The organism is Nitrospinota bacterium (assembly GCA_016208975.1).
GTDB lineage: Bacteria > Nitrospinota_A > UBA7883 > UBA7883 > JACRLM01 > JACQXA01.
Genome location: JACQXA010000003.1, coordinates 1 through 57,671, shown reverse-complemented (window position 1 = coordinate 57,671; position 57,671 = coordinate 1). Strand labels below are relative to the sequence as shown.

Genomic DNA, 57,671 nt, shown 5'->3' with positions numbered 1-57,671 from the left:
TGACATGCCCCACCACGGCGGTGTTCAACGGATTCACCGAGGGGGAGCCTATGAACACGGGGCGGCGCATACGGTATTTCGGCGACGGGTATGAGTCGTTAAAAACAATCTATGGCAGAAACATGTGGAGCGTCCCTGTTACCGAGGGGGAGTTTCTGGTGGAAGAGGTTTTTAGGGCAAAAGAGGGGTTGGCCGGGGGCGCGTTCATCATAATGGCCCGGTCGGCGGAACCGGCGTTGGATGCCGTAAAACGGGCGCGGGAGGCCATAGCGCCCATGCCGGGGGTGATACTGCCGTTTCCCGGCGGCGCGGCCAGGTGCGCGTCCAAAGTGGGTTCGAAACGGTACCCGTTCCTTACAGCCTCCACCAACGGCGCGTTTTGCCCCGAGTTGCGGGGAACGATTGATTCCCGCGTTCCGGAAGGGGTTCAAAGCGCGCTGGAGATAGTGATAGACGGGGTGGACGGGCCAAGCGTAAGGAATGCCATGCGGGCGGGGATTATGGCCGCATGCGGGGCGGAAGGTGTGGTTAAGATAACCTCGGCGGAGTTCGGCGGCCAGCTGGGGGATGTGAAAATCCCGTTGCGGAGCCTGTTTGAGGGTTGAAACGAAAAAAAGCGCGGGCCGTTGAAAACCCGCGCCTTTTTTATTTGCCGTTAAAAAACGCCTTAGCGTTTTTCCATACCCGCCGGTTGTTTGGTAACCTGCTGGGCCACCAGGTTATTACCGCTGGTGTTGTGCAGGTCGTGCCACACGTTGGCCGGGGCCACAAAAGTGGAGCCTGGTTTTACGGTCAGTTTTTCCTCGCCGCTTTCGTCCAGGTAGAACGTGCCTTCACCCTCCAGCACCGTGAAGATCTGGTCGCCGGTGGGATGGCGGTGATAGCCAAGCCGCTGGCCGGGCTTGAAGTAATAAACGTCCAGAGTAACCACATCTGTTTTGCAGAGGGTCAGCTTGGGGACGCTGTCCTCTTTCCACTCGGCGCTGGAAAAGATATTACCATTCTGTATGGCCATGCTAAAAAACACCTCCTGTTATCACAGTTAAACAAAACGCCCCCCTGTAACGTTCAATGTTATTTGCCGGGGCTATTCGGGCTTGACCCGGCATCGGGGCTTCGTCCATTCCCCGTTGAGGCCCTGATCCCGGCTCGCGCTACGCTTGGCCGGGATGACAAATGGCGCACCGCGAGTTTATCGAAGGGTGACATGGAACGAGCCGCAATAAAATGTTGAGCTTCACCGGGGTCGCCCCGGTCTTCCGCATAGGAATCCGTGGTCGGGCGACCACGGGGAAGCGTTCACATGGCGACCACGGGGAAGCGTTCACATGGCGACCACGGGGAAGCATTTAGAAAGGCGGCCACGGGGAAGCATTTAGAATGGCGGCCTTTGGTAAACGGTGGGGAGCGCGTTAAACCGTTAGCGTCCTGCCGCCGTCCACCACCAGGGTGTGGCCGGTTATGTAATTGGCGGATGCCAGGAATACCACCGCCTTGGCGATATCTTCCGGCTGGCCGAACCGGCGCAGGGGTATCCGTTGCAACATCGCTTCCAATGCGGACTGGCTTAAACCGTCTTCGGGTTCCGTGATGGCTCCGGGGGCGATGGCGTTCACCAGTATGTCCGGCGCCAGCTCCACGGCCAGTTGTCTTGTAAGGCTTTTGAGGGCGGCTTTGGTGACGGCGTAGGGGGTATAGTCTTTCTTGGCGAAATCGGCATACACGTCCACCATGTTGATTATCCGGCCCGGCGCGGCTTTCCGCAGATACGGCGCTGAATTTATGGCCACCACTCCGGGGGCCGTGACATGCACGGATACGAAACCGCCCAGCGACGCGCCAAAGGAGTCCAAAGGGGTTTTGGCGAATATGGAGGCGTTGTTCACCAGCAAATCCAGCCCGCCGAAGGTATCGAACACCCGCCGGGGCAGGGCGGCGGCTTCTTCCTGTGAGTCCAGCGCGGCTTTGAAAATAATCGCGGAGCCTTCGCCGTGCCTGCCGTTGATTTGAGCGGCCAGGGCGGCCGCCTCGGATTCGGAACTGTTGAAATGGATGGCCACCCGGTACCCGTTTTGGGCCAGGGCAAGGCAAATATGGGCGCCAAGCCTTTTGGCTCCGCCGGTGACCAACGCTGTTTTTCCTGCCGTCATAACAACAAAGTACCAAAACCAGTAACTTCTTGCCAGCGGTAAAGGCTTTGTGAAATAATACCAATCGTAAATCGCGGGTGAGTTTATAACGTAAAAGTGGACGGATTCGTTTCGGCCACTTTTTTTGTTTCATAGGCAGGTTAAATTGACGGGCGAACTGGAAAAAATCAGGTCCATTGCCCAACCGGTGGCGGAAAGCTTCGGCGTGGAGCTTTGGGACCTGGAGTTTACGGGCGGCCACGGCTCCCGGGTTTTGAGGATTTATATAGACAAACCGGGCGGAGTGACCGTGCAGGACTGCGCCGACGTGTCGCGCCAGGTGGGTTTTGCGCTGGACGCGGAGGATTTTATCCAGGAGCGGTATGTTCTGGAGGTATCTTCCCCGGGCCTTACGCGACAGCTTAAAAAGCCGTTGGACTTTCAGCGGTCGCTGGGCAAACTGGCGGTTTTCAAGCTGAGAAAGCCGGTGGATGGAGAGAACAGGATATTGGCGGTGATAGACCTGGCGGACGATACCAGCGTCACCGTGACGGTGAAAGAGGGCGGACAGACGGTCCGGCTGGATTATGCGGACATCGCCCGGGCCAACCTGGAACTGGAATTTTAAGACGGAAATAATGTTATGACCTCTGAACTGATGAACGCTTTGCGGATGGTGGCGGACGAAAAGTCCATGGCCGTGGAGGCGCTTATCGCCACCATTGAAGACGCCGTGGCCATAGCCGCCTCCAAAAGGCTTAACCGGGAGAACCTGGAGGTCCATTTCGACCAGTCGCGTGGGGACTTCGAGCTGTACGAGCTTTTAGAGGTGGTGGAAGAGCCTACCGACAAGCTTGCCCACATAAGCCTGGATAAGGCGCTACTTCTGGATCCCGCCAGCGTAATCGGTTCGGTGGTGAAGAACCGGGTGCATATGGAGGATCTGGGGAGGATAGCCGCCCAGTCCGTGCGGCAGATGATCCACAAGAAAGGGCGGGAGGCGGAGCTTCACCGGCAGTTTCTAAACTATAAAGCCCGTGTCGGTGAAATGGTTACCGCCCGGATGGCCAAACGGGGCGAAGGAGGCATAGTTTTCGATTTCGGCGAGGTGGAGGCCATTTTGCCGCAATCTGAACAGCTGGCCCAGGACAAGTATGAGCGGGGGAAACATTTCCGGCTATTAATAGCCGAAGTTTCGGAAGGGCGGAGGGAACCTGTCATCACCCTTTCGCGCACCCATCCGGGGCTTTTGCGGAAGCTTATGGAGATGGAAGCGCCGGAGCTGGCGGACGGGTCGGTGGAGATTGCCGCCATCGCCCGGGACGCGACAGGCCGGTCGAAAGTGGTTGTGAAAACCATCAAGAAAGACATAGACCCGGTGGGGGCCTGCGTTGGAGCCCACGGTGTGCGCATAAAACCCGTGATGCGTGAGCTTTCGGGGGAGAAGATAGACATCTTCGCCTGGAGCGAGGACCCGAAGAAACTTATCAGCGCGGCGCTTATCCCCGCCAAGAATATGAAAGTGTTCCCGGCGGAGAAGGAAAAGCGGGCCGAGGTGATAGTGCCCGACGACCAGTTGTTGGCCGCCATCGGCAAAAAAGGGGTGAACGTTAAACTGGCGCAGAAAGTGACCGGCTGGCAGTTGGACGTGATGAGCGCCAAGGAATGGGAAGAGTTTCAGGCCAGGAAAGCCGGGCAGGGCGCTGAAGACCGCCCAGCCCGTGAAGACAGGAAGGGCGCAAAACCCGCCGGAGAACAATCGGGCGGTTAAGGAATTCCAGAGGGGATTCTTGGGCCTATGTGGCCGCCATACCGGGGAATCCGTGGCCGGGCGATATCCAGTAGGGGCGATTTGCTAATCGCCCAAGGTAAGTCAACGGGTTGCCAGCACAGGAATCCGTGGTCGGGCGACCACGGGGAAGCGAAAAAAGGAATCCGTGGTCAGCGACCACGGGGGAGCGTACAGAGGCGACCACGGGGAAGCGAACATTGTCATGCCGGGCTTGACCCGGCATCGGGGCTTCGTCCATTCCTCGTTGAGGCCCTGATCCCGGCTCGCGCTACGCTTGGCCGGGATGACAAATGGCGCACCGCGAGTTTATCGAAGGGTGACATGGAACGAGCCGCAATAAAATGTTGCGCTTCGCCGAGGTCGCCTGACCTCGGTCTTCTCCATTCCGAATAGGAATCCGTGGTCGGGCGACCACGGGGAAGCGTTCACATGGCGGCCACGGGGAAGCGTATTGTATTAGGCCGGGCTATCTCACCACCAGGGTCGGGCAATGGGCGTGGCCGATGATTTTTTCCGCCGTGTTGCCCATGATAAGCCGCATAAGGCCCGTCCTGCCGTGGGAGCCTATGATTATCACGTCCGCCTGCTGTAATGCGGCGAAATCCGTTACGGCCGAGTAAACCGGGCCTTTTAATATGTCGGATTTGGCGGGCACGCCGGCTGATTTCGCCATTTCCAGCACACCGGCCAAAAAACCTTCCGCGGCTTTGGTGGCCGTTTCCTCGTTTTTCTGGCTGGAAGGTTCCACCACGGATACGGCGGTGATTTTGCCGCCGTAGGATCTGGCCACGTCGATAGCCTTTATGGCGGCGGCGTTACTGCATTTGGAGCCGTCCATGGCCAGCACGATGTTTTTGAAACCTATGGACGAATCCCTCGGCACCACCAGCACGTCCCGGGTGGAATAACCTATCACGCGGAAGGTTATGCTACCCATAAGCGCCCGGGCCAGCCTTGAAATGCCGCGCCTGCCCAGTACGATCAAATCGCAATCGTTCTCGTTGGCGTAATCGGCTATGCGCTGGAACGCTTCCCCCTCCACGCAAACTTTTTTCAACTTGAGCCCCAGCGACAAGGCTTCTTGCTCGGCATACGCCAAAGCGGCCTTGCAGGGCTGGCATACAGAGTCCCAGACCTTGTCCATCTCCATAACGCCGTATTCGCCGGTGTAGGCGGGGGCCACGGTCATGGCGGTGAGGTTTATGCTTTCGGTCTCGGTGTCTTGCAGGATGAGTTTTACGATTTCCTTGAAGGCGGTATGGCTGGAGTCCGACTCGTCGAGGGCCACAAGGAAGTTTTTGTAAACGCCCATGGTTTAATGCCCTCCAGCGGTCAAGATGCCCGACGCCGCCAGCGACAGGACGCCAATTTCAAGAATGACGATGGCAAGATATATGGTGTCTTTCTTCCTGGCCAGTAACGGCATGATGCGCAGGAAACAGGCTATGGTGACGCCTGACAGGAACGCCACGCCCACAAAATTGAGCATGTCCCCCTTGTGTAGCATGCCCGCCCAAGACCACCCGGCGCCCAGCCCCGCCTCGTGAAGATATTCGTTCACCGGCAATTTCCACAATTCCGGCAGTTTATCCAGCGGCACGTGAGGGGGCATTATCCCGCTAACGTAAAGGGTGAAAGTTGTGACAAGGATAAGCCATCCGATTTTCACCCCCACGTCCAGCATGTTGGCGTACACCAGCTGTTTATCGGTGGGTTGGGCCCGGTTTACGTGGTTATTGTTGTTCTTTTTATCAGCCATCGGTTAAATTCCAAACCCTTTAAGCACAGAGCGCGCGCCAGCCAGGAACAGCATCACGATAACAATATATCGCACCGAGGCGGGCCGGGTCTTGGACAATATTCTAACCCCGGTCATGGAGCCTAGCATGATGCCCAATAGCGAAGGGGTGACCAGCATGGGTAGGACCGCGCCCTTGTTCACATACACCCAGGCCGCCGAGGTGTCCGTGATGGAAAGGAGGAACATGCTGGTGGCCACCGAAAGTTTTAACGGCGCGCCCAGCAAAAGGTTCAACACCGGCACGTTGGCCCATCCGGCGCCCAGCCCGAACATGCCAGCCATGACGCCTATTAACACGAACAGGGCCATGCCCGCCGGGCCACGGTGGATTTTCCAGTCCACGTTCTTTTCCAGCGTCTCCTCGAAATAGATGCCGTGGATCCGCAGGGCCCTGGACAGGGCGCACGACTGGGGCACATTGGGATAATCCGACTTTTTGGCCTTGAACATGACCGCCACTATGCCAAGGATGGTGACACCCAAGGCTATCTGCACCACGTTGGTGGGGAGGGCCAGGCCGATCAGGGCTCCGCCGATGGCGGAGGTGGAGGCGATAAGCCCCATGGGCAGGGCCAGCCGCAGATCCGCCAGGCCCTTTCTTAAAAGGCCCGGGCCGGCCGCCAGCGCCGCCGAAAGGGCTACCAGCAACCCGGCGCCCCGCACAAAGTCCAGATGGAACGGGAAAAACCCGCTGACGATGGGAACGAACAGCACGCCGCCCCCCACGCCCCCCAGCACCGCCACGATGCCTATGAAAAAGGTGACCACGAAAAGCGCCAGAGGCCACACCCACCATGGGGTTGTGGATGGAGCTACCGCCTGGGCGGCTTCCACTGGCAAAGCGCCGTCCGCCGCCAGCGCGGCCCCGGCGAAAATCGCCAGGGTTATAAAGGTTAACGCGACGGTTTTACAGCTTGAAAGATTCAAAAACGCCCCTCCGGTCAATATGAAACAGCCTGGTAAGCTGGTTACCTGAGAATTCAACCCCTTTAGATGACGTTTTTCTGGAAAGGATTTAGGGTGGAGGATTTAATTTGGGAGGGGAACCGTGGTCGGGCGGCCACGTGGAAGCGTTCGATGGGCGGCAGTGGTGATAAACTCCACGGATAACGGGGGATTGTCACCCCGAGCCTGCCGAGGGGGAAGGGATTTGCCTGCAAGGGTCCATGGTCCGGCAAGCTTGCCATGACAGGCGCCTTATAAAACTGTCTTTAAAGCGCCCGAAAGCTGGTAACCTTTCCCTATGAATCAGACCATCCTGTTCCGCCTAAACGCCGATCCGGCCACGGGGTATGGGCATCTTTACCGGTGCATGGCGCTGGAACTGGCGCTTTCGGGGTTGGGGTACGGCTTTGCCTATCTGGTGAATCATGACGGGTCCGGCGTCTCGGAAAAAATCATGGGTGGCGGCAGGCGGGTGGCCAGGCTTCTAAAAGACGCCACCCCATCCGATGAGGTGGCTTGCCTTGAGGGTTTGGCGGACGAGCTAAAACCCGTGGGGATAGTGGTGGACCTTCTGCATTCCCAGGAAGATTTTATGGAAGCCGCAGGGCGTTGCTGTTCCGTGGTTCTGGCCATAGACGATGTTTACGGCAACAACCGCAACGCCCACATAGTGGTGAACGCCGGGCTTGGGGCCGACCGGGCCAGATACGCGAACATGAAAGCCGAACTTCTGCTGGGGCCGGAATATCTGCTTATCCGCCCGCAGTACGCGATAAGACGGGAGGCGGCGCCAGCCAAAGATCCCTCAAGGGTATTCATCTCTTTCGGCGGGTCGGATCCGCATAAAATCACCCCCAGGGTTATAGATGCGCTGAATATGGTTGAACACGCCGGGTTAAAAGCCACCGTGGCGGTGGGTAACGGGTATGGCGATCTGAAAGGGCTTTCCGCCCGGCTTGATTTGGCGGGATATCCGTTTGAATTACTTTCGGGGGTGGATGACCTGTCGCTGGAAATGGCGGAATCGGCGCTGGCGGTGTGTTCGGTGGGCAATACCGCATGGGAGCTGGCATGTGTAGGGACTCCTTCCATTCTCGTCACTTTTTTCGAGGGGCAGGAGCGGTTTGCGGATGGGCTTGCGAGGGAAGGGATGGCTATCTATTTTTCCAGGTCGCCTGAATTCAATGGAGCGGAACTGGCCCGGCTGGTGGAAGGGCTCTTGAAAGACCCGGCCCGGCTTTCGGTCATGGCGTCATCGGCGCTGAGGGTGGTGGACGGGCTAGGCGCTAAACGGGTGGCGGAGATACTGCATTTGGCGGTGAGGGAGCGGATGAGGAGAATTGCGAGCCATGGTTCGGCAGAGCCTGTCCAGAGCTTGCCGAGGGGCTCACCATGACAAATGTAGGGAAGGAGTCCGGGTGAGAATATCCCCAATAGTGGGAACATTGTCATGCCGGGCTTGACCCGGCATCGGGGCTTCGTCCATTCCCCGTTGAGGCCCTGATCCCGGCTCGAGCTACGCTTGGCCGGGATGACAAATGGCGCACCGCGAGTTTATCGAAGGGTGACATGGAACGAGCCGCAACAAAATGTTGCGCTTCACCGGGGTCGCCCCGGTCTTTTCTACTCCGCATAGGAATCCGTGGTCGGGCGACCACGGGGAAGCGTACAGAGGCGGCCACGGGGAAGCGTACAGAGGCGGCCACGGGGAAGCGAAAATTGTCATGCCGGGCTTGACCCGGCATCGGGGCTTCGTCCATTCCCCGTTGAGGCCCTGATCCCGGCTCGCGCTGTCGCTTGGCCGGGATGACAAATGACTCACCGCGGCATTTTCAGCTTTTGGCTTCCGGTTTTGGGGTGGATTCCTTGTCCACATCCTCGGCGGTGAGGGTTTCCTCTATGGCGGTCTGGATATATTTCTTTGGGTCTCGAACGATTTCGGTTTCTTTTTCGAAGTCTGACGCCATGTCGTTGAAGCTTTCTTTCACTTCGCGCATGGACCTGGTGAACTCGGCGTAACCCTTGCCCAGGGCCCGGGCTATCTCCGGCAGTTTGGATGGGCCAAGCACCAGCAGGGCCACTACCAGGATGACCAGCATTTCAGGGATACCGATACCGAACATGTTCCGTTAATAGCTAATGGTTGATTGGTAGATTATCTCAAACATTGGAGTCGCCAAGGCGAAAAAAAACGGGAGGGCGTATAAAACCCTCCCGCGCGCAAATCAACCGGCTTATTGCAGGGCGAAAACCACTTTCCCGTCGCCAGCGGTGAGGCTTATGTCATCTATGGCGATGGCAAGCTCCCGCGTGTCTGTTGGGATGGTTGTGGCCTTGTTTGCGCTGGTAAATTCGATGATGTTCCGGCCCACCTTTAGATTCAACGGCAAGGGCTGGAATGGTTTCTGCTCGTACTTGTCCCCCCCGATTTCCCAGGTGGCCGCTTTTTGACCGTTAAGCGTTACTTCTATTTTGTTCGGCAACTGGATGGAGCCCACGCCGCCGCGCATGGTGAGGGTGACATCCGTATCAACCTCAACCACAATCTGGCCCTTATCTTTGGTCCACAACCACCAGTTCTTGCCGTCGGGCGATCTTTCAAGGTTGTGCCAGCCGGGCCCCAGCACGATGTTTTTAGGCCCGTCGCTTCCGCCGCCGAAACAGGCGGGGAAAGCCAGGGCGAAGGCCATAAGAAAATAGAGCGAATATCTATAAAAACCGGAACTCAAGGTTTTATTCTCCTGAAGCTTGTTGTTGTTACTTAGGGCAAAATAAACTGGAAACATAGCACAGAACAAACCATATATCAAATGGGTGGTGTATCAGTTTGAATCTCAAATAACAGACAGATACTTCACTTCGCTTGCGCTTCGCCCAGGATGACAATGTTACCAACGGCTTTTATATTGTCATTCTGGGCGTAAGTGAAGAATCTCCCCTGTACTTTCAAACCGGGACACTACCATCAAATGATTAGAAATATTAAAAAATGGTATACTTGTTGAATCAATGAATCGTTACAGTGTTATTCTCCCGGGGGAGTAACGTTCCGGGGTTTCAGCGCCTTTTAAAGCCTTTATTTTGATTGGGAATGGCGGCGTTTGGAAATGCCGTCCACGGCACGGGGAGAGTGGCGGTTTTTTCTCATCAGTAAAGCAATTAGTCCCAGCGCGGTAGAGTCAAACATGTGTATAGGGCTGTAAGGGAAGATGAGCGCCGCCGAGCCTGAAGACAGGCTGTTGCACGATTTCCTCGAAGAGGCCGAGGACATGGTGTCCATGGTGGAGCAAAACTCCGCCAGGCTGGAGGCCAAGCCCGAAGACCTTGAACCTATCCACGAGATATTCCGCGGTGTCCATTCCCTGAAGGGGATGAGCTCGTTCTTCAACCTCACCCATCTCAAAAGCTTCAGCCACGAGTTTGAGAGCTTTCTGGACCTCGTAAGGGAAAAACAGATAGAGGTGAACCAGGAGATCGTCCATTTCATCCTGGACGGGGCCGACCACCTGAAGAACATTTTCAACCGTCTGCGCGCCTACGGGACAGACACGGAGCTGGCCGCCAACGAGCAGGAGTATCTGGAAAGCATAGACGAGAAGATAGGCGAGCGGAGCGCCGAGCGCAGGTACGAAACCCTCCGGGTGGAACTGCTCCGCTACATGAACAAGGTGAAGGACGAAGGGGAGTTCGAGGAGGACTCGCAGGCTAAAGAGGTGTTCGACATCATAGGCAAGATAGCCCCCGAGCTGGTGGAAGACCGGCGGAAAAGCGCCATCACCAACGGGACGAGATGGATCCGGGCCGGGCAGGACATCAGCCGGGAGTACATGGCGCTAAAGAGCCTTATAGCGGACGCCATGGCCGACAAGCCCGTGGAGAACGGGTACAAGATATTCATGGAGAACGTTGAAAGCCTGGTGTCCATAAGCTCCGCCTCCGGCGATGGCGAGGCCGTGGCCATGCTGGAGGAAATGAAAGAGAACTTCGAGATGTTCTTCCAGGACGAGATAGGGATGGACTCCATGCTGGCGGGGATGATTTCCGAGGGGCTCGGAAAATACGCCGCGGACATCCAGGAGGAAAAACCGGCGGCCCCATCAAAACCTTCCGCCCCGGGGGCCAGGCCGGAAACGGCGCCCGGCGGGGAGGCGGCCAAAGTCAAAACAGTCCGCGTGCGGGAGAGCCTTCTGGACGAGTTTTTGGACCAGATGGGGGAGCTTATCACCATCAACGAGCTGTTCAACAACATCCAGCGGAAACTGGACGGTGGCGAGTTTGACGGGTTGTCGGTGGACATGAAGAGCAACAACCAGGCGTTCCGCGAGCTTTCGGGCCAGATGCAGAAGAGCCTGTACGAGGTGCGCAAGGCCCCGGTGGAGCGTGGCTTAAGCAAGCTTCCCAGCATCGTGCGGGGGATAGCCAAGGAAACCGGGAAACAGATGCGGCTGATAATGACCGGCGGCGACACCGAGGTGGACAAGAGCCTGCTGGACAAGATAGAGAACATCCTTATCCATTGCGTGCGTAACAGCGCGGACCACGGGCTTGAACCACCCGAAGCGCGGATAGCCGGCGGAAAACCAGCCGAAGGGACTATTCGCATAGATGTGCATTCCGACGGGAGCAACCTTTACATAGCCATATACGACGACGGGCGCGGGGTGGACGTGGCGGTGGTGAAACGCAAAGCCGTGGAGAAGGGAATGCTTTCCATTGACGCGGCGGCGAAACTGCCGGAGACGGAGTCGCTGAACCTGCTCCTTCGCCCCGGATTCTCCACGGCGGAGGAGGTCACGGAAACCTCTGGCCGGGGTGTGGGGATGGATGTGCTTATGGCCTCGGTGGCTGGAATGGGCGGGTCGTTGAAAATGGCCAATACGCCGGGCCGCGGGTTAAGGATAGACTTCTCGCTACCCCTGGCCTACGCCACCAGGATAAAGCTGGGGCTTACGTTGGGGGTTGGCGCCAGCGCTTTCCTTATTCCGGCGGAGAACGTTAGGGAGTCATTTAAAGCCTCGAAGGAAGACGTTTCCACCGTGGAGGGGAAAGGGGAGGTGGTTAGCCGCTGGGGGATGTTGTATCCTGTAATAAGGCTGGCTGAGCTGTTCGGCGTTAAGGCCAGGAAAACTACCGTGTGGGACTCCATCTGCGTCCTGGCCGAATCCAAGGGGCAGGCGGTTTGCCTGGTGGTGGACGAAATGATAGGCCAGCGCCAGATAGTCTATAAACAGCTTACCGTTAAAACGAGGGAGCCCAACGCGTTTGAGGGGATCTCAATACTCGACGGCAGGAACATGGCGCTCATACTAAGCGTGGAAGGCATCATAAAACAGTTTCGGGAGCAAGCGTGACCGATGGAAAAGCCCATTGAGAAGAAAAGGATATTCGTCCTGCCAGGTGAGATAGCCCTTACAAAACAGCCCGCGGTGATCGCCACCCTGCTGGGCTCGTGCGTTGCCGTATGTCTGTACAACAGCAGGGAACGGTTCGGGGGAATGAACCATTACATGCTTCCAACGGGCACAGACAGGGGCATGCTTGGCAAATACGGCGATTATTCCACGGAAAAGCTGGTTTCCTCCATGCTCCAGGTGGATCCGAACCCGGGCAACCTGGTTGCCAAGGTGTACGGCGGCGGCGCTGTGGTGGGCCATCTGAACAGCGGGTTCGACATTGGCCGGCGAAACATAGAAGTGGCCCTGCAGGTGTTGGGTGGCAGAAGGATACAAATAGCCGAAAAGCTTACCGGCGGCGACAGCGGGCGCAAGATATTCTTCGACAACTACACCGGCGAGGTGGAGATGAGGATGATCCAGAAATCGGAGCTTACCCAACAGCTGGAGGCCAAAAAGCGCGACCTGGCCGGAAGGAAGATACGCACCCTCATAGTGGACGACTCCTCCACCGTGCGGAGCATCCTTCGCAAGGCGCTGGAGATGGACGACGAGATCCACGTGGTGGGAGAGGCGGAGGACGCTTTCGACGCCCGCACAAAAATAGTGGAGCTGGACCCGGACGTGATAACGCTGGACATCATAATGCCCAAGCTGGACGGGGTGTCTTTCCTGAAGAAGCTGATGATCCATTACCCCAAGCCGGTGATCATAGTAAGCTCCGTGGCCCAGAAAGGGAGCAAGATGCGGTTCCGCGCCCAGGACATAGGCGCCGTGGACGTGGTGGACAAGGAGGATCTGAAACTTTACCAGGGGCTGGACACCGTTCAGCGGGTGCTTTCCGCCAAGGTGAAGATGGCCGCGCACACCCACGTGAAGAAAAGAAACCACGAGGAAGTGGCTAACATTTGAGGATCCGTGGTCGGCGACCACGGGGAAGCGGTTAAAGGGCGGCCACGGGGAAGCATGGGAAATAGGTCGCCTTCTATGCTTCACCGGGGTCGCCTGACCCCGGGTCCTACTTCATCCGCTCCCACATAAATATCAGGAATCCGTGGTCGGGCGACCACGGGGAAGCATAAGAATATCCCCAATAGTGGGAACATTGTCATGCCGGGCTTGACCCGGCATCGGGGCTTCGTCCATTCCCCGTTGAGGCCCTGATCCCGGCTCGCGCTGTCGCTTGGCCGGGATGACAAATGGCGCACAGCGAGTTTATCGAAGGGTGACATGGAACGAGCCGCAATAAAATGTTGCGCTTCAATGAGGTCGCCTTATATGCGCTTCACCGGGGTCGCCTGACCCCGGTCTTCTTTAAACAACGACAGTAGCGACAGGAATCCGTGGTCGGGCGACCACGGGGAAGCGTTTAAATAGGCGGTCACGGGGAAGCAATTAACTGGCGGCCACGGGGAAGCGTTATGCGGACGGGCGTTTCCGGGCCTGCGCCCGGTTCACCCCTCGGCAGGCCCGGGGTGACAATAATGCGGGCCTTGGGTAACGATTAAACGTTCTCCTCCAGCCAGTTGTTGTCCCCGGTTTTGCGCGAGCCGCCCGGCGGGGCCGGTTTCGCCTTTGATCCTTCCACCACATCCACAAGCTCCCGCACAATGGTTTCGAAAATTTTGGCCTGCTCCTTGAGTTGTTGCGCGGAAGCGGCGGTTTCCTCGGCGGTGGCGGCGTTTTGCTGGGTGACGTCGTCCATGTGCCTTATGGCCAGGTTCACCTGTTTGACGTTGGCCGCCTGGTCTTGCGAGGCGTTGGTGATGTTCTCCACAAGGGTGGCCACCTCGCTGACGTTTTTATTGATGCCATCCAGCGCCATTCCGGCTTTCTGGGCGGTCAGGTTGCCATCCTCCACGGCTTTGGCCACGTTCTGGACGCTGGCTATTATGTTTCCCAGCGTGGCGCCAGCTTTAACGGCCACGCTGTTGCCTTTGCCGATCCGGTCCACCACTTCGTCAATGATAGTGGATGTCTCCTTGGCCGCCTCCGCGCTACGGCCCGCCAGGTTCCTCACCTCCTCGGCCACCACGGCGAACCCTTTGCCGGCCCTTCCAGCCCTTGCCGCCTCCACGGCGGCGTTTAACGCCAGCAGGTTTGTCTGGAACGCGATTTCGTCTATGGCCTTTATGATCTTGCTTATCCTTTCGGTGGAGACGAGCAGGGACTTCATGGCCTCCGTCATTTCGCCCACGTCCCGCTTGCCGTTCTCCGCAAGGTCGCGGGAGCCGCCGGACAGGTTCTTTATCCGGCCCATGGTATCCAACAGCTCCTTCATCAGCGTGGAGCCGCTTTCGGATTCTGTTTTCATGCTGATAACGTGGGTGTTCACGTTGTCCGCGTCGGTGGCGTTATGGGCGGTCATCTCTGAAATTGTCTGGACGCTCGCGGTAGTCTGCTCCAGCGCCGCCGCCTGTTTCGTGGCGGAATCGGCTATGTACTGGCTGGCCTCGGCCACGTTGGACGCGGCGGAGTCCACCGATTCGGCGCTTTCGATAAGCCTTCCCATCGTTAACCGGAGTGGGCGCGTGATATTCCTGCTGGCCAGGAAAGCCACCATTCCCATTATCGCGCCAAGCTCCACTACCAGCGATCCTATCATCCACGCCGCGTCCACGTTGCGGCGGTGGTCTATGGCTTCCATGGATATGGTCATGCTCACGCCGCCGTTCACCGAACCGGCCTTGCCCTCGTGGCAGTCCATGCAATTGATGGAGCCGCCGCGGTTTTCAGACATTATGAACGGCACAACCGCCCGGAAAACCCTGCGGCCGTCTTTTTTCTCCACCGTGTATTCCTTGACGCCGGTTTCCAGGATCCGCTTTTCCATCCCATCCCTGGGATGCTCTTCGGCTGTCCCCCCGCCATACTGTTCCGCCAGGGATTTGCTCCGGAAAACCCGGATGTCTTCAAGGCCGCTGGTGGTGCTTTTCATAAGCTTGAAAAAGGATTCGCGTTCGCCGATGGTCCCCTGGACCATCATGGTGTTAAGGGAGCTTAGGACCGTCTCGGCGATGCCGCCGGCGAAGGCGTCCATCTGTTCGATGGCTTGCTCTTCGGCCCTTTGCAGGGAAAACAGGATGTTAAAGGTATAGAACAATCCCATGATCCCCGCCAGGGAGATCATCAGTTTTTGTCCCAATCCGAGACGCGCAAACCAGCGGAACATTTCATCCCCCATGAGCGACGCAAACGTATATAGGACCGGCCGTCCTGCGGGAGCGCCGGGAATGCTACGAAACGTAGCCGGCGTGTTAGGTTGATTTTGCTCCTTGTAGGATTTGCTTGTCAAAACCTTTGTTGTTATTGGCGCCTGTTAAGCGCAAATTATACTTGCTCCAGAGGACGGGGCGACTTTTGGGAGCGGGACACAAGGAAGGCGCGAGTTACACGGGCGGATTGCAAAACATATGCGGAACAGGAATCCGAGGTCGGGCGACCACGGGGAAGCGGTTAAAGGGCGGCCACGGGGAAGCATGGGAAATAGGTCGCCTTCTATGCTTCACCGGGGTCGCCTGACCACGGTCTTCTCCACTCCGCACAGGAATCCGAGGTCGGGCGACCTCGGGGAAGCAGTTAAATGGCGACCTCGGGGAAGCATAAGAATATCCCCAATAGTGGGAACATTGTCATGCCGGGCTTGACCCGGCATCGGGGCTTCGTCCATTCCCCATTGAGGCCCTGATCCCGGCTCGCGCTATCGCTTGGCCGGGATGACAAATGGCGCACCGCGAGTTTATCGAAGGGTGATATGGAACGAGCCGCAATAAAATGTTGCGCTTCACCGGGGTCGCCCCGGTCTGCTTATGCTTCACCGGGGTCGCCTGACCCCGGTCTTCTCCACTCCGCACAGGAATCCGAGGTCGGGCGACCAAGGGGGGGCGTCTAAAAATCTTACTGTGGCGGCGTCTGGCTGATGTAACGGGGCAGGAGCCACAACACCCCCAGCGCCATGGCTATGGTGGTAAGGTTCACCATCACCGATATCCCGTGCAGTTTGCCGAACTGTTTTCGAAGCTCTTCTTTTTTTACCGTGTCCTGCTCTATCCTGGTCAACCGCTTCACCTCCCGCGCCTGCGGGCCGTTTACCAGCCCAGAATAGGAGGCGAGACAGGCCATGACCAGCAGGATGCCCAGCCCGATCCGGACTTCGGAGGTGTATCCGGTCATCTTCCCCATCATGGCCAGAGTAACGATGGCGATAAGGCAACAGATGATGCCCATGGCGAAATATTTCGGGAAGATCTCCCCCACCACGTCACCGGCGGTTTGCCGGTCCAGCGCCTTGAACACGGCTGGGGCGCCGATGAACGAAAAGAAGATCATGGAGCCTGTCCAGATGGCCATGGAGAGAAGGTGGAAGTATTTGACGATAGTCATCATCTTTTCTCTTTAATACGCGGTGATGAACGCTGAGACCTTTTCATCGTTCTTCATTTGTTCGGCGGCGCGGCGCGCGGCGGACTCGGTTTTGTAAGACCCTACGCGAACCCGGTACCAGGTGGCCCCGTTCTTGCTGAAAGGCTGGATGTTCGTCATGTGCTGTTTTGCCTTCAGCCGGGCGGCCAGTTTTTCCGCCTCCGGTTTGGTGGCGAAAGCGCCTACCTGGACCGTCCATGCTTTCACGCCGGGCTTGCCGGGCTGGACAGCGTCAGGCGCCGGTTTTTCATTCTCCGGTTTTTGAGGCGCCACGGCGGATTTTTGCGCGGCCTTTTCCGCTACGGGTTTAACTTCCGCTTTGGGTTTTTCCTGTTTCTTCTCTTCCATAGGCGCTACGGGTTTGGCCTGCACCGCCGGGGCGCTTTTCGCGGATCCGGTTTTTGATTCTACCGCCGGTTTCACGGGCTCGGCCTCTACGGGTTTGGCGGCGGGTTCCGGTGAGCGGGGGGCGAAATCCCCCGGTTTGGGTTGATCCTTGGACAAGGTTTTCAGGAACGTGAACTGCTCCGGAGCCACGGCCTCTTTTTCAATCTGCCGCTCTTTGATGATGGCTTCCGCGTCCAGCCGTTTGGGGGTGACGCCCGCTATGGCCGGGGAGTCCTCGCCGCCGGTGTCTTCACCCGTAGCGGTTTCCTGGTTGCTATCCTTGACTGTGCCGGTTACAAACCCTATGGCGAACGTCAAGCCCGCTATGGCGGCCAGGCTAGACAAGAGTATGGCCAACTGCTTGCCGCTGAGCATTACCCCTTTTTTCCCCTGTTTCCCTTGAGATTTGTTACCCATAACCTTTTCTTTACATCCGTTCCGGCGCGTTTACGCCCAATAGCCAAAGCCCGTTCCTGAACACTATCCTGGCCGCTTCCACCAGCGCAAGCCTTGCCTTGCTCAATTCCAGGTCTTCCGTGACAACCCGGTTATGCTTGTAAAAATAATGGAAAAGCCCGGCCACTTCCAGCAGGTATTGCGGGATGGGGTGGGTCTGGAAATCCCGGGCGCAATCGGCCACCACGTCCGGGAACATGAGAAGCTTCTTTACAAGCCGCAACTCGTCTTCACCCAAAAGGTTGTTAACGCCGATTTGGGCGAAAGGAACCAGCGGCACGCCCCGCTCACGGGCGGTGACGAATATGTTAACGCACCGGGCGTGGGCGTACTGGATGTAGTACACCGGGTTTTCGTCGCTCTGCTTTTTCGCCAGGTCCACGTCGAATTCCATCTGGCTTTCAATGGAGCGCATGAGGAAGAAGTAGCGGGTGGCGTCCGCCCCCACTTCGTCCATTATCTCCCTCAGGGTGGTGAACACGCCGCTCCGGGTGGACATGGCGATAAGCTCACCCCCGCGTTTGAGGTTTACGATTTGCACCAGCCGCACCACGAGGTTGTCGGGATTGGCGCCAAGCGCGCTCACCACGGCTTTCAGGCGGGGGACGTAGCCGTGATGGTCCGCCCCCCAGATGTCCACCATGGTCTTATATCCGCGGTCCACCTTGTTCTTGTGATAGGCGATGTCCGCCGCCAGGTAGGTGGTGGGGCCGTTGGCCCTTTTCACCACGCGGTCTTTATCGTCCCCCACGGTGTCGGTCTTAAGCCACAGGGCGCCTTCATGCTCATAAATATGGCCGTCCCGCAGGAACTGCTCGATGAGGGCGTTCACCTCGCCGTCTTCGTGGAGCGAATTTTCGGAGAACCACTGGTCGAACCCCACGCGGAAATCGGCCAGGTCTTTTTTTATCCCTTCAAGTATGGCGTCGGCGGAGAATTTGCGGGCCTTGGCCAGCGCCTCTTCGGGAGGCAGGCTAAGGACGGCCTCGCCCTCGGCTTTCAAAAAGTCCCGGGCGACGTCTTTCATGTATTCGCCCTTGTAGGCAGGCTCGTCGAAAGGCTGGCCCAATAGCTCCCGGGCGCGGGCCAGGGTGGAGCGCCCCAGGTTGTCCATCTGTAAACCCACGTCGTTTATGTAATATTCCCTGTGGGTGTCGAAACCGGCCCATGAAAGGATGCGCGACAGGGAATCGCCAAAGGCCGCGCCCCGGCCATGGCCTATGTGCAAAGGCCCCGTGGGGTTGGCGGAGACATATTCCACGATAACCCTCTGGCCCCCGCCGAAGGCGGATTTGCCGAAAGCTTCCCCCTCGTTGAGGATGGAGCCCAGCGATCCGGCCCATTTCTCCGGCTTGAGCCGCAGGTTTATAAATCCCGGCCCGGCTACGGTAACCTCGGCGAACTCCCCCTCGGCGGTTATCCCCTCGGCGATCTTCGTGGCGATGGCCCTGGGGTTGGACTTTAACCGGGATGCCAGTATCATGGCGATGTTGCAAGAGAAATCGCCGAATTTTTCATCTTTGGGCACGGATATTTCGAGCGACGCCGGAGCGGTGGCGTCCCACCCCTCCACCGGGGCGATCCGGGCGAAAGCCCGTTCAACAACACGTTTTACAGCTTCTTTCATCTTCCCTGCGATAATTGCGGAAATTAAATAGGCTAAAACCTTCGGCGATAGATGTCAAACAGCTACCATATCATGGAATGGGTATTTTCGTAGGGGCGAGCCCATTCAAGGAATATGAATCCGTGGCCGGGCGATATCCAGTAGGGGCGATTTGCAAATCGCCCAGGGTAAGTATCGGGTTGCCAGCACAGGAATCCGTGGTCGGGCGACCACGGGGAAGCAGTTAACTGGCGACCACGGGGAAGCAGTTAATCCGTGGTCGGGCGACCACGGGGAAGCGTTCAAGAACCATGGTTCGGCAGGTTCGCCATGACAAACAATCGCTGTCCCCGGCGGTTCCGCGTATTCTGTTCCAATGTAATGGCCGTTCTCTTATAATTGCCCACTTACCCCCGCGCCATTTATAATCCGCATGGCGCAATTTTGGAGTTTGGATGGAATACGTCAAGTGGTTCGTGGACGTGATGTTGCACCTGGACAAGTATCTGGGCTACATCATAGGGCTTTACGGCGCGTGGACTTATGTGATCCTGTTCGCCATCATCTTCATGGAAACTGGGCTGGTGGTAACGCCGTTCCTTCCGGGGGACTCTTTGCTTTTCGCCGTGGGGGCTTTTTCAGCGCTGGGGCATTTCGACGTTTACCTCGTTGCTGGCCTGCTGATTATCGCCGCTGTGCTGGGGGATATGCTCAACTACTGGATAGGCTATTACGTTGGCCCGAAGGTGTTTTACAAGGAAAACTCCTGGCTGATAGACAAGAAGAACCTTATCAAGACCAGGGATTTCTTCGAACGCCACGGGGGGAAGACCATCATCATCGCCCGGTTCATGCCCATCATCCGCACCTTCGCCCCCTTCGTGGCGGGCATAGGCAGGATGAGATACGCCCGGTTCTTCGCCTACAACGTGACCGGGGCGATTTCATGGGTGGCCCTGTTCGTGTTCGGGGGTTATTATTTCGGCGCCATTCCCGTGGTGAAGCAAAATTTCACCCTTGTCATCATGGGCATCATAGTTATATCCATCACGCCTGGAGTTTATCATTTCACCCGGAGCTGGCTGGACTCAAGAAAGGCCGGAAAACTGAAACAGCCGGGCGCGCCTGAACATTTATAGCGTATCGGTTTCCAGGGAAAGCCGCAGAAAGCCGCGCTTGGGACGAAAGGTTCATTCCTCGCTGGAAAGAAGCTTCTCGACAAACGTCATCGCCTCTTCTTTCGTGTGTATCTCCCCGGCCAGCCGCGCCACGGCCACTTCGTTGAGCAGGGAACCGATAAGCTTGCCCTGGGGCAGATGGAACAGTTTCATTAGTTCCGTACCGTCCAGAAGGGGCTCCTGTTTGCCTTCTACGCGGAGGGTTTTCTCCCACATGGTGAATATCTCACCGGCCACTTTTATCTCCAGCGCGAACCGCTCTTCCGTTTTCATCACGCCCCGGGTGGCCTGGGAGTCGGCCAGGGTGTGGAACATCGCCGGTATCAGCCAGAAGCCCATGTCCCGGATGAACCGGGAGGCGGCCTTGGGAGACAAGCCTCCGTCCACAATCCCTATGAATGGCCGCAGATGGTTTTTTATCAGCGTCACCACACCGTCCGTCACGGCGTTTGGGGCCCGCAGGCGGGTTAACGCCTGTTTTGCCAATTCAGCGCTGGCCTTTTCGTGGGCGTGGAATGTCGCCTTGCCGGTGTCATCCACGGCTTTGGTCGAAGGTTTGCCGATGTCGTGCAATAGGGCCGCCAGTTTTAATACGCTTGCGCGGGGCCAGCCGAACGATACCGGTTCGGAAAGGATGGGGGACATGGCGTTGATCCATGGGTTCATCCATTCCGGCGGAGCCGAGAGGATAGCGTCCATCAAGCGCAGGGTCTCCAGCGTATGCCCAAGCACGTCCAGATGATGCCACCGGTTCTGGGTCACTCCACGGGTGGCCGCAAGTTCCGGGAACAGGCTGAACAAAGTTCCGTCACCGGCCATGCGGTTGAACGCCATGTGGGATTGGGGATGGCCCAATATCACCACAAGCTCCCTCAAAAGCCTTTCGCCGGGCATGCGGCCCATTTCCGCCATGGAAGCCTTTATGGCCTGGGCCATGGAAGCTTCGGGCTCCAGCTGATGGCTTAACAAAAACCTGTGGGCCCGCAGTACCCGCACAGGGTCTTCGGCCATGGAGCCGGGGGAGGCGAGGCGGAGGATTTTGTTTTGCAGGTCTTTTAGCCCGCCCAAGGGGTCGTAAATCTCGAACCCGCCGCCGACAGGCTCGGCGGCCACGGCGTTGATGGTGAAATCACGACGGGTTAAATCGGCATCCAGGGCGCCGCCTTGCGCCATGGCCACGTCCACGGTTTTAATGTCTGGCGGGGCGCTGGTTATTATGCGGGCTATCTTGCGCCCTTCGTCCAGTATCACAAAGCCCAGCGCCGAATCCGCGCAGAAGGATTTGACGGCGCGGGTTGGATCGGTGAGCGTTACGATGTCCACATCATGGACGGGCAGGCCCAGCGCCGAATCCCTGATGGCGCCCCCCACAATCCAGCAGGGGATGCCACGCCGGGAGAGGGCTGACATCAACTCACCCACGGCCGCGCCATGCTCCCGGATGGCGTTAGAAAGTTTCCCGGGAGCGTTGGCGATAAGGCCCATGGCCGCGACTACATGGTTGGGATGGTGGAGAGGAACTCGGAGTTGGAGCGGGATTTCTCCATCTTGTCCAAGAGCGACCGGTACTTGGTGAAATTCTTGTCCCCCGCCAGGGCCTTCACCAGTATCCAAATCTTTTTCAGGTCATCGGCGGTCTGCAGTTTTTCCTCTTTGCGTGTGCCGGTTTGCCCCAGGTTTACGGCGGGGAAAATGCGTTCCTCGGCCAGGGTCCTGTCCAGCACCACTTCGGTGTTGCCGGTGCCTTTGAACTCCTGGAAAATCACCTCGTCCATTTTGCTTCCGGTATCCACCAGGCAGGTGGCGATGATGGTGAGACTGCCGCCCCCTTCGATGTTCCTGGCGGAGCCGAAGAACTTGCGGGGGAATTCCAGGGCTGTGGACGCCACGCCGCCGGAGAGGGTCTTGCCGCCCCTGTTGTCCGTAGCCTTGTTGAAGGCCCGGCCCAGCCGGGTGATGGAGTCCACAATAAGCGCCACGTGCTCGCCCGCTTCCACCAGCCGCTGGACCCGCTCCAAAACAAGCTCCGAAGTCCTTATCTGCTCGCTCAACGGAGCGTCGAAACTGGTGGCCACCACTTCGCCGCCAACGTTGCGGTTGAACTGGGTGACCTCCTCGGGGCGCTCGTCTATCAGGAAAATTATCACCCTTAATTCCGGATGGTTCTTTTTCATCCCCTTGGCGATGTCTTCTAAAAAGGTGGTCTTGCCCGCCTTGGGAGGCGACACCAGCAAGGCCCGCTGGCCTTTGCCGATGGGGGAGAACAGGTCCATAATCCTGGTGGTCAAAGGTTTTGTACCGGTTTCCAGTTTTATTTTCTTTTGCGGGTCGATCACGGTGAGCCGGTTGAAATGGGTCCTTCGCATGGACTGCTCCACGGAAAGCCCGTCTATTTTATCAATCCGCTCCACGGCCACGTTGGGTTGTTTCTGGCTTTTCTGGATGCCGAACCCTTCCACGAACATGCCCGGCATGAGCCGGAATTTCCGGACGAGGTTTTGCCCCACGTACGGGTCCATAGCGTCCATGGCGTAGCCCCTGTCAATCGAGCGCAGGAACCCGAACCCCTTGTCTGTAATGTCCAAAACGCCGGAAACCGGCTCCATATCTGGCATATATCCTTTTTTACAAGCCTTTACGATGCAATGCGCCTAAAACCGCGGCGCGGTTAATAATCCCTGGTGGTTACTGCTCCGGGTTAAATCGGAAGAGGGCGCAGGTTTTTTTTAGCCTTTCGCCTGGCGCTGTTGTCTAGAATGACGTGGCGCTGATTAATTTAAGGGTGATTCTTTCAGAGCCGCCAGCTATCCCGCCGGGTTAATATAAAACTCTCCGAGCCGGACCGGAAATGATCCGTTAAAGAAGTATATCAGGAAATGAGATTAGGTAAAGAAAAAACGATAGTGCGCCAGTATGAATTCCAATTAATGGGTAGATCCTTCGCTTCGCTCAGGATGACAATGTAATCAACGGTTTCTATGTTGTCATTGTGGCGCCTGGCCGCTGTCATTGAGGGGTAGAGCCGTTGTCATTCTGAGGCAGAGCCGAAGAATCTCTTCTATATTATCGAAGATGGGAGATCCTTCGCTTCGCTCAGGATGACATCCGTCTCGTCCAGCGCTTCGCTCAGGATGACATCCGTCTCGTCCAGCGCTTCGCTCAGGATGACATTCGCCCCGTCCTTCGCTTCGCTCAGGATGACATTCGCCCCGTCCTTCGCTTCGCTCAGGATGACATCAGCCACCTCTACCCGGCGTTAGAAAGTATGAACCAGCCCCATGTCCAGATTATAAATGTTATACGTGGCGTCCCGGGGGGAGAAGGCGTCTTTTTTATCCATAAGGCGGGCGTATCGTAGCTTGCCGCTGAGCCAGAGGGAAGGGGTGAGCCGCCAGCCGATGCCTGGCTCCAGATACATCTTCAGCCGCCCGGCGTCGTATAAAGCGTCCCCCTCGGCGTATCCGTTGGCCGACACGTTCCGCAGGCCCACAACCCCTGTCAGAGTCAGTTCGTCGGAATAAATGTAAACGTTGTTGAAGAATAGCTCCACCGAGTTGCCATTGGCGTTCCCCGTTTCAGGGCCCAGGGCGCCGTTCTCCCCGATGGATTCATTTTTACCCTGCCACCGGGCTATAAGGCCCAGGGAGCTTTCCCAATTCTCGGCCCATCGCCTTATGTAGCGCCCCTCCAGGCCCAACAGGTCGCCGGAATGGAAAATGTCCTGCCCGCCCTGCCTGTCGTTGGCGGCCTTGGTATATGTGGCGGTGAGAAGCGCGAAATCCTTATTCTCGGTGATGTTAACCATGCCGGTGGCCACGGCGAAAAACCGGTCGCCCGGTTTGAAGTTGTCATTTTCGGCTCCGGTGGTGGGGTCGAACTCCCCGGCGAAAGTGTACCGCGCGCCGATACCCGCCGCGCCCCAGGAAGACTGCCACGACGCCATGAAATGGGGCGTCATGTTGAATCCCGCGCCATACGAGTTCACCAGCATCAGGTCCTGGCTGATGTCTTCCACTATCACTTTGGCAAGCTCGCTGGTGGAATAGGCGTGTTTACCGGTGGGCAACGTGAAATCCAGCCCGGCCCGCAACGAGACGTCCGCCAATTTCATGGAGTAATAGGTGGCTATAGCGGTGTCTGTAAGTGAGTTTATATTAAGCCTGTCCGCAAAAGTGTCGCTGGGCTTGTATGAGGTGTTCACATAAGTGCCGGTAAGATATACGCCCCATTTCTGCGTATCGTAAGCGACTTGGGTATAGGCTAAAGACTGAGACCCGTCCCCGCCTGTGTCTCCGGAGCCCCAGTGGCCGTAGTTTGCGAATATGGAGACAAGCCACGGTTTAACGTTCTCACTACCCTCCTGGGCGTGGGCCGGTTGGAGGAACATGGCGGTGGAGAGCGTAAGGGCGGTGAGAATGGCGCGGCTTGAGCTCAATTTATGTTTATCCTTATGGTTACCGGGTTCAACCCTGGCGCGGCCTGCCCACCACCGCCGCCCTGCGACCCGCCGCCCGTGCCGCCGACATCGTAATGCCGCTCCAGCTCTTCGAGGGATCTGGAGTTATCGGGGGTTACCACGGGTGGGATGGAAATCCTGCGCCGGATATTGTCCACCACTATCTGCTCCGCCATGGTGGTTACCAGGTGGGGGCTTTCTATCCGGCTCTGGAACGGTATGTCCATCCGAAGTATCTGCAGGCGGTTGGGGTCTATTTTGAAAGGATCCACCGGGGGCAGGCCGTAGGTGATGGTTGTGCGGAACTGGGCCGACAGGAAAACCTTTTTATCTCCACCCAGCACGTACACCTGGCCCGGCTCGCCTTCCTCGCCCAGCAGGTCCACATTGGTGGTGTCTCCAATCACTTCCACAACCCAGTCCGGCGTGCCCGCCACCCCGGCTATGGCCGCCTTGGTGTGGTATTCGAACTTGGACTCGGAACTGGCCAGCTTGCTGACGGCGGATTTCACCCGGCCCAGCGTGAGGCCGAATATGGAGAAGGTGGAGCCCCGCTCGTTGCGATGCAGGTTTTTTATTACCAGGTCGCTCCCCTTGTCCAGCCGTATCAGGTTGCCGGTGTCGAACTGCACCTCCACCACGCCATTGGCGGAGGTAACAAGCCTGTCTCCAGCGGCGAAAGTGGCGCCTTTATCCACCTTGTATGTTTTGCCATCCGCTTTGGCGGTAACGCTCACGTCGCCCCGCACATAAACAGCCTTGGCGCCTATGGGAGTGTCGGCCATGGCGGGCGCCGCCAAAAGGATGAAAACCACCAGAATAAGGTTTAACGCTCTCATTATTTTTTAACAACCGCCTCCCGTAAAGGTCACGGTCTTGCTAGCGCTACCACCTTTACCGTCTGTGGCTGTGCAGGTTACCGATAGTTGAGTCAGGAACGCGCCGTCCAGCACGCCCAGCCAGTTATTCCATACATCCCATACAATAGCGTTGCTGTTCAGAACGGCGCCTTGGGGGAACGGATTGTAATGGCCGGACAAAGTGGTGGAATCCGAGTTGGCGCCGTTCAACCAATAAATGACAGAGACCGACCAGGTATATGTGATGCCGTCCCCGTCCGGATCGCTGGCGAAACACTCGAACTGGAATGTGTTGTCAAAACACCCAAGGTTATTAACGATAACCCCGTTATGCGAAAGCCAGTCGTCCAGCGCGTCCAGCTCGAACACGTCCACAAAGGATATGGCTGGCGAGTTGTTGGCGTTGGTCACATTCAGCGTGACCGAGCCCGTATCCGTTCCGCCGTCACCGTCGCTGGCTGTGCATGTAACGGTTACGGAACCGGCGGTTGTGGGGCTGTAGCTGACAGAAGAGCCGCTGGCGCTCCACCCGGCGCCGTCGGACCATGTGTATGTGATGGAGTCTCCATCAGGATCGGAGGCGGAACATGATAATCCAACGGTTTCGGCGGTGGTCGGCTCGGTGTTGTCCGCGGAAACGCTGTTTATGACCGGCGCCTGGTTAGTGACGGTTATGCCGAAACTTGCGATGGACGCGGCGCCGTGGCCGTCGTCCACGGTGACGGTTATGGTGTAATTGCCCGAATGGTCCGCCGACCAGCTGAAATTGGGAGCGGAGCCGCTTACGCTTCCGCCGCCGCTGAACGAGTATGAGAGAGCGTCACCGTCCGGGTCGGAGGCGTTCACGGTTATGGACACCGGCGTTCTTTTCGGCGTGACGGATGTTCCCACCGAGATGCCGTCTATCACCGGGGGCGCGTTAACCTCCAGGTTGAAATTCAGGTCCAGCGCCAGGCCCGCCCCCACAACGCCGGTCTGCGAGTCCGTAAAGGTCAGCCCCAGGTTGGTGAACACCACCACGTAGAAGGTGTATTCGCCATCGGGCAGATATACCGTGACCGTCAATGTGTCCAGCGGAACGCTTAACACGATGGTTTCTATGTTCGGGCCGGATATGGAAAGGGCCACCTGGGTGATATATGGCGCCAGCGAAAGGGCGTTCACCGGAGAGCTACCGGTAACAAGTTCATGAGTGTCCCGGTTATAGCTGTAACCGGAGGGGAAGTTTAAAGACATGTTGAGGGTTTTAGACTGGCCCGGCTGGCCGGAGCTTTCTTTGTCCTGCCCACCCTGCCCGCAAGAGACCAGCGCAAGGGAAAGAACGGCCGCCAGTATAGTGGCGCAAGGCTTAAAAATATTACTTCTCATTGCCTATCCCCTTAAAACTTCCGCTGGCGAGGCGGTTTAGCCCGCTGTTTGGGCGAATGATAACGCGGAGGTGAGATACTAATCAACAGTATATTTAATATAATTTATTGGACTGGATTCGGGGTATAGGGGAGGATGAAAAAACGTTTGTTCCCCCGATGCGCTGGAGGGCAACCTAAACCAGGTGAACTTCGCCTTTTTCCCCTTCAGCGCTTTTTAACCGCTTCACCGGGGTCGCCGTTTAACCGCTTCCCCGAGGTCGCCGTTTAACCGCTTCCCCGAGGTCGCCCGACCTCGGATTCCTATGCGGAGTGGAGAAGACCGGGGTCAGCGACCCCGGTGAAGCATAGAAGGCGAAGCCTTACGCCGGGGCGGTTCCTGCGGTTGCGGTACGGCGCCATAACGATACGCTTCCCCCTTGCTCACCCCGGTCCTAAATTCCGTCCCTGGTAATCCATGGTCGGGCGGCCATGGGGAAGCCAAAAAGCGTGGCGCTCCGGAAGGCGAGGGTGATTGCGTCTGCGTCTATTTCACCCCCACGGCATCTTCCATTTCATAAAAAATATCGTCCCCCGGTTTGGCTGGCAGTTTGAATCTCCCGGTCACCGTGACAGGGTCATAAACATACGTCACCGGTTTTACCGCATGGACCATCACAAGGCTTTCCGGGCCGCCGGGCAGGCAGAAAAAGCATGTGGAGGAATTGCGGGAGATAAGGAAAAGCGTTTGCTCCCTGGAAGCGCTGGAGGGCAACATAAACCCTGTCAACTTCACCTTTTTCCCATCCAGCGCTTTTATCCTTGGGTCGAACTCTTCGCTCATTTCCGGTGACAGCTGGTTTGGTTTAACCAGACCCAGAATGTCCCAGTCTATGGCGATTAACCCGTCCGCCGCTTTTTGGCTTGCAGTAACCGGCTTTGCGGCTTGAAACCCGGAAACGTTTTTAGTCATGACCCATGCGACGAGCGCCACAGGCGACAGAACGAAAACGATGATGAGCCATCTAGAATAGTTCATTTCATTTCCCTCCATCGGTCAACGTGTTGGCTACATCAGTGGAATATGCCTGGATGGCGGGAATCAGCGACGCGCTAAAACCCACCACAAAAGCCACTGGAACGAGGTAAAACTCCTTTGGCGACCAATAGGCCCAGCTTATGGCCATTTGCCTGGTTTCGCCCAGCCATGCGCCAAGGAACGCCACCGCCAGATGGCCCGCCACGATTCCAGCAACCACGCCAATGGTGGTCAAAATAAACCCTTCGCAGATCACGTGCAGGAAAAGTTTTCGCCGTGACGCGCCCAGCGCCCGCATGATGGCCAGGTCGTATTTACGCTCTTTCATGGCGTTGTACAGGGCGATGAAAACCCCCAGCCCCGCGGAGAATATCAATGCGAACGAGAAACCTTTCATAACCTGAACCCCTGCGCCCAGCGCCGTCATTATGCGGGCGGTCTCAAAGGCGGGCGAGGCGGCCTGCAATGAGCTTATGCTGTTGACGTAACGGGGGAACGAAGCGGCGGCCATGGGGGTGGAGTATTGGATCAGCAGGGCAGTGATCTCACCGCCTTCTTCATCATGGTCATGCTCCGCTTCATGGTGATCGCCAGCCTCTTCCTCGTGGTGGCCATGCGCTTCATGAACTTTCCAGACGCTCTCCACGGAAGTGAGGATGAGGTTGTCCAGCGCCGAATCCGTGGGGGAAAGAACACCCGTAACCTTATAGGGATTGTCGTGATGCTCCTCACCGCCTGCAGTCAATCCGTGGGAGCCTGTAAAACTGGCGCCTGGCCTTAATCCTGTGGTTTTAGCGACGCTGGCGCCAATAACAGCCTCCATGGGCGCCGCCCATAACTTCCCCTGGGCAACATTCGCGCCGTAATGGGCCGGATATTCCGCAGTGGTCCCGATTATGCGGAAACCCTGGGCGCTATCGCCAAGGGCCAGGGGAATGGCTTTTTTGACAAACCGGTTTTTAGATATGCTCTCCGCATCCGCGGCGGATATGTTGCCGGTGGGCGCGTCTATATGGAAAATGGCGGACATGATCAGCTGGGCCGGGCTCCCTTTGGCGCCCGCCACCAGGTCTATGCCCGCGGCGTCTTTCTGGAGCTTGCCCTCCACCTGGTCCATGACCACCACCAGCGCCACCACGCCGCCCACGCCCAAGGCCATCAGCAAGGCGTTGAGCAGGGTATTCAACGACTGCCGCCGTATATATATAAGGCTGATTTTGATTAGATTCATGGCGTTCACTCAAGCTCCAGCCGGTTTGTGAACCTGGGCTTTATCCTGCCGTCGTGGGTGACGATGACAAGAGTGGCGTTGAATTCCCTGGCCACCGACTCCAGCAGGCCCACGGTGGACTGGCAATGCCCGTCGTCCAGGCTGGAGGTTGGCTCGTCCGCCAAAATCACTTTCGGTCTGTTCACCACGGCGCGGGCCACCGCCGCCCGTTGCGCCTGGCCGGAACTTAAGCGGGACGGGCGCGACCCCGCCTTGTCTGAAATGTTCAGATCCGCCAAAGTTTCGGCCACCCTGGCCCGGTCCTGTTTCACTCCCGCCATGTACTGCGCCAGCAAAAGGTTCTCCGATACCGTCATGGCCTCCACCAGGTGGAACCGCTGGAACATGACGCCTATGTTGGCCCCCCGGAACCTGTCTTTGGCCGGTTGGGGCATGGCGGTGATGTCTTCCCCGGCCACTATCACCCTGCCGGAACTGGGCGCCAACAGCCCTGCCACTATGTTCAATAGAGTGGTTTTACCGCACCCGGACGGGCCCAGGACCGCCCAATGCTCCCCCTGGTTTACCCGCCATTCCTTAATATCCAGAACGGTTTTGCCGCCGAACCCGGCCCGCAAATTTTCGATGCCAAGCATGGATACCCCTAATTTGCCAGCGCGCTTTGGGCGCGAGCGGAAATTGTCCTTTGAAACAGAAACGCCAAACGGCGGTTCCGAAAAAATGGAGTCAAATTAATAAAGCGGGGGCGACCTTGCCGGGATGGCGCCGTAATACTGGGGGGCAGGTAATACAATGTCCGGGGAAAAGGCTATCGCCACCGTCATATGGCTGGAAAAAAGGGCGAAAGGCGGAACGGCTATCCCCGTCCCGGCGTTATGGAGAGCAAGGCACAGGCCGCATTCGGCGCCGCCATGGGGATCGTCGTGATGATGGGCGGATTCCCCGGCCAGCAACATGAATTGCGCCAGCACAAGCACAGAGGCGATCAGGAAGCCATTGCCAACCCGCCTGAGGGTGGATCCGCCAAAGCGAAATTTAGACAGCATACAATATCATCGGCAGGCGCGATTTTAATGTCAAGCCAATATCAGGAACCGTGGTCGGGCGACCACGGGGAAGCTTTTAATAGGCGGCCACGGGGAAGCTTTTAAAACAGATCCTTCACTTCGCCTGCGCTTCGCTCAGGATGACGATGTTATCAACGGCGTTTATATTGTCATTCTGAGCGTAAGTGAAGAATCTCCCCTGTACTTTCAAACTGAGACACTACCTGGTTGAAGAATCCGTGGTCAGCGACCACGGGGAAGCATGGGAAATAGGTCGCCTTCTATGCTTCACCGGGGTCGCCTGACCCCGGTCTTCTCCACTCCGCACAGGAACCGTGGTCTGGCGACCACGGGGAAGCTTTTAATAGGCGGCCACGGGGAAGCTTTTAATAGGCGGCCACGGGGAAGCTTTTAAAACAGATCCTTCACTTCGCTTGCGCTTCGCTCAGGATGACAATGTTATCAACGGCTTTTATATTGTCATTCTGAGCGTAAGTGAAGAATCCCCCCTGCACTTTCAAACGCCGGGCGGCCATGCCCTAAAAAGGCATGAACAGCATGGGGCTTTGCATGAACATAAGCCCGCCATGGGGGCGGTTCACCTGCCCGCGCTCATAAATGAACGCGAATATCTCCTCCGCCCGCTCTTCGGGGACCGTTACGGTTAAAACATCTTTTTCAGTGAGTCTGGCAAGCCCCTTGCGCCTTGTCGCGCCTTTGGCCCCGGCGCCCCGGGCGTGGTGGAGATATACCGTGGTTATCCCCTTTTCCCCCACCAGCGCCTCCAGCAGGGCATGGCCGTTCCCCATGGGGATAAAGCAGGTGATAACCTTGTGATTTACGTTCATTCGTTGCGCCGCTACCTGGCCTTGCGGGAGTATTTCTCTATAACCTCCGGCGGAACGTAGGTGGCCGCCTTGTCCAGATGGGTCATGTACATGAAACCCATGCCGGGGGTGGACAGTTTCCCGGCCACGCACATTTTCTCGAACACCCGGTTGGCCTGCTCCGTGGACACCACTATGTTTATCACCTCTTTTTCCGCGTCCACCGCCACGCCTAGCACGCCCAGCCGCTCCCGCATGCCGTGGCCCCGGGCGTAATACACCGTGGAGCCTTGCGCCCCGGCCTCCATGGCGGCGCGGGTAACTTCGTCGGCCATGCCTTTCTGCACGATGCAGGTTATGAGCGCCACATCGGTGAGCGCGGTTATCTGTTCGCCGGTGTTATTGTCCATGTTCACCTTCACTTATGGCTCATCCTGATCTTCCATTTTATCCAAAGCCCCGTGGCCAGCACGGAAATCACCGGCCCCGCCGAGGCCAGCGCCAAAATGCCGAACCCTTCGCTGGCGCCCACCGCCCCGCCGAACCCAAGGCCCAACGCCAGCGCCAATGGAACTGTCACCGGCCCGGTGGTTACCCCGGCGCAGTCCCACGCTATGTTGACGAACTCTTCGGAGGAAAAATATGTAAGAGCCACGGCCATGGCGTAAGCGGGTAACAACAGCCAGCCCAGTTTCAGCGCGAATACGGTTTTGGCGATGCCCAGCGCCATGCCTGCGCCCACTCCGGCGGACACGGAATAGATCAGGAAGGTTTTCTTGTAAGCGCCGTTGGTGAGGTTCTCCACGGTCATGCCCGTGGCCGCCAGCGCAGGCTCGGCCATGGTGGCGCCAAAACCCAGGATGGCGGTGAAAGCCAGCGCCACCGGCACACCCACCCACCAGGAAAACAGGGGCGATCCGGCCACGCCCTTGATACTCTCGAAAGCGGCCGGGGCTATGGAGCCGGACTGTTCCCCAAGCCGGGTCAGGCCGAATGTAAGCCCCACGTTGAACAGGGCCATTCCCACGAGGCACAGGGTGATGCCGTATATCACGATGTTGGCGCGTTTGATCCGCTCCCGCACCACAAGGCGCAATACCAGGTAAAGGAAAACCGCCACCGGGGCCACCGCCCGCAATCCTGCGACCATGTCCGCGAAAGGGGGCGTTTCGTGCCATGGAACCATATTGGGCGCCAAAGCCGGTTCGATAGCGTAGGCTGGGAGCATGCCGGGCGACTGCCAGTGAACGTAATAGGCCAGCGCCAGCACGCCGAACACGGGGAATATGGAGGCCATGGTTACCACACCGAATCCGGACAAAGGCTCGTCCCCTTTGCCCGCGGCGGAAGCTATGCCGATGCCCATCGCCAGCACCAATGGAACGGTGATGGGGCCGGTGGTGATGGCGCCGCAATCCCACGCCAGCCCCACGGCTTTTTCCAGCTGTTCGTCGGTCATTGCGTAAGCCGTAAGCAAGGCGGTTGGAAGCAGGCTTATGTAGATGATGGGTTTCAAGCTCCACCCGTATATGAACCGCAACGCGCCCACCACCGCCGCCACGCCCACCCCAAGGCCTATGACCAATACCAGCGGCCACCGCCATTGGCCCAACAGCTCGCTCAACAGCGCGGCCCGGACGGGATCCGCGGATTTGCCAGCCATCTGGAGCGCCCCGATGGCCGGTTCGGCGAACGTGACCCCCACGCCGAGGATGAACGTGATAATGAGCACCACCGGCAAGGAGGATTTGGCCGGTAGCCTGTCCCCCAGGGTTTCGGCAAGGGGCATCAGGCCCACCTTGATACCTTCCATGAAACAGGCCAGCCCGGCCACCACGGAGAGGAACCCGCCGAGGATAATCCACGGTTCGTTTATCTGGACAGCCAGCGCCAACAGCTGGAACATCGCCAGGTAAAGCCCCAGCGGGGCCACGTTTTTCAACTGTTCCACGAACCTGGCACTAACATAGGGGGCGAGCAGGCGGTAAACGTCCCGGGGCAGGAGTTTCACCTTCAATAGTGCATAGGTCCTTTCGGCGGTGTCGCCCACGGGGGCGTGGTGGCGGGTTATGTCGTTAAAACTGACTTTATTGTGCCTTACCGCCACATGGCCCATGTATTCGCCATAGCGGATGGACAAAGGCTTTTTTTGCATCCTGTTCCAGCAAAACCTGTTTTTGTTTTATAACCGGGTGTGGCATATTATATTTTGCCGGAAAGGCCGGTGGTAAAAAAACGGCGCGTTAAGCCCCGGAATTTTCAGGCGAAGCCTTTGAAACCACCCGCCAGCGCTGTTATGCTAGAATTTGTCGAGCGAACATTCCGTCATTGGGCATGTTTATGATGTACACCCGGAATAGCTGTGATGGTGAACTTGAACGCTGAAGACTCTTCCAAAATCATTACCGTTCCTCCTTCCGCGCCCGTGATACTCGCCGTGGACGACGATGAGAGCAACCTGCTTATGCTCAAACGTCCGCTGACCAAGGAGGGGTATCTGTTAATCACCGCCATGTCCGGCCCCGATGCTTTGGAAATCCTCCGTTCGCGCCCTGTGGACGTGGTTCTGCTGGACTGGATGATGCCGGAGATGACAGGGCTGGAGGTTCTGCGCGCCATAAAGGCCGACCCGGCCTTGAGCCTGATACCGGTGATAATGGTGACGGCCCGTTCCGGCCCGGAAGATTTAAAAGAGGGGCTGGATACCGGCGCCAACGATTATCTGCGAAAACCCGTGGACAGGATGGAGCTATTGGCCCGGGTAAAGGCCGCCCTGCGGGAGCGGCGGATGAAGCTTGAGCTGGTGGACGCCAACGAAAGCTTAAAAGAACTCAACAAGATGAAGGATGAGTTCATCTCCATCCTTTCGCATGACTTGCGAACGCCTTTGTCCATCATCATCGGTTATTCGCATGCGGTCATCTCCGGCATGATGGGAAGCGCCGACCAGCAGGCCACCATGGCGCTGGACATAATAAACAAATCCGCCAAACGCCAGTTGGCGCTGGTGGACAACCTGCTGGACCTGGCCCGGATAGAGGCGGGGGCCATGACGCTGGAGAAAAAACCGGCAAGGCTGGGCGACCTTCTGAGCGAATGCGTGAAGGGGGTGGGCGTGGTGGCGGATATAAAGAACATATCCCTGACGCTGGAAGCGCCGGAGGGCGAGCCGGAGATAAACCTTGATGAAACGAAGATAATCCAGGCCATCAACAACCTGGTGGCCAACGCCATAAAGTTCACGCCGCAAGGGGGGAGCGTTACGGTCACATATTCCATCACCGGCGGCGAGGCTGTAACGCGGGTGAAAGACACGGGCCCGGGCATAGCCCCGGAGGATACAGGCAAGCTGTTCGAAAAGTTCACCCAGTTGAAGACCAAGGCCACCGGCGGGGAGAAAGGCGCGGGGCTGGGACTTACCATCGCCCAAAAAGTGGTGGAGCTTCACGGCGGAAAACTGTGGGTGGAGAGCCAGCCGGGGGAGGGCGCAAGTTTCATTTTCAGCCTGCCGCTGGCGGGCTAGGCGAAAAAAAGGCGGCCTTGCGGGCCGCCGTTAAGATCAAACCATCATTCCGGTTACACCAGCGCGAACGCTTCCTTGGGGCGGATGATGTGGGTCTTAAGCATCAACTCCTCCGGGGTGGCTCCCAACGCATACGCCACAAGCTGGGGTATGTGCCACACCGGCATTCTCAGGCTCTTGTCTATCTCCGGCTGATAGGCGTCCAGATTCAGATGGCAAAGAGGGCAGGGTGTCACCATGCCAGTGGCTCCGGCGTTTTTTGCGCCCGCCACAGCGTTGCCCGTAAGCTTCAAGGCGTTGCGCTTGTTCATCATAAGGATGGGGAACCCGCAACATTTGAGCCTTTCGCCATACTTCACCGGCGTGGCGCCCAGGGTGGTTATTATCCGCTCCAGCTCATTGGGGTCGTCCGGATCCGTCAGATCCGAATATTCGTGGGGGCGCATGGCGTAACAGCCGTAGAAAGCGGCCACCTTCATGCCGGTGAGGGGCCGCGTCACCGCCTTGGCAAGCCGTTCAAGCCCGTATTCCTCCAGAAGCGCCTCGTAAAAATGGCGCACCTTCACCTGACCCTTGTATTCCAGCCCGGTGTCTTTCTTAAGCTCGGCGTTCACTTTTTCCATCCGCGCCGGGTCCGCCGCAAGCTTTATCTGGCATTTGCGGTGGACGCCCTGGCAGGTGGTGCAGATGTTCATGATGGGCAGGCCCATTTTCTCCGCCTGGGCGAAGGTGCGGGCGTTGATGATGTCGCCTAGGATGGGATTGTCCTCGTTAATCACCCCGGCGCCGCAACAGGCCGCATCCGTCATTTCCACAAGCTCGATGCCCAGCTTGCCGCAAGCGGAATAAGTGGCGGCCAGAAGTTCGCGCCCGGCGCCCTTGGCCACGCATCCGGTATATAAAGCGTATTTCATTATGGGTTCACTCCATCTTTCTTCCGGTCAGTCCCGCCTGAATTCTTTCTGGCGGGAGAATATCTTCCTAACTTCCTTGCGGTTGTCTATGCCGTGAGGAATTATGGGCGGGTTCTTCCGGCGGATGAACATGCGCAGACCCACGGGAAGCAACTCCAGAAGCCCCATTATGTTGAAGAACCCCACGCTCCGCACGGGAACGTAGTTCTCGTCCAGCAGGCCCCGTTTGCTTACGGTTTCGCGGAACGCCAGGGCGTGCCGGGCGCCGTTGTTGCCGTGGACCCCTTCGGCCATGGCCGCCTCGCGGATCTCCTCGATGCGCGCCAGGGGTTTAACCTCGGTGGGGCAACGGGTGGAACACTCGCCGCAATGGGTGCAGTCCCACATGCCGTGAAGTTTGCTTATCTCAACCAGCCGGTCGCGCTTTTTGGCGTCGCGGGAGTCGTATATGAACCGCTGGGCCTTGGCCAGCGCGGCTGGGCCGTAGAAAAGGTTGTCCACCTCCAGCGAGTTGCAGTCCGACCAGCAGGCGGCGCACATGATGCACTGGGTGGCGGCGTCTATCTTGAGGAACTGCGCGGCGGTCTGGAGCCGCTCCCTTTCCGGGTTGTCCCGGCTGTCGGGCATAAGGTACGGCTCAACCTTGCGGAAAGCGCCCCAGAAAGGCTCCAGGTCCACCACCAGGTCCCGCATGACCGGCGAGTTGCCGATGGGGTCTATCTGTATCACGCCGTCCCTCACCAGCTCCGAAGCCTGGGTTTTGCAGGCCAGCAGGGCGTGGCCGTTAACCTTCATGGCGCAGGAGCCGCAGATGGCCGACCCGCAGGACATGCGGTAGGAGAGCGTGGGGTCTATCTCCCACTTGATCTTGTTAAGGCAGTTTAACAGCGTTACGCCCGGCTCCAGGCTTACAATGTAATCCTGGTAGCGCGAAGCCTGCTCTTTGTCCGGGTTGTACCGGAATATCCGAAACGTTACTTTAGCCATCCCGCTTACTCTTTCGTTATCGCCACTTTAGTGGGTTAATACTTCCGTTCCTGCGGCTGGAACCTGGTTATGCGCACGGGTTTGTAGCGCAGTTCATATCCGCCGTCCGCCGTCTTGAAAGCCATGGTATGTTTCAGCCACCCGGCGTCGTCCCGGGTGGGGTGGTCTTTCCTGGCGTGGGCGCCGCGGCTTTCCTTGCGCTCTATGGCGCCGGCCACGATAAGCTCCGAATACTCCAGCATGTGGGCAAGCTCCAGCGACTCCACCATGTTCGTGTTGAAGGTGTTGCCCTTGTCGGCCATGGGGGCGCGCTTAAACCTTTCCTGAAGCTCTTTTATCTTTTTATGGGCCTGGCCCAGGTCATCCCCGTTCCTGTACACCCCGGCCTTGTAGGTCATGGTGTTTTTCAGCTCCGAGCGGATGGAAGTCATGTCCTCGCTTCCGCTGGCTTCGCGCAGGGCCCTTATCTCGTTTAGCGCCGCGTCCAGCTCTTTACGCTCGTCCACCGGCGACCAGTCCATTCCGCCGGTGACTTCCGCCAGTTTTTTACCTGCCCGCCTGCCGAACACCAGCGCGTCCAGCAGGGAGTTTGTGCCAAGCCGGTTGGCCCCATGCACGGAGACGCAAGAGCATTCCCCGGCGGCGAAGAAGCCTTTAACCAGGTTCCCCTTTTCGTCCGCAAGCACCTGGCAGTCGTTATCGGCGGGGATGCCACCCATGGAATAATGGGCCGTGGGCTGTATGGGAACCGGATTTTTCATGGCGTCCACGCCGATGAAATCTTTAGCCAGGTTGTATATCTGCGGCAGGCGCTCCATAAGCTTTTCCTTGCCCAGATGACGCAGGTCCAGATAAACGTAATCCTTGTTCGGCCCGGCGCCGCGTCCTTCGTCTATCTCGGTCTGGGCGGAGCGGGAGACAATGTCCCGTGGCCCAAGCTCCATTTTAGACGGGGCGTATTTGCTCATGAACCGCTCCCCAAGGCCGTTTAGCAGGTAACCCCCCTCGCCGCGGGCGGCTTCGGAGAGCAATATGCCGTGCTGGTATAGTCCCGTGGGGTGGAACTGCACGAACTCCATGTCCATCAGCGGCACGCCCGCGCGGTAGGCGGCGGTGATTCCGTCGCCGGTGTTGGCGTAGGCGTTGGAGGTTATCTGGTAAGCCCTTCCGTAACCGCCGGTGGCGAAGAGTATGGTCTTGCCGTGGAAAACCTCCAGCCGGCCGGTTTTTATGTCGAACGCCACAACGCCCCTGGCCACGCCGTCTTCAACTATAAGGCGGGTGACGTACCATTCGGAATAAACCTGAAGCTTCCCGGCGTTCTTCATGGACTGCTCGAACAGGGTGTGAAGCAGGGCGTGACCAGTGCGGTCCGCCGAGAAACAGGCCCTCTGGAACGAGTGGCCGCCGAAAGCCCGCTGGGCTATTTTATTCTCTCCGGTGCGGGAGAAGGGACAGCCCAGCTTTTCCATCTCATATATGGCCGCGGGCGCGTCGTTGCACATTATCTCGATGGCGTCCTGGTCACCCAGGTAGTCCGACCCTTTTACGGTGTCGAAAATGTGGGCTTCGGGCGTGTCCCCGTCCACGTTGCCCAAGGCGGCGGCCACACCACCCTGCGCCGCGCCGGAGTGGCTCCGGCTGGGATAGACTTTTGTGAGGATGGCCACGTCGAACCGGCCCACAAGCTCCATGGCGGCGCGAAGGCCGGCCAGCCCGGAGCCAACTATAATAACGTCATGTGTGTACATAATTCTCCTGCCGTGGCGGGATTTTCCTTGAAAAACGGCCGCCCCCTCAAACCAGTTTGAATCTCAAATAATAGACAGATCCTTCACTTCGCTTGCGCTTCGTTCAGGATGACAATGTTATCAACGGCTTTTATATTGTCATTCTGAGCGTAAGTGAAGAATCTCCCCTGTACTTTCAAACTGAGACACTACCCGGCGGCGTGATGATACAGGGCAGGTTAGGAACCGTGGTCAGCGACCACGGGGAAGCGCTTTGAGACAGGGCGCGGGGAAGCGGCCGGAGACAGACCACGGGGTAGCGGTCCGCAAACACGACAGCGTTAAGATCGCATAAAATATCGAAACGGGGCATTTTTCCTTTTGACAAGCCGCGCTTAAACAAATTAAAGATTTAATGTCACGCGGGGCGCGAACAAAAGGCCGCTCCGGGCTTCCGCCAATAATGGACAAAATGCCAGGCTATGAAAGAAACAGATTTTATTTCCCAGATATTGAAACATCCGGACTTGGCCGGTGGCCCGCCCGGCGAATTCATCAAGAAACACCATCCGGAAGACATCGCCGCCGCCCTGAACAATATTGACGAGCCGGACAAACTGTTGCGGGCCGTATATTCCCTGCCCGAGGGGGTTGATTCGCTGGTGATCCCGTTCCTTGAGGTTCGGGCGTTAAACCTCATTATAGAGAACTCCCCGCCGGAAAAGATCGGCGAGATCATCGAGGAGATGGAGAGCGACGACGCCGCTGATGTGCTGGGGAACGTGCGCGAAGAAGTGGCCGAGGACATTCTGGAGACCGTTTCGGAGGAATGGGGGAAGCGCATCTCCCACCTGATGGAGTATGGCGCCCAGACGGCGGGCGGCGTCATGAAGTCGGAGGTTTTCACAATGCCGGTGGGATCTACCGTGGATGAAACCATCGGGAGGTTGAGGCGCATGGCCGGCCTTTCAGGGGACACCCACAACGTTTTCGTGGTGGATCCCGGCCACCGGCTGGCGGGTGTTTTCCCGTCCAGCGCCCTGCTTTTCGCGCCGCCGGGGGCCAGGGTGGAGTCGTTGGTCACAGACAAGCCGCAATCCGTCACCGCCGAGACCGACCAGGAGGATGTGGCGAGAATATTCAAGAAATACGACCTTATCACCCTGCCGGTCCTGGATTCCGCCGGTGTCCTGCTGGGCGCGGTGACGGTGGACGACGTGGTGGACATCATGGAGGCTGAGGCCGGTGAGGACATACTGCGGATGGCCGGCGCGGGGGACGAATCCACCGTGCGGACCGCATCCTCGCTAAAGCTCGCGTGGCTCCGGGCGCCGTGGCTCGGCTCCTCGATGGCCGCCGGGGGGGTGACGGGCATTGCGATGTGGCAGTTCAGCCCCACGATAAATTCCATGGTGGCGCTGGCCACTTTCATACCCATGGTGATGGGGCTCACGGGAAACGTGGGCACGCAAAGCTCCGCGCTTGTCATCCGGGGCATCGCCACGGGAAGGCTGAATTCCGGATCCAGGCGGCGGTACATTTTCAAGGAGATGAAAGTGGCCATCCTTCTTGCTTTCCTATGCTCCACGCTGTGTGGCGCGGTGGCTTATCTTTGGCAGGAGAGCGTTATAGTGGGGGCTTCCGTGGGCGGGGCGTTGTTCATATCGGTGGTTCTGGCTTCGGTTACGGGAACGCTTATCCCTCTCCTGTTCAGGTGGCTCAAGCTGGATCCGGCCATAGCCGGAGGGCCGCTAACCCTGGCGCTCAACGACATAATAGCGCTGGTCCTTTATCTTGGGATCGCCACGGCGTTGTTGAACGTAACCGGCGTGTAACCCCTTCCCGTGGCAAAAAAGGGTTTCCATCGGTGGCCGTGTGGTTTATAGTCCAAATTAGAAGCGAGATATGAAGAGCGCGGGGGTCTTGAGAACCTGTTTTCCCAAACCCCGGCCGCCAGGCGGGAAACCGCCGCTGAACGCAAATCCTGAAAACGCCGGGCAATGCCTTTTACCAGCCGGTGGCTTGAAATGCGAGAGGTGAAAAAATGGCCGTTAACAAACATGACCGTCGCAACTCCAGCGGCGAACCAAACGGCGATCCAACAACTCCATTCGCCGTAAAGGATTGCGCCCTTATAGCCCTGGCCACCGGGCGCAAGGCGCGAAACCTGCGGGAAATGCGGGACCACCTGCTTACGGTGAGCCTGGGCAGTATTTATCACCATTTCTGGGGCGGCCTGCTGTTGCCCAGGTTTGAACACCGGGAGTTCAACAACGATTTCGCCTCGTGGGCGCGCCACGGCCTGCACGAGGACAAGCTGGCCGAGAAGCTGGCCGTTATAGACCCAACGGAATTCGCGGATCTTGAGCGCCTTCGCCAGGAAATAGTGGATGTGATAGAGCAGAGGCTGGACGAGAGCGAATACATTCCATGGGCCAAAAGGAACATGGAGTTCGAGTTCATCCATTCCAAGATAGTGGTGTTCGACACATATCAGAGGATTGAGCGCCCGGAACAGCTCCCCGGCGCGGTGCGCAAGCTTTCGGGGAGTTCTATTTTCTTCCACTTCATAGACTCCAGAAGGCGCCCTCCCGCCGGGCAGGACGATTTTTCGGCGTGGCTGACGTCTTGCGGCGCCGGTTACGCCGGCCTGTGCGGGAGCCTGAAGAACATTGATCCGTATTTCACCTCTCTTATCCATATCCGCGAAATGCTTTCACGGACTATGGCCGAGTATTTTTCCGGGAGAGAGCGGTTATGAACCTTGAGTCATACGTTCCTGTCGTGGGGGAGGATGTCATAAATCAACTGCGCCAATTGGCCAGGCAGTTAAAAGGGCTGAAGGTGGTCCATGTAAACTCCACCCGGTCCGGCGGCGGGGTGGCGGAGATCCTGAACATTCTCGTGCCCCTGATGAGGAACCTGGAGATAGACGCCAGCTGGGAAGTGATAAGCGGCCCCTCGGATTTTTTCGATTGCACCAAGGCCATCCACAACGCCCTGCAGGGAGGGCAGGCGCCTATCGCCGAAAGGCTGTGGAAAGTTTACGACTCCACCACCCGGGAGAACGCCGAGCGTCTGCGGCAAGTCCTGGAGGATGCGGACGTGGTGTTCATACACGACCCGCAACCCGCGGGTCTGCTCAAGATGACGCCAGGCCGGAAGGGTAAATGGATATGGCGGTGCCATATAGACCTCAGTTTTCCATACAGGCCCGTATGGAAACGCTTGCGGGAGCATGTGGAGGGGTATGACGCCTCCATATTTTCCCTGGCCGCTTTCGCGCAGACATTGCCGCATCCGCAATACCTTATCCCGCCCAGCATAGACCCGCTTGGCGACAAGAACATGGAATTGACCGTGGCCGAGCTGATAGCCGTTTACCAGAGGTTCGGCATAGACCCGGAGCGGCCGTTGATAACGCAGGTATCCAGGTTCGACCGGTTCAAGGATCCTGTGGGGGTGATTTACGCCTACAAGATGGCGAAGAAGTTTACCCCGAATTTACAGCTTGCGCTGGCCGGAGGAGGGGCTTCGGATGATCCGGAGGGTGAAATCGTGCTCAACGAAGTGCGGGCGGCGGCGGAGGATGACGACTCTATCCATGTCCTGGCGTTGCCTCCGGATGAGCATCGCGTCATAAACGCGTTGCAAAGGATATCCGACATTGTGTTGCAGAAATCCACCAAGGAGGGTTTCGGGCTTACCGTAACCGAGGCTTTATGGAAAAGCAAACCGGTGATAGGCGGCAACACGGGAGGGATCCGGCTCCAGCTGGTCAACTACCATACAGGCTTTCTTGTGGACTCGCCTGAAGGGGCGGCCCTGCGGATACGCTACCTGATGGGCGACAGGCGGAAGATGGAGGAGATGGGCAGAAAGGGAAAAGAGTTTGTCCGCGAGAATTTCCTTATAACCCGCCATTTACGGGAGTACCTGACCCTGATGCACGGCATACTCCACACCGACAGCGACAGGATAGAGCTTAATTAGGAAGGGCCTGCGGGCCTTCCCGGCCACAATGGACCACGGAGAATATACGCATGAACATTCTGGAGATGCTCGGGCTTACCGGCGCCAGGCCAAAAACCGAAACGTCACGTTTGATAATCGTGTCAAACCGGCTTCCCGTAAGCGTGGAGTACCGCCGTGACGGCTATACGTACAGCCCGAGCGCGGGAGGCCTTGCCACGGCGCTGGGATCCATATACAAGCAATACAAGAGCGCATGGGTGGGCTGGCCCGGCATCTCCTCCGAGAAGGCCAGGAAGGGGATGGGCCAGATAGAGCGCGCGCTGGAGCATGAGCATTCCTGCCACCCGGTGTGGCTTTCGCGGGACGATGTGGACGATTATTACCACGGGTTTTCGAACAAGACCGTGTGGCCCCTGTTCCATTATTTCCCGAAGATGACCACATACAACAGATCCCATTGGGAGACCTACAAGCGCGTTAACGCCCTTTTCCGCGACGCCGTTTTGCGCGTGGCGAAGGACGGGGACATGATATGGATACAGGATTACCACCTGATGCTTCTCCCGGAAATGCTCCGGAAAGAGATACCCAACGCGTCCATAGGCTTTTTCCTCCATATCCCGTTTCCCACCTTCGAGGTGTTCAGGCTGTTGCCCTGGCGGGAGGAAATCCTCATGGGTCTGCTGGGCTCCGACCTGGTGGGGTTTCACACCTACGACTACACGCTGTATTTCCTCCGCTCCGTCCACCGCTTGCTGGGTATGGAGTCCCACCTGGGGGTGATAACCCTTCCCACCCGCACGGTGAAGGCGGACACGTTTCCCATAGGAATAGATTTCGACCGGTTCTCCCAGGCCTCCAGCGATCCGGCGGTGATAGGCGAGATGGAAGGTTTCAGGGCCAGCCTTGGCGGCAGGAAGATGATCCTCTCCATAGACAGGCTGGATTACACCAAGGGTATAACCCAGAGATTGAAGGCGCTGGACTCCTTTTTCACCCGGTACCCGAAATGGCGGGAGAAGGTGACCAACGTGGCCATCGCGGCGCCATCGCGGGACCAGGTGGATCAATACAGATACCTGAAGAAAGAGGTGGACGAGCTTGTGGGGGATATAAACGGCCGCCATGGCGCGATAGGGTGGGCGCCGATCCAGTACCTTTACCGCACGATGTCTTTCCAGTCCATCTGCGCGCTCTATAATCTGGCCGACGTGGCTTTGATAACCCCTGTCCGTGACGGGATGAACCTTGTGGCCAAGGAATACCTGGCCTGCAAGAACAGCTTGGACGGCGCCCTGATATTGAGCGAGATGACCGGAGCCGCCAAGGAACTGGGCGAGGCGGTAATAGTGAATCCGAACGATATAGAGAGCATGGCCGATTCCATCGCCATGGCGCTGGAAATGCCCGAGGAGGAACGCAAGGAGCGGATGCGGGCCATGCGAAGGAGGGTGCAGAGGTATAACGCGGCCCGGTGGGGGGATGATTTCATATCGAGGCTCCAGAGCGTAAAGAAGGCGCAGGAGGAAATGGGGGCGAAACTGGTTTCATGGCGTACAAAGGCAGAAATCAAGTCCATCTACAAGAATTCGGCGCAACGGCTTTTTCTGCTGGATTATGACGGCACCCTTACCGGTTTTTATCCAAACCCCGCGGACGCCAGGCCTGGCGATGGTCTTAGGCTGATCCTCACCAGGCTTGCCGCCAATCCGAAGAACAGCGTTGTCATCATAAGCGGGCGGGACAGGGCGGTGATGGACAACTGGTTTTCGGACATTAACATAGACCTGATATCAGAGCACGGGGTTGCCTTGAAGGAGGCGGGCGAATGGAAAGTAACCGAACAGGTTTCCACCGCGTGGAAAGATGACATCCGGCAGATACTGGAGTTCTACGCCGACCGGACGCCAGGGGCTTTTGTGGAGGAGAAGGAATTCTCGCTGGTGTGGCATTACAGGAAGTCGGATCCTGAATTGGGCGCCTTACGGGCCAACGAGCTTAAGGACAACTTGAAAGCGTTTATAGCGAATCTGGGTTTGCAGGTCCAGGAGGGGAGCAAAGTTATAGATGTGCGCAACGCTGGCGTCAATAAGGGGAAGGCCGCTTTAGGTTATACGGCCAGGACCGCCCATGACTTCATTCTGGCCGTTGGGGACGACTGGACGGATGAGGACATGTTCCGGTCGTTGCCCGAAAACGCGATTACAATTAAAGTGGGTTTACCGCCGACCGCGGCGAAATACAACCTGGAATCGCCGGAAAACGTGGTGTCCTTCCTTGATGAGCTGTCCCTGGTTGTTTCCTGATGAAGTTACGCTGTAACCCTGCCTGTCAGCTACGGTCCCGGGGAAAAGATATCAGTATCCGCGCGCCTTTTCTTTCCGGCTCCAGCATGTCCACATAACCGCCGTGGGCCTGGGCTATCTGGCTGACTATGGCAAGGCCCAGCCCCGCGCCGGACTCTTTTGTTGTGAAGAACGGGTCGAATATCCTGTCGCGCGCCTGGGCCGGGATCCCCGGCCCGGTGTCTTCAACCACGATTCTTACCTGCTCATCCCCGGCGCTGACAATGTGAATCCCGGCGGTTACTGTTATCCTGCCTCCTTCCGGCATTGCCTGGGTGGCGTTGTTTATCAGGTTAAGCAACGCCTGTCTTAGCAGGCCCGCGTCGGCGTAAACATCCAGGCCGCCTTCGGGCATGCTGACTATGGCCGACACGCCGCTTTCCCGGAACGCGTATCCGGCGAACTCCAGTGTATCGGTTATTAGCTTGGCCAGGTCGAACCACTGTCTGCGGGGGGTTGGCTCCCTGGTGAACAGCAGGAAGTTTGATACCACGTTATTGATGGACTGGATGCCCACGCCCAGATGGTCCAGCAGTTTCAGTTTTTCGGGATCGTCCACAAGGTCGCGCCGGAGTATGGACGCGAACAGCTCCATCCCGCCCAGCGGGTTGCGGATCTCGTGGGCCATTCCGGCGGCCATCCTGCCCAGGGCCGAGAGCCTTTCGTTGCGCGACTCTTGCCGTTTGAGCCGCGAAAGCTCCGTGACATCCTCTATGACGAACACATGCCCGGCGGGCTGGCCGCCATGGTTGAGGGGTGATATGGTCACCTCCAGCTGTTTGCCCTCCAATTGCGTTTCCAGCGAACCCGCGCGGGACGGGGGCGTATTCAGCCGGGCGATGAACTCCGGTTTGTCCACACCAAGCCGGGCCGCCTCTGGATTGGCCAGGGCTATCTCCCCATTGTCGTTTGCCACCACCACGCCACACCGGAGACTGGCCAGGATGTCGCGAAGGAAATCGCCACTCTCCGCCAGCCCTTTGCGGAGCGATTCCGCCTCGGACTGGATGGACTCGTAAGCGGCCGTAAGCTTTTCAGTGGAGGAGTTTAGCGCCTCGAACGCTTCCTGGAGTTTTTTGATTTCGTCGCGGGGGGGCTTCATTATCTGTCTTCCTTTGATGAGCGGGATGGTGAGAGGAATTATACAACAAAGAGGGGGAGCGGGAAGGGGGAACCGTGGTCCGGCGACCTCGGGGTAGCGGGAACCGAGGTCAGGCCGGGCTGTTGCCCAAATAGTTTAGCGCCGTTTCAGCGATGTCGTCCCGGGCGTAGCGCAAGCGGAGACCCGGGATCAGGGCCTTTTTTCAAATACATATAAGGTCGTGGCCCCGGCTCGCGCTTCGCTTGGCCGGGGTGACATTGCGGGAAACAATTTGGGCAACAGCCCGAGGCGACCACGGGGAAGCGAGAAGGGGAAACCGTGGTCGGCGACCACGGGGAAGCGGGAACCGAGGTCAGGCGACCTCGGGGAAGCGTTAGAGGGGCGGCCTTGGTATAGGTTAATCCGGGAACACCTCGGGGTTCTTGCGTTTCCAGTCCTCGTTGCGCAGTTTGGCGGAGGCCACTTTGCCGATGAGCCCTTTGTCTTTTTCCGCCAGCGACTTTAGCCTGGCGTTGGCTTTTTCGTCTTCGTTCACGTTGGAGAGGGAGGCTGAAATTATGTACTCCATCCAGCTGTTTCTGCCGTCATCGGGGTATCGTCCCACGAACCGGTTGGCTTCGCGGATGGCCATGGCGTAATCACCGTCGCGGTAAAGGGACTCGGCAAGGTAATAGAGGGAGTCCTTCACATGGGCAGGATCTTCCATGGTTTTGATCAATGGACGCCAGGAGGCCAGGGCCATGTTGAACGCGTCTATGGCCAGGCTGTATTGCTTCTGGCCCCTGTACAGCCTGCCCAACTGGTAGGCGGTGTTTGAAACCAGCTGGTTCCGCGGGTCTTTTTCTATGGCCAGCCGCCATTCGGTGGCCGCCTCCGCAGGCTTGTTCTGGTTGAGCAACGCATGGCCCAGGAAATGCCGGGCGGTAATGGCGTTGGGGCTTTTGGGGAAATCCTCCATGTATTTGCGAAGGAGCTTTTCAGACTCTATCACCTGCCCGTTGAACAGCCGCGCCTTGGCCATGCGGAAATCCGTAACCTCCCGGTATTTGCCTTCAGGGTCGCTGGCGTTGGCAAGGCGATAATATTCGGCGGACCTGTCGTACAGGGTCATGGCGCCGAAACTGTCGGCTATTTTTATGAGCGTTTCCGTTTCCGTGACGCTTCGCAGGAACGGGTTGAAATTGTCGTAATAGGTGAGGAGCACCAGGAAAAACCCGTCCTGCTCGTGGAATGTGTCGATAAGTTTAAGGAAATTACCCCGCACCAGCCCGAACACCTCCTCGGACATCCGTGTGCCCGGATAGTTTCTCAAAAGCTCCTTGTACGCCAAAATGGAGGCCACATAGCGTTTGCGCAAGGCCAGCGCCTTGCCTTTTCTTATCAGCGCCTCCTCGCCATGAACCTCGGCATACCTGGCTACTATCTCGTCGAATGTCTTGAGGGGGTCTTCGAAGGCGCGATAGTCGAATATGTCGCTATGCTTTATCAATTCCGGATCTTCGGCGCCCATGGTGGCCAGCCGCAAACGGGCCAATACAGACTCGCTGGTGTCCGGGAAGCGAACGGCCACGGTCTCGAATATTTGCGCCGCGTCTTTCTTCAACGATTTTTCTGCGTAAAGGTCTCCCATGCGCAACATGGCCTTGCGCCCCACGGACGCGCTGGGGAACAGGTTACTTATGTTCGTGAAAAACTCCAGCGCCTTTTCTTTCTCGCCGAGCTTGTAGAAGTTCTCGGCGATCTTCATGAATACGGTGGGATGGGCCTTGGGGTAGGTGGGCCACAGCCTCATGGACTCGTCGAAGACCACCTTGGCCAGCCCGTATTTGCCCTGGTCGTGATACGCCTCGGCTATAAGGTATTTTACGTCGCGCACCTCCCGCCGGTTGGGATACAGCAGGAGGATCTTCTGAAGCTCGTCGTAAGCCTTGTTGTACTTCTTCTGCCGGATAAGTATTTTTGCCCGCCCGATCATGGCATGTACGGCGTATTTGCTGTCCGGTTTGTATTTCCGGGCCATGTTCAGCTCCACCATGGCCTCCATGTTGAACTCCAGGTCCTCGTAAAGGGAGGCCCGGCGCATCATGCCCATCTGGCTCATGGGGGATTGGGGGTACAGCTCCAGCGCCGTCTCGAAAGCCTCCAGGGCTTCGGAGATCTTTATTTTGTCTTTCTTGGCCAGCATGTAAAGGGCGTCGGCCTTGGTGAAATATACCCGCTCCAGGTAAACGGACTTCGGGTATTTGGCGAAGAACGCGTCGGCCTGGGCCGTTACATCCTCGAACTTCTGTTTCTGCAGGGAATACATGATAGCAATGAACTCCGCCCTGCCGGAGTTTTGCTCCATGATGGTGTATTTTTCGTCCTGGCTGGCGAACATTGCCTCGTATCGGGCTTGATCTTCCGGTGTCATCTCCGTTTTCGGCGCGGGCTCCTCCGGCGCCGGGGACGCGGTTTCGGCCACAACGGCCTGCTCCGGCGCGGGCTCCATTGGAGCGGCGGTTTCAGCCTTGGGCTCCTCCGGCCTGGCCGTGAACCTGGCCATGAACTGTTCCGGGGTTACACCCTTTATCTTCACCCCCTTTTCCCTTGGGGTAAAATCCAGCGCGATGTTCTGGCTGTTCTCCACCTTTACCCGGTGGAACGCCACGTCTGGCGTGGTGAATGACAGTATCAGGCGCAGGCCGCCACCGGCCTGGTCGCGCTCAAGTTTCACCGACTCCACCAGGCCGTCTTTATAACTGACGTCGAAAACCGCCTTTAGGGCGTCTGCCTCTGGCATGCGGATGGAGATGATTTTGGAGGCCCTGTCGTAGAAGGGGTGTAGCTTTAAATCCTCCCGGGTGACGATTATCATGCGGGTTCCGCCATCCTGGGCGGCAAAATTTATCTGTTCGATGGTGGCCGGGGAGCTTTGGGCGTAGTTGTAGCCCGCATTGAAGGAAACCAGCGCCAGCGCGGCCCCAAACAGCCTAAGGAGCGGTTTTTGCCACATGATTTTTCATATCACCATAATCTCTCGCGGGTAAATTAAGCAAGTCTTGTGCCGCTAGCGGCTATGGGGTATGGCGGATGCGGGTTAAACGAGTGGGGCGCCCAGCGTCAATAATACGGCGCTGGTTCTGATGGGCGAGGCCCCAAGCGTCAAGACTGTGACGTTTTTTGCGCCTGCGAGACTCGCAATGTAAGTTCGTCCAGCGCCTTCTTCATTTCTTCCTGCTGGACCTGGAGGCTCCGGGTGGCCTGGGAGATTTGGGAGAGCCTGGCGCGCAGTTCGGCGATGGCCTGGACGGGATTTGCGCTGATGGGCATGGGCCTGGCGCTGGCGCCCTCTCTGGCGTCGTGTATGGCCCCCAGTTTTTCGGAGACCACTTTCATAGGCGCGGTTTCCGGCCGGGGTTGCTGTGGTTTGCTTGCGGGCGCCGGATCCACCCCCTTGCCTATCCGCGTCTGCATGGCGGTGAGCACCTCTTTTACGATGAGGCGGAACGTTTCCATCACCCCTTCGCCCTTTATGGCCACGGCCTTTGTGGTGGGGACATTGCGCGGATTGAAGGCCTGGTTCATGGCTTCCACCGCGCTTAACGGCGGCAAGTCCTGCTTGTTGAACTGGATGACCAGGGGGATAGAGGAGAAGTCCAGATTGTTGGCGGTAATGTTTTCCTCAAGGTTCTTCATGCTTTCGGCGTTGGCGTCCAGCATTTTTTCCTGGCTGTCGGCCACGAAAACCACCCCGTCGGCTCCGCGGAGCACCATTTGGCGCGTCTTGTTGTAATAGGTCTGCCCAGGGACGGTGTAAAGCTGGATGCGCACGGAGAAGCCGCCGATGGTCCCTATGTCCACCGGGAGCAGGTCGAAGAACAGCGTCCTGTCGCTTTCGGTGGCCAGGGAGAGCATCTGGCCCCGGTTCTGGGGCGCTATTTTTTTATGGATGATCTCCAGGTTGGTGGTTTTGCCGCAGAGGGCGGGGCCGTAATAAACTATCTTGGCCGTTATCTCCCGGTTGGCGTAGTTGAATACAGCCATGTCAGGGGTTCTTCGGCTCTAACAGGTTCTTAAGAGTGATAAGCCTGGAGCGCACGTCCTTAAACTCCTTGTTCTGTTTGTACACCGCCGCGAACATCCGGTAAGCGTCCTGGTGTTTGCCTACGGCGTCGTATGTGTCTCCGATCTCATAAAGAAAACCGAGTTTGACGAACTCCTCCTTGGCCTCCTGGTAGCCCTTCTTGAAATTCTCGATGGCTTTTTCCGTTTCCCCCAGGCGCCTGTGGGCCATTCCCATCATGTTGAGGCTCTTAAAATAAAAGTCCGGCGACTGGAGGCTGATCGTCAGCTCTTCCAGAGCCTTGTCGTAAAGCTCCATCTCGTAGTATGACACACCCAGGTTGTACCGGGTCTCATGATAATTTTCGTCCTTGGCCAGGTGGCGCTCCAGCCCCGCGCCAAACTCCGACAGGATGCTGGAGAACTCGTGGGTGCTTTCGAACCCTTCACCCGCGGGGGTGTCCGGGCTTTGAACGTCGTTTTCCCGCTCCGGCACGTCCAGGGAGCTTATCTGGTCTTCCCACCTGCCCTTGTCTTTTTCGGCCTCCAGGTTCACGAAATGCTGTTGGGCCGCGTCCACTAGATACTCAATTTTCTCGGTCTTGGTGAAGTAGGAGGTTATTTTGAGTTTGCGCAACATTATCTCGGTCTGCACGTCTATGGCCTGGGTGTAAAAAAACACCTCGGCGCCTTTCAGCCTGTCATCGGCCCGGATTTTCTCGGCCAGGTAATAGGGGTCTGTCTTGTGACCCGGGTCGCAGTCCAGCACGATGATGTCCGGCGCCATGGCCGCTATTTTATCCAAAGACTCCAGCGCGTAGGGGAACGTTTCGGCCGCGAACCCTTCCTCCATGAATTTCCGCTTTATAGGATGGGCGCGGATGAACTCGTCCTCAATAAGGGCGACCGTGTGTTTTTTATCACTCATAAAGGGGCTTTGAACATGAACCGGATATTGTTGTGCCCCATTATATGCGCTTGAACGCCCCCGGCGCAATCACGTCCGTTTGAATTTTCTTGTTACACAGGTATTCGTAATGTATCTTCTTATCTCCTTGCAGGCGCCTGTAACGCGCCGGGGTTCCAGAATTAAATTATAATAGCGGGAAAATAGCCGGATGATAGACACTTTTCAGGCGGTGGTGCTTGGTCTTGTGCAGGGGCTTACGGAATACCTGCCGGTAAGCTCTTCCGGCCATCTTGTCATTGCCCATCACCTGTTCGGCCTGGAAGATCCCGCGGTGTTCTTCGACATAATCCTGCACATCGGCACGCTGGTGGCGGTGATCTGGTTTTACCGGGCCGGCATAGCCGGGGCCCTGTCGGGCTCCCTGGACGGGCTGAAAGACATATCCTCAGGAATGAAGTTTTCCCGGGCGCTGGAGGGCAACGCCGGGTTCCGCATGGCTTTCCTCATCGTGGTGGGCAGTGTTCCCACCGCTGTCATCGGGCTTTCCTTTAAAGACCAGTTGGAAAGCCTTTTCGGCTCCATGTACTGGACGGGGGTAACCCTGATCCTCAACGGGCTGATGCTGTTGACCACCATCTGGGCCAAAGACCGGGAGCGGAAGATAAGCGATGTCGCCTGGTGGGAGGCGGCGCTGATCGGCGTGGCCCAAGGGGTGGCCATCATCCCCGCCATCAGCCGGAGCGGAGCCACCATAACCCTGGCGCTGTTCATGGGGATAAAAAAGGAAACCGCGGCGGAATTCTCTTTCCTGCTTTCCATACCGGCCATCCTGGGGGCGCTGGTCCTGAAATTCGAGTCGCCCGGGCTTAACTATCCCTTGCCCTCCCTGGCCTGGGGGTTCACCGCTTCGCTGGTGTCGGGCTATCTTTGCCTGATTCTGCTGGTGGCGCTGTTGAAGAAAGGGCATTTCTCATACTTCGGTTATTACTGCATAGCCCTGGGCGGAGTGATACTGACCCTGGTTTGACCGGCCATTTCCATCCGGAGCGGGCCATTTTGCGGGAGGTCCATCCGGTCAATCCCACCGAGACAACCCGTACTAGCTTAATTTAAAGATTGAACAGACGTTAAACAGTTATTATCATAAACAATTCACCGTATAGGTGGCCCACTGGGCGGGAACGGCCAAAAGGGCTTGAAATATTTTGTTAGGAGAGCGATTTGTCCGGTATTCGCGTTTACGAGCTAGCCAAAGAAATTGGCGTGCAAAGCAAGACTTTGGTGGACCTTCTCAGCAAGATGGGATACCCGGTTAAGAGCCACTCTTCCACCATAGAGAACAGCCTGGCGGACAGGCTTCGCCGCCAGACCCATGCCATGGGGATCGCCGGAACGGTGAAGACCAAAGCCAAAGCCAAACCCGCCGAGTCCAAACAGGAAGAGATACCCGCGCCCAAAGCCGCATCCGGCAAGAAGGCCGCCGCGAAAACAGCGGAGAAACCTGCTCCGGCCCATGAAGAGCATGTGGAGGCTGTGAAGGAAGAACCGGCGCAACTTGAGATAAAACCCGACGTCGTGGAAGAGAAACCGCCGGTGGAGACGAAGGCGGAGGCTCCGGCCCCGGTGGTGGAAGTAACGCCCCCTCCCGCCCCTCCCGCGCCTGCGCCAGTTCCCGTGGAGATTAAACCGGCGCCAGCCGCGCCCGCTCCTGCGCCAGCGCCAAAACCTCCGGTGGAACGCGCGCCGCTTGCGCCCAGGCCCGCGCCTTACAGGCCCACATATACAGTGCCCCCTGGTCAGAAGCCCGTCGGCGGCCAGCCCGCCAGGCCGCCATATACAGGCCCATCAGGCCAGCGGCCCGGTGGTGGCCAGCCCCCGAGGCCGGGCGCCCCTGGAGGGTTCCGGCAAGACCGGCGGCCCGGCGGTGGTGAGCAGTTCCGCGGCCCAAGGCCGGGATTCACCAGGCCCGGGGAGCCGCCGCGCCCGGGAGGCAAGGGGCCCAGCGCTCCGCCTATTTTGCCCAAAAAACCAGATAGCGCGGACAAGTTCGGCAAGAAAAAAGAGGATCACAAGCGCGACCGCCGGTGGGAGGATGATGACTCCAAGAAGCTGGATAAGCTGAAACGCCACGAAGGTGGCGAGGCGCGCCGCCGTGAGGATGAGGAAACCCGCCGCGCCAACCGGGAGCTGGAGGAGAAAAGACGCAAAGAGCGCGAGGAGGAGGCGGAGATACAACGCCTCATCGCCGAGGAAGAGCGGGAAAAGCAGGAGGCCGAAGCCCGCAAGATAGTTATAGACGAAGCCACCACGGTGAAGGAATTCGCCGAGAAACTGCGGGTGGGCGTCAACGAGATCATCCGCAAACTCATCGGCAAAGGGATAATGGCCACCCTCAACCAGACCATCGAGGCGGACGTGGCCAAGGAAATAGCCCTGGAGATGGGGTACGAGATCGTCACCCGCGAGGAGACCGAGATTGGCGCCAAAGAGGTGGAGGTGGAAGACGCCTCGCTGTTGCAACACCGCCCGCCGGTGGTCACCATCATGGGCCACGTGGATCACGGTAAAACCTCTTTGCTGGACACGATACGCAAAACCAACGTCACCGAAGGCGAGGCTGGCGGCATAACCCAGCGCATCGGCGCCTACACGGTAAAGCTGGGCAAAGGCACCGTGGTGTTTCTGGACACCCCGGGCCACGAGGCGTTCACGGCCCTTCGGGCCCGCGGCGCGGCTGTGACCGACTTGGTGGTGCTGGTGGTGGCCGCAGACGACGGCGTGATGCCGCAGACGGTGGAGGCCATCCATCACGCCAAGGCGGCGGGCGTTCCGGTGCTGGTGGCGGTGAACAAGATAGACAAGCCCGGAGCCAACATCCAGCGCATACGCGAGGAGCTGGCGGGGCACGAGCTGGTGTCGGAGGAATGGGGCGGCTCCACCATATTCTGCGAGGTGTCGGCCAAGAAGAGCATAGGTATAGACCATCTTCTGGAAATGCTCCTTCTGCAGGCGGACGTGCTGGAGCTGAAGGCGGACCCGGACAGGCCCGCGTTCGGCGCCATAATCGAGTCCAAGCTGGACAAGGGCCGAGGCCCCGTGGCCACGGTGCTGGTGCAGAAAGGCACGCTAAAAATAGGCGACCCCTTTGTGGCTGGCGTGCATCACGGCAAGGTGAGGGCGCTGATAGACGACAAGGGGCACAGGATAGACAGCGCAGGCCCCTCCACGCCGGTGGAAGTGCTGGGCATTTCCGGCGTTCCCACGGCGGGCGAGACTTTCATGGTGATGGAGAGCGAGCGGCGCGCCCACCAGGTGGCCATAAACAGGATGAACGCCGAGCGGCAGGAAGGCGCCAAGGCCAAGGGGCACCTGAAACTTGAAAACCTGCACGCCCAGGTAACCAAGGGCGGCGTAAAAGAGCTGAACATCATCATCAAGGCGGACTTCCAGGGTTCCATCGAAGCGGTGAAGAAGGCGCTGGAAGACATCAAGGTGGGCGATGTCCGCATCCGGGTGCTACACGGCGCCGTGGGCGGCATCACCGAAACGGACGTGGCCCTGGCCGCCGCGTCAGACGCCATCGTTATCGGGTTCAACGTGCGCCCCAGCGAGAAGGCCAAGGCCCAGGCCGAAGCCGAAGACGTGGACGTGCGCCTTTACAGCATCATCTACAACGCCATTGACGACATCAAGGCGGCCCTTGAAGGCATGCTGGAGCCTGTGTTCGTGGAGAAGGTCACCGGCAAGGCCGAGGTGCGCCAGGTGTTCAACGTGAGCAAGGTTGGGATAATCGCCGGGTGTCTGGTGGCTTCCGGCAAAGTGAACCGTGGGAACGAAGCCCGGCTCATCCGCGACAACGTGGTTATCTACAGCGGCAAGGTCACATCCCTTCGCAGGCTCAAAGACGACGTGAAAGAGGTGGTGGCCGGGTACGAGTGTGGCATAGGCATAGGCTATAGCGACCTCAAGGTGGGCGATGCCATCGAAACCTTCGTCGTCGAAAAGTCCGAAAAGAGAGGGGAGTAACCCTCCGCCAGGGTTTCCCCGGCAATACCGTTGCGGGAAGCTAAGGCTTCCTTTCAACCGGCCGCTCATCATGGGCGTGATAAACATCACGCCCGACTCTTTTTCAGACGGGGGCCTGTACTCAAACACAGCCGACGCCATGGCCCAGGCCGACAGGCTTGTGGCCGATGGGGCGGACATACTGGACATCGGGGGCGAATCCACCCGCCCCGGCGCCCCACCAGTAAGCGCGCCGGAGGAAATCAGCCGCGTTATACCGGTCATCCGGGGCATAGTATCCCGCCATCCAAAAGTCCCCGTTTCGGTGGACACAAGCAAACCAGAGGTGGCCCGGGAGGCCGTGGAAGCCGGGGCCGTGATAATAAATGACGTGACCGGGGTTTCCAGCCCTCAAATGGCCCGGATAGCGGCGCAATACAACCTGCCGGTGGTGGTGATGCACATGAAAGGCTCACCCCGGGACATGGCTAAAAAGGCCAGGTACGCCGACCTGATGGGGGAGCTGAAAAGTTATTTTACGGGCCGCATAACTTCGTTGGGGCGGGCTGGAGTATCGAAAATCATAATAGACCCGGGGCTTGGGTTCGCCAAGACCGCAAAACACAATATCGAGATACTAAACAGGCTTGACGAGCTTGTGGAGCTGGGCTATCCGGTGCTGGTGGGCGCCTCCAGGAAATCGTTTTTGGGCAAGATCCTGGGCGCGCCGCCCCAGGAGCGCGACGCGGGCACGGCGGCAGTCACCGCGCTGGCGGTAATGAAAGGCGCGGCGATAATAAGGGCGCACAACGTGGTGATGAACCGGCATGCGGCCATCGTGGCCGCCTCCATTCGGGACAGGAAAGTATAGTTTGGGGGGGGCTAACGCCTTATGTTCGACTTAGGGGGATTTTTCAAACGCTCGGTGAAATGTTCCCTTAAAATCTTTATTTCTTCTTTGGTATATGTGTTGTCATCCCCATCCAGGATATCGTCCTCCATTTTACCCAGCGCCCACACCGGGTCTTCGTACACCTCAACGATTATCTTGTTTAATTCGCTGACAGCCAGGCTGAAATCCTCCAGAATCATCCTTTTCTGGAGGAAAGAGAGGGGCTTCGGCTTATCAAGGGCTGAGGAGCCATTAACCGCGTAAATGTCATACGACAGGTTGGTGTCCACCGGCCCGTACGGTTCCATTTTCGCTACCACCACCCCGTAACCGGTTGTTTTCAACTCGAACCAGTAGTCCGTCCGCTCCACGAAACTGAACTTGATGAACATGGTATCCCCGATCCAGGTGATCGGGGATACAAAGTACTTGGCGCCGGGGTAAAACGTGGCGCTCCATCCAACGCCCGGCCCCTCATCGGCGAGCACGAAAGACGGGCGGATGATCATAAGGCTATAAAGTTTATAGGCCAGCGTCGGGTGATCCAGGAAAAAAAGGGCCGTGCGCATGGGGGTGGAAAATCCAGAGTACCGGACCATTAGCGGTTGCTGGGCCAGGGCCACGGCCAGCCTGACGTCCCGGTGGGAAAGTTTCTTGCGGTCAAACGGGATGGGGGTTGGTTTTTCATTTGATTTGACGCGGTCCCGCCAGCCGGAAGCGGGGGGGATGGCGATTAACAGGGCCATCAGGGCGCAGAAGACAACGCGTAGCGTCATGGCCGCACAGCCACCCCGATATCGTTCACCCCGGCCTCTTTGCAGATGCCCATCACCTGAACCACCTTGCCGTGGTTTGACGATGTGTCCGCCCGCACGATGGCCGAGCGTTTTTTCATGCCCCGCATTTTTTCGGTTATGAGGGCCTTGAGGGTTTTTGGGTCGGCGGGCTCCCCGTTGAAGAAAATCTCCCCTTCGCGGTTGATGTCTATCTCCACCACCTTAAGGTCGTTTGCGGCGGCGCCCGCCTGTGAGTCCGGCAGTTCGATGTCCATGCTTTTGGTGGGGTCGGCGAAGGTGGTGGAGATCATGAAGAAAGCCAGAAGGAAGAAGACGACGTCTATCAGGGGAATCAGCTGGAGGGCGTAGTCCTCCTCCCGGTTTCGTTTAAACTTCATCTTCGAACGCCACCTTCTCGTTATGCCTGCGGGACACCGCCTCCACGGTGTGCATGATGTCTTCCACCAGGCGGAGGCTTATTTCCTCCATCTCGTAGATAAGCTTGTCCACCTTGCCCCGGAAATAGTGGTAAAAACCCAGGGTGTAGATGGCCACCACGAGCCCGGCGGCGGTGTTGATAAGGGCTTCGGCGATACCGCCGGCCACCACCGTGGGGTTGCCCACCCCCTCCAGCGAAATGGCGGAGAACGCGTTTATCATGCCGGTTACGGTGCCCAAAAGCCCCAGCATCGGGGCCAGGCTGGCTATGACGCCCAACCCACGCAGGTTGGCCTCCAGCAGGGTTGCCTCGTGCGCCCCGGCGGCCTCCAGCGCCCGCTCCACCTCCAGCACGCCGAACCTGCTCCGCAGGAGCCCGGCGTGGGTAATGCGGGACATGGCCACGTCCACCTTCCTGCAGACCATGAGGGCTTTTTCGAACTCGCCTTTCACGGCGTATTTCTTTACGTCATGCAGAAAATCGGTGTTTATTATTTTCTTCTTGCGCAGGGTGTACGCCCTTTCCAGGGCGATGGTTATGGAAAGCACGGAACACAGCACGATTACCCAAATAACCGGCCCGCCCCGCTGGAAGAACGCGGTCACCCAAACGCTGGCGGCGGACTGTTCCCCGGCCTGGGCCAGGGCGGCTGAGGGCCATAAAGCCATAGCGGCGCAAAAAACGGACATCATGCGGGACAACGAAGATATTTTCATCCGGAATTTATATCACAAACAGGGTTGGTTTTGCAGGGGGTAATGGGGGCAAAGGGAGTTGGGAAGAAACATGGCGCCCCTGTCCAGGGGGAAGGAAACCGTGGTCTGGCGACCACGGGGAAGCATCGAAAGAATGCCACGGGGAAGCGGTCAGCCGTGGTCAGCGACCACGGGGTAGCGAACATTGTCATGCCGGGCTTGACCCGGCATCGGGGCTTCGTTCATTCCTCGTTGAGGCCCTGATCCCGGCTCGCGCTACGCTTGGCCGGGATGACAAATGGCGCACCGCGAGTTTATCGAAGGGTGACATGGAACGAGCCGCAATAAAATGTTGCGCTTCACCGGGGTTGCCCCGGTCTTTTCTACTCCGCACAGGAATCCGTGGTCGGGCGACCACGG

49 protein-coding genes (1 of these 49 running past the window's edge) are annotated in these 57,671 nt (G+C 58.0%); 15 read left to right on the top strand and 34 right to left on the bottom strand.

Annotated elements, in window-relative coordinates; translation table 11 throughout:
- A protein-coding gene (gene fhcD, locus HY751_02880; GenBank protein ID MBI4665338.1) for a formylmethanofuran--tetrahydromethanopterin N-formyltransferase crosses the window boundary here: on the top strand, positions 1-605 show its 3' portion. It extends 283 nt beyond the left edge of the window; the window shows 605 of its 888 coding nt (coding positions 284-888); its start codon lies beyond the left edge, outside the window; the stop codon is at positions 603-605.
- A gap of 62 nt (positions 606-667) precedes the next feature.
- Here fhcD and HY751_02875 read toward each other — a convergent pair whose 3' ends face one another.
- Together HY751_02875 and HY751_02870 are read right to left on the bottom strand one after the other, a co-directional pair.
- A complete protein-coding gene (locus HY751_02875) occupies positions 668-1,015 on the bottom strand; it encodes a cupin domain-containing protein (protein ID MBI4665337.1) in 348 nt (115 codons plus the stop codon).
- A 397-nt stretch (positions 1,016-1,412) separates the two neighbouring features.
- Positions 1,413-2,150: an SDR family oxidoreductase gene (locus tag HY751_02870; protein ID MBI4665336.1), complete on the bottom strand. Its 738-nt coding sequence runs from the start codon at positions 2,148-2,150 to the stop codon at positions 1,413-1,415.
- Between the two features lie 145 nt (positions 2,151-2,295).
- Here HY751_02870 and HY751_02865 point away from each other — a divergent pair, with 145 nt between their 5' ends.
- Both HY751_02865 and nusA read left to right on the top strand, forming a co-directional pair.
- Positions 2,296-2,757, top strand: a complete 462-nt coding sequence (locus HY751_02865; GenBank protein MBI4665335.1) for a ribosome maturation factor RimP — start codon at positions 2,296-2,298, stop codon at positions 2,755-2,757.
- A gap of 15 nt (positions 2,758-2,772) precedes the next feature.
- Positions 2,773-3,900 carry a transcription termination/antitermination protein NusA gene (gene nusA / locus HY751_02860; GenBank protein MBI4665334.1) on the top strand — a complete coding sequence of 376 codons (1,128 nt, stop codon included), beginning with the start codon at positions 2,773-2,775 and terminating at the stop codon, positions 3,898-3,900.
- A 487-nt stretch (positions 3,901-4,387) separates the two neighbouring features.
- Here nusA and HY751_02855 read toward each other — a convergent pair whose 3' ends face one another.
- From HY751_02855 to HY751_02845, 3 genes are read right to left on the bottom strand one after another with little or no spacing between them, the layout of a single operon-like run.
- Entirely contained in the window at positions 4,388-5,233 is an 846-nt protein-coding gene (locus tag HY751_02855) for a universal stress protein (protein ID MBI4665333.1), read from the bottom strand.
- A 3-nt stretch (positions 5,234-5,236) separates the two neighbouring features.
- Positions 5,237-5,680, bottom strand: a complete 444-nt coding sequence (locus tag HY751_02850; protein ID MBI4665332.1) for a hypothetical protein — start codon at positions 5,678-5,680, stop codon at positions 5,237-5,239.
- Between the two features lie 3 nt (positions 5,681-5,683).
- Positions 5,684-6,610 carry a sulfite exporter TauE/SafE family protein gene (locus tag HY751_02845; protein ID MBI4665331.1) on the bottom strand — a complete coding sequence of 309 codons (927 nt, stop codon included), beginning with the start codon at positions 6,608-6,610 and terminating at the stop codon, positions 5,684-5,686.
- Positions 6,611-6,965: 355 nt separating this feature from the next.
- Between HY751_02845 and HY751_02840 the strand changes: the two genes are divergently transcribed.
- On the top strand, positions 6,966-8,063 hold the full coding sequence (locus HY751_02840; protein ID MBI4665330.1) for a hypothetical protein: 1,098 nt from the start codon (positions 6,966-6,968) through the stop codon (positions 8,061-8,063).
- Positions 8,064-8,499: 436 nt separating this feature from the next.
- Here the strand turns inward: HY751_02840 and tatA are convergent, their stop codons facing one another.
- Positions 8,500-8,790 carry a twin-arginine translocase TatA/TatE family subunit gene (gene tatA, locus HY751_02835; GenBank protein ID MBI4665329.1) on the bottom strand — a complete coding sequence of 97 codons (291 nt, stop codon included), beginning with the start codon at positions 8,788-8,790 and terminating at the stop codon, positions 8,500-8,502.
- A 111-nt stretch (positions 8,791-8,901) separates the two neighbouring features.
- A complete protein-coding gene (locus tag HY751_02830; protein ID MBI4665328.1) occupies positions 8,902-9,396 on the bottom strand; it encodes a hypothetical protein in 495 nt (164 codons plus the stop codon).
- A gap of 480 nt (positions 9,397-9,876) precedes the next feature.
- On the opposite strand from HY751_02830, the gene HY751_02825 reads away from it, so the two are divergent.
- Complete coding sequence (locus tag HY751_02825; GenBank protein MBI4665327.1) at positions 9,877-12,018, top strand: chemotaxis protein CheA; 2,142 nt, start codon at positions 9,877-9,879, stop codon at positions 12,016-12,018.
- Between the two features lie 3 nt (positions 12,019-12,021).
- Positions 12,022-12,972 carry a response regulator gene (locus HY751_02820; protein ID MBI4665326.1) on the top strand — a complete coding sequence of 317 codons (951 nt, stop codon included), beginning with the start codon at positions 12,022-12,024 and terminating at the stop codon, positions 12,970-12,972.
- A 592-nt stretch (positions 12,973-13,564) separates the two neighbouring features.
- Here the strand turns inward: HY751_02820 and HY751_02815 are convergent.
- The 4 genes from HY751_02815 to HY751_02800 form a co-directional block, all read right to left on the bottom strand.
- Positions 13,565-15,232, bottom strand: a complete 1,668-nt coding sequence (locus HY751_02815; GenBank protein ID MBI4665325.1) for a hypothetical protein — start codon at positions 15,230-15,232, stop codon at positions 13,565-13,567.
- Positions 15,233-15,957: 725 nt separating this feature from the next.
- Positions 15,958-16,446, bottom strand: a complete 489-nt coding sequence (locus HY751_02810) for a DUF4149 domain-containing protein (protein MBI4665324.1) — start codon at positions 16,444-16,446, stop codon at positions 15,958-15,960.
- A gap of 9 nt (positions 16,447-16,455) precedes the next feature.
- Entirely contained in the window at positions 16,456-17,286 is an 831-nt protein-coding gene (locus HY751_02805) for an SPOR domain-containing protein (protein ID MBI4665323.1), read from the bottom strand.
- A gap of 10 nt (positions 17,287-17,296) precedes the next feature.
- Complete coding sequence (locus tag HY751_02800; protein ID MBI4665322.1) at positions 17,297-18,952, bottom strand: arginine--tRNA ligase; 1,656 nt, start codon at positions 18,950-18,952, stop codon at positions 17,297-17,299.
- A 434-nt stretch (positions 18,953-19,386) separates the two neighbouring features.
- Between HY751_02800 and HY751_02795 the strand changes: the two genes are divergently transcribed.
- Positions 19,387-20,070, top strand: a complete 684-nt coding sequence (locus tag HY751_02795) for a DedA family protein (GenBank protein MBI4665321.1) — start codon at positions 19,387-19,389, stop codon at positions 20,068-20,070.
- A 51-nt stretch (positions 20,071-20,121) separates the two neighbouring features.
- Here HY751_02795 and HY751_02790 read toward each other — a convergent pair whose 3' ends face one another.
- The 13 genes from HY751_02790 to HY751_02730 form a co-directional block, all read right to left on the bottom strand.
- A complete protein-coding gene (locus tag HY751_02790) occupies positions 20,122-21,594 on the bottom strand; it encodes an HD domain-containing protein (GenBank protein MBI4665320.1) in 1,473 nt (490 codons plus the stop codon).
- An 8-nt stretch (positions 21,595-21,602) separates the two neighbouring features.
- Positions 21,603-22,724 (bottom strand): transcription termination factor Rho, encoded by a 1,122-nt coding sequence (gene rho / locus HY751_02785; protein MBI4665319.1) that lies wholly within the window; start codon positions 22,722-22,724, stop codon positions 21,603-21,605.
- Between the two features lie 443 nt (positions 22,725-23,167).
- Positions 23,168-23,353: a hypothetical protein gene (locus HY751_02780; protein MBI4665318.1), complete on the bottom strand. Its 186-nt coding sequence runs from the start codon at positions 23,351-23,353 to the stop codon at positions 23,168-23,170.
- Between the two features lie 12 nt (positions 23,354-23,365).
- The gene (locus tag HY751_02775) at positions 23,366-24,544 is read right to left on the bottom strand and encodes a hypothetical protein (GenBank protein ID MBI4665317.1); all 1,179 of its coding nucleotides are present in this window, start codon (positions 24,542-24,544) and stop codon (positions 23,366-23,368) included.
- On the bottom strand, positions 24,541-25,404 hold the full coding sequence (locus HY751_02770) for a FecR domain-containing protein (GenBank protein MBI4665316.1): 864 nt from the start codon (positions 25,402-25,404) through the stop codon (positions 24,541-24,543). The genes HY751_02775 and HY751_02770 overlap by 4 nt, the downstream gene beginning before the upstream one ends.
- A 6-nt stretch (positions 25,405-25,410) precedes the next feature.
- The gene (locus HY751_02765; GenBank protein MBI4665315.1) at positions 25,411-26,793 is read right to left on the bottom strand and encodes a PKD domain-containing protein; all 1,383 of its coding nucleotides are present in this window, start codon (positions 26,791-26,793) and stop codon (positions 25,411-25,413) included.
- Positions 26,794-27,318: 525 nt separating this feature from the next.
- Positions 27,319-27,810 (bottom strand): DUF3299 domain-containing protein, encoded by a 492-nt coding sequence (locus HY751_02760; protein ID MBI4665314.1) that lies wholly within the window; start codon positions 27,808-27,810, stop codon positions 27,319-27,321.
- A gap of 1 nt (position 27,811) precedes the next feature.
- Positions 27,812-29,041, bottom strand: a complete 1,230-nt coding sequence (locus HY751_02755) for an ABC transporter permease (protein MBI4665313.1) — start codon at positions 29,039-29,041, stop codon at positions 27,812-27,814.
- 5 nt (positions 29,042-29,046) lie between these two features.
- On the bottom strand, positions 29,047-29,676 hold the full coding sequence (locus HY751_02750) for an ATP-binding cassette domain-containing protein (protein ID MBI4665312.1): 630 nt from the start codon (positions 29,674-29,676) through the stop codon (positions 29,047-29,049).
- Between the two features lie 96 nt (positions 29,677-29,772).
- Positions 29,773-30,087: a hypothetical protein gene (locus HY751_02745; protein MBI4665311.1), complete on the bottom strand. Its 315-nt coding sequence runs from the start codon at positions 30,085-30,087 to the stop codon at positions 29,773-29,775.
- A gap of 539 nt (positions 30,088-30,626) precedes the next feature.
- A complete protein-coding gene (locus HY751_02740; protein MBI4665310.1) occupies positions 30,627-30,935 on the bottom strand; it encodes a hypothetical protein in 309 nt (102 codons plus the stop codon).
- An 11-nt stretch (positions 30,936-30,946) separates the two neighbouring features.
- Positions 30,947-31,324 carry a P-II family nitrogen regulator gene (locus tag HY751_02735; GenBank protein MBI4665309.1) on the bottom strand — a complete coding sequence of 126 codons (378 nt, stop codon included), beginning with the start codon at positions 31,322-31,324 and terminating at the stop codon, positions 30,947-30,949.
- 8 nt (positions 31,325-31,332) lie between these two features.
- On the bottom strand, positions 31,333-33,069 hold the full coding sequence (locus HY751_02730; GenBank protein MBI4665308.1) for a DUF1538 domain-containing protein: 1,737 nt from the start codon (positions 33,067-33,069) through the stop codon (positions 31,333-31,335).
- 210 nt (positions 33,070-33,279) lie between these two features.
- Between HY751_02730 and HY751_02725 the strand changes: the two genes are divergently transcribed.
- Complete coding sequence (locus tag HY751_02725) at positions 33,280-34,437, top strand: hybrid sensor histidine kinase/response regulator (GenBank protein ID MBI4665307.1); 1,158 nt, start codon at positions 33,280-33,282, stop codon at positions 34,435-34,437.
- A 53-nt stretch (positions 34,438-34,490) separates the two neighbouring features.
- On the opposite strand, the gene HY751_02720 is transcribed toward HY751_02725, so the two are convergent.
- Genes HY751_02720 through sdhA form a run of 3 tightly spaced genes read right to left on the bottom strand, consistent with a single transcriptional unit; the run spans position 34,491 to position 38,089 of the window.
- Positions 34,491-35,351 carry a CoB--CoM heterodisulfide reductase iron-sulfur subunit B family protein gene (locus HY751_02720; GenBank protein ID MBI4665306.1) on the bottom strand — a complete coding sequence of 287 codons (861 nt, stop codon included), beginning with the start codon at positions 35,349-35,351 and terminating at the stop codon, positions 34,491-34,493.
- A gap of 27 nt (positions 35,352-35,378) precedes the next feature.
- Entirely contained in the window at positions 35,379-36,338 is a 960-nt protein-coding gene (gene sdhB / locus HY751_02715) for a succinate dehydrogenase iron-sulfur subunit (GenBank protein ID MBI4665305.1), read from the bottom strand.
- A 35-nt stretch (positions 36,339-36,373) separates the two neighbouring features.
- Positions 36,374-38,089, bottom strand: a complete 1,716-nt coding sequence (sdhA, locus tag HY751_02710; GenBank protein ID MBI4665304.1) for a succinate dehydrogenase flavoprotein subunit — start codon at positions 38,087-38,089, stop codon at positions 36,374-36,376.
- A 461-nt stretch (positions 38,090-38,550) separates the two neighbouring features.
- Between sdhA and mgtE the strand changes: the two genes are divergently transcribed.
- From mgtE to HY751_02690, 4 genes are all read left to right on the top strand, one after another.
- Positions 38,551-39,903, top strand: coding sequence for a magnesium transporter (mgtE, locus tag HY751_02705; GenBank protein MBI4665303.1), 1,353 nt, complete (start codon positions 38,551-38,553; stop codon positions 39,901-39,903).
- Between the two features lie 299 nt (positions 39,904-40,202).
- Entirely contained in the window at positions 40,203-40,829 is a 627-nt protein-coding gene (locus HY751_02700; GenBank protein ID MBI4665302.1) for a hypothetical protein, read from the top strand.
- On the top strand, positions 40,826-42,061 hold the full coding sequence (locus HY751_02695; protein MBI4665301.1) for a glycosyltransferase: 1,236 nt from the start codon (positions 40,826-40,828) through the stop codon (positions 42,059-42,061). Before HY751_02700 ends, HY751_02695 begins: the two co-directional genes overlap by 4 nt.
- Before the next feature lie 65 nt (positions 42,062-42,126).
- On the top strand, positions 42,127-44,349 hold the full coding sequence (locus HY751_02690; GenBank protein ID MBI4665300.1) for a bifunctional alpha,alpha-trehalose-phosphate synthase (UDP-forming)/trehalose-phosphatase: 2,223 nt from the start codon (positions 42,127-42,129) through the stop codon (positions 44,347-44,349).
- Positions 44,350-44,374: 25 nt separating this feature from the next.
- Here HY751_02690 and HY751_02685 read toward each other — a convergent pair whose 3' ends face one another.
- The 4 genes from HY751_02685 to HY751_02670 form a co-directional block, all read right to left on the bottom strand.
- Positions 44,375-45,490: a hypothetical protein gene (locus tag HY751_02685; protein ID MBI4665299.1), complete on the bottom strand. Its 1,116-nt coding sequence runs from the start codon at positions 45,488-45,490 to the stop codon at positions 44,375-44,377.
- 397 nt (positions 45,491-45,887) lie between these two features.
- Positions 45,888-48,485 (bottom strand): tetratricopeptide repeat protein, encoded by a 2,598-nt coding sequence (locus tag HY751_02680; GenBank protein MBI4665298.1) that lies wholly within the window; start codon positions 48,483-48,485, stop codon positions 45,888-45,890.
- A 149-nt stretch (positions 48,486-48,634) separates the two neighbouring features.
- Positions 48,635-49,516, bottom strand: coding sequence for a GTPase domain-containing protein (locus HY751_02675; GenBank protein MBI4665297.1), 882 nt, complete (start codon positions 49,514-49,516; stop codon positions 48,635-48,637).
- A 1-nt stretch (position 49,517) separates the two neighbouring features.
- The gene (locus tag HY751_02670) at positions 49,518-50,462 is read right to left on the bottom strand and encodes a tetratricopeptide repeat protein (protein ID MBI4665296.1); all 945 of its coding nucleotides are present in this window, start codon (positions 50,460-50,462) and stop codon (positions 49,518-49,520) included.
- 190 nt (positions 50,463-50,652) lie between these two features.
- On the opposite strand from HY751_02670, the gene HY751_02665 reads away from it, so the two are divergent.
- The 3 genes from HY751_02665 to folP all read left to right on the top strand — a co-directional run bounded on the left by HY751_02665 (position 50,653) and on the right by folP (position 55,320).
- A complete protein-coding gene (locus tag HY751_02665) occupies positions 50,653-51,471 on the top strand; it encodes a hypothetical protein (protein MBI4665295.1) in 819 nt (272 codons plus the stop codon).
- 194 nt (positions 51,472-51,665) lie between these two features.
- Entirely contained in the window at positions 51,666-54,470 is a 2,805-nt protein-coding gene (gene infB, locus HY751_02660; GenBank protein MBI4665294.1) for a translation initiation factor IF-2, read from the top strand.
- Entirely contained in the window at positions 54,421-55,320 is a 900-nt protein-coding gene (gene folP / locus HY751_02655; protein MBI4665293.1) for a dihydropteroate synthase, read from the top strand. Before infB ends, folP begins: the two co-directional genes overlap by 50 nt.
- Before the next feature lie 11 nt (positions 55,321-55,331).
- Here folP and HY751_02650 read toward each other — a convergent pair whose 3' ends face one another.
- Genes HY751_02650 through HY751_02640 form a run of 3 tightly spaced genes read right to left on the bottom strand, consistent with a single transcriptional unit; the run spans position 55,332 to position 57,272 of the window.
- Positions 55,332-56,117 carry a hypothetical protein gene (locus HY751_02650; protein MBI4665292.1) on the bottom strand — a complete coding sequence of 262 codons (786 nt, stop codon included), beginning with the start codon at positions 56,115-56,117 and terminating at the stop codon, positions 55,332-55,334.
- Complete coding sequence (locus HY751_02645; GenBank protein ID MBI4665291.1) at positions 56,114-56,515, bottom strand: biopolymer transporter ExbD; 402 nt, start codon at positions 56,513-56,515, stop codon at positions 56,114-56,116. The genes HY751_02650 and HY751_02645 overlap by 4 nt, the downstream gene beginning before the upstream one ends.
- Positions 56,505-57,272: a MotA/TolQ/ExbB proton channel family protein gene (locus HY751_02640; protein MBI4665290.1), complete on the bottom strand. Its 768-nt coding sequence runs from the start codon at positions 57,270-57,272 to the stop codon at positions 56,505-56,507. The genes HY751_02645 and HY751_02640 overlap by 11 nt, the downstream gene beginning before the upstream one ends.
- Between the last annotated feature and the right edge of the window lie 399 nt (positions 57,273-57,671).

What these genes read in the sequence shown, in the direction of transcription:
- HY751_02875 (MBI4665337.1), bottom strand. Translation starts at nt 1,015, where the DNA reads ATGGCCATACAGAATGGTAATATCTTTTCCAGCGCCGAGTGGAAAGAG.
- HY751_02870 (MBI4665336.1), bottom strand. Translation starts at nt 2,150, where the DNA reads ATGACGGCAGGAAAAACAGCGTTGGTCACCGGCGGAGCCAAAAGGCTT.
- nusA (MBI4665334.1), top strand. Translation starts at nt 2,773, where the DNA reads ATGACCTCTGAACTGATGAACGCTTTGCGGATGGTGGCGGACGAAAAG.
- HY751_02855 (MBI4665333.1), bottom strand. Translation starts at nt 5,233, where the DNA reads ATGGGCGTTTACAAAAACTTCCTTGTGGCCCTCGACGAGTCGGACTCC.
- HY751_02850 (MBI4665332.1), bottom strand. Translation starts at nt 5,680, where the DNA reads ATGGCTGATAAAAAGAACAACAATAACCACGTAAACCGGGCCCAACCC.
- HY751_02840 (MBI4665330.1), top strand. Translation starts at nt 6,966, where the DNA reads ATGAATCAGACCATCCTGTTCCGCCTAAACGCCGATCCGGCCACGGGG.
- tatA (MBI4665329.1), bottom strand. Translation starts at nt 8,790, where the DNA reads ATGTTCGGTATCGGTATCCCTGAAATGCTGGTCATCCTGGTAGTGGCC.
- HY751_02825 (MBI4665327.1), top strand. Translation starts at nt 9,877, where the DNA reads ATGAGCGCCGCCGAGCCTGAAGACAGGCTGTTGCACGATTTCCTCGAA.
- HY751_02820 (MBI4665326.1), top strand. Translation starts at nt 12,022, where the DNA reads ATGGAAAAGCCCATTGAGAAGAAAAGGATATTCGTCCTGCCAGGTGAG.
- HY751_02815 (MBI4665325.1), bottom strand. Translation starts at nt 15,232, where the DNA reads ATGTTCCGCTGGTTTGCGCGTCTCGGATTGGGACAAAAACTGATGATC.
- HY751_02810 (MBI4665324.1), bottom strand. Translation starts at nt 16,446, where the DNA reads ATGATGACTATCGTCAAATACTTCCACCTTCTCTCCATGGCCATCTGG.
- HY751_02805 (MBI4665323.1), bottom strand. Translation starts at nt 17,286, where the DNA reads ATGGGTAACAAATCTCAAGGGAAACAGGGGAAAAAAGGGGTAATGCTC.
- HY751_02800 (MBI4665322.1), bottom strand. Translation starts at nt 18,952, where the DNA reads ATGAAAGAAGCTGTAAAACGTGTTGTTGAACGGGCTTTCGCCCGGATC.
- HY751_02795 (MBI4665321.1), top strand. Translation starts at nt 19,387, where the DNA reads ATGGAATACGTCAAGTGGTTCGTGGACGTGATGTTGCACCTGGACAAG.
- HY751_02790 (MBI4665320.1), bottom strand. Translation starts at nt 21,594, where the DNA reads ATGGGCCTTATCGCCAACGCTCCCGGGAAACTTTCTAACGCCATCCGG.
- rho (MBI4665319.1), bottom strand. Translation starts at nt 22,724, where the DNA reads ATGCCAGATATGGAGCCGGTTTCCGGCGTTTTGGACATTACAGACAAG.
- HY751_02770 (MBI4665316.1), bottom strand. Translation starts at nt 25,404, where the DNA reads ATGAGAGCGTTAAACCTTATTCTGGTGGTTTTCATCCTTTTGGCGGCG.
- HY751_02765 (MBI4665315.1), bottom strand. Translation starts at nt 26,793, where the DNA reads ATGAGAAGTAATATTTTTAAGCCTTGCGCCACTATACTGGCGGCCGTT.
- HY751_02760 (MBI4665314.1), bottom strand. Translation starts at nt 27,810, where the DNA reads ATGAACTATTCTAGATGGCTCATCATCGTTTTCGTTCTGTCGCCTGTG.
- HY751_02755 (MBI4665313.1), bottom strand. Translation starts at nt 29,041, where the DNA reads ATGAATCTAATCAAAATCAGCCTTATATATATACGGCGGCAGTCGTTG.
- HY751_02750 (MBI4665312.1), bottom strand. Translation starts at nt 29,676, where the DNA reads ATGCTTGGCATCGAAAATTTGCGGGCCGGGTTCGGCGGCAAAACCGTT.
- HY751_02745 (MBI4665311.1), bottom strand. Translation starts at nt 30,087, where the DNA reads ATGCTGTCTAAATTTCGCTTTGGCGGATCCACCCTCAGGCGGGTTGGC.
- HY751_02740 (MBI4665310.1), bottom strand. Translation starts at nt 30,935, where the DNA reads ATGAACGTAAATCACAAGGTTATCACCTGCTTTATCCCCATGGGGAAC.
- HY751_02735 (MBI4665309.1), bottom strand. Translation starts at nt 31,324, where the DNA reads ATGGACAATAACACCGGCGAACAGATAACCGCGCTCACCGATGTGGCG.
- HY751_02730 (MBI4665308.1), bottom strand. Translation starts at nt 33,069, where the DNA reads ATGCAAAAAAAGCCTTTGTCCATCCGCTATGGCGAATACATGGGCCAT.
- HY751_02725 (MBI4665307.1), top strand. Translation starts at nt 33,280, where the DNA reads ATGGTGAACTTGAACGCTGAAGACTCTTCCAAAATCATTACCGTTCCT.
- HY751_02720 (MBI4665306.1), bottom strand. Translation starts at nt 35,351, where the DNA reads ATGAAATACGCTTTATATACCGGATGCGTGGCCAAGGGCGCCGGGCGC.
- sdhB (MBI4665305.1), bottom strand. Translation starts at nt 36,338, where the DNA reads ATGGCTAAAGTAACGTTTCGGATATTCCGGTACAACCCGGACAAAGAG.
- sdhA (MBI4665304.1), bottom strand. Translation starts at nt 38,089, where the DNA reads ATGTACACACATGACGTTATTATAGTTGGCTCCGGGCTGGCCGGCCTT.
- mgtE (MBI4665303.1), top strand. Translation starts at nt 38,551, where the DNA reads ATGAAAGAAACAGATTTTATTTCCCAGATATTGAAACATCCGGACTTG.
- HY751_02695 (MBI4665301.1), top strand. Translation starts at nt 40,826, where the DNA reads ATGAACCTTGAGTCATACGTTCCTGTCGTGGGGGAGGATGTCATAAAT.
- HY751_02690 (MBI4665300.1), top strand. Translation starts at nt 42,127, where the DNA reads ATGCTCGGGCTTACCGGCGCCAGGCCAAAAACCGAAACGTCACGTTTG.
- HY751_02685 (MBI4665299.1), bottom strand. Translation starts at nt 45,490, where the DNA reads ATGAAGCCCCCCCGCGACGAAATCAAAAAACTCCAGGAAGCGTTCGAG.
- HY751_02680 (MBI4665298.1), bottom strand. Translation starts at nt 48,485, where the DNA reads ATGTGGCAAAAACCGCTCCTTAGGCTGTTTGGGGCCGCGCTGGCGCTG.
- HY751_02675 (MBI4665297.1), bottom strand. Translation starts at nt 49,516, where the DNA reads ATGGCTGTATTCAACTACGCCAACCGGGAGATAACGGCCAAGATAGTT.
- HY751_02670 (MBI4665296.1), bottom strand. Translation starts at nt 50,462, where the DNA reads ATGAGTGATAAAAAACACACGGTCGCCCTTATTGAGGACGAGTTCATC.
- HY751_02665 (MBI4665295.1), top strand. Translation starts at nt 50,653, where the DNA reads ATGATAGACACTTTTCAGGCGGTGGTGCTTGGTCTTGTGCAGGGGCTT.
- folP (MBI4665293.1), top strand. Translation starts at nt 54,421, where the DNA reads ATGCCATCGAAACCTTCGTCGTCGAAAAGTCCGAAAAGAGAGGGGAGT.
- HY751_02650 (MBI4665292.1), bottom strand. Translation starts at nt 56,117, where the DNA reads ATGACGCTACGCGTTGTCTTCTGCGCCCTGATGGCCCTGTTAATCGCC.
- HY751_02645 (MBI4665291.1), bottom strand. Translation starts at nt 56,515, where the DNA reads ATGAAGTTTAAACGAAACCGGGAGGAGGACTACGCCCTCCAGCTGATT.
- HY751_02640 (MBI4665290.1), bottom strand. Translation starts at nt 57,272, where the DNA reads ATGAAAATATCTTCGTTGTCCCGCATGATGTCCGTTTTTTGCGCCGCT.